The sequence below is a fragment of the Chenggangzhangella methanolivorans genome, assembly GCF_019797865.1.
Lineage (GTDB): Bacteria > Pseudomonadota > Alphaproteobacteria > Rhizobiales > Methylopilaceae > Methylopila > Methylopila methanolivorans.
This window is the reverse complement of the sequence record NZ_CP081869.1, coordinates 510,818-566,131: the sequence shown is the minus strand read 5'-3', so window position 1 is coordinate 566,131 and position 55,314 is coordinate 510,818. Positions and strand designations below refer to the sequence as shown.

The following is a 55,314-nucleotide window of genomic DNA, read 5'->3' as shown; positions in this document are numbered from 1 at the left end:
TGCGGCCGAAACGGAGTCTTTCGCAAGCTCAGCAGGAGGTCGTCCGTCTCGAATACGGCTTCACCGACGACCGCTTGTGCATCGTTACGCGGAGGCCGCTTGAGTTCCTGTTCGACCGCCGATGGGGGCTCGACCAGGACACGACCCGTCTGGAACGAGACGACATAGACTACGAGCCTTTAGACCCAGAGGGGGCATGAGGATGCAATGCCTTGATCTGTAGAAGTAATGCGAATTTAGCAATTCTCTGCCGCGTGAATGGAGAAGATGCCCATGCCTCTCAATATTCGTCGCTCTGTGATCGTTCGGGGACGTCTGGCATGGCAGGTCGAGAGACTGGCCATGGCGCGCGGCCGTGCGCTCGGCACCAACATCCTCACCATCGAGAGCGCTGTGGCGCGGCTTGCCGGCGGTTTCAGCCGGCCGGTCGATCCCATCGAGCTTCGCCAGGCGGTCGCCGAAGCGATCGAGACCACCGCGCTCGGCGAGCTTGAGCCGATCAAGATGCTGCCCGGCGTCCCTTCCGCAGCGGCTGCGTCCCTGATGAAGCTCTGGCGGGCGGGCGTCGAACTCGACGGCGCCGAGGCGCCGCGTCTCCTGGACATGGCAGCGATCGAAGCGGCCGTCATGGAGCGACTGCCGGCGTCCGCTCTGCGCCCCCAGGATCTCGTCGCGCGCAGGCGCTCGGCCGCGTCGCGCACGCCAAGTCGTGCTTCGGTCCTGTGACCATCAAAGGCATGACCGAGTTGGAGCCCATCTGGCGACCGCTTCTCATAGAGCTCGCCAAGGTGGTGCCCGTAACCTGGGAGGCGGGCCCCCGCGAGGTTCCGGCATGGCTCGAAGGCACACCGATCAAGGTCGAGCGATCCGAGCCTCACCAGCCGGAGGTCAGCGTCGTGTCCTGCGCGACTGCGCGCCACGAGGTGGTGGAAGCCTTTCGCTGGGTCCGTGAGCTGATCGCGAGCGGCGCCGCTCGGCCGGAGGAGATCGCGATCGCGGCCGCCTCGGTCGAGGACTATGAGGACCACTTCAACGCGATCGCCGCCGACGCCAACATCGGCGTCCATGCGGTCAGCGGCATCAAGGCGCTCCAGACCGGCGAGGGTCAGGCCGCCGCAGCGCTTGCGGACATTCTCCTGCGGGGCGTGAACCAGAAGCGGGTCCGTCGCCTGTTCGGCCTCGCGCGCCCGGATGGCCTGTCGGACGAATGGGCTCGCTCGATCCCGCGCGCCTCCGCCATGTCCGACATGGCGCGCTGGCGGCAGGCCTACGCCGTTGAGGGCGCGGAAGCCGACGGCGCGATCCTGCTGCCCCTGCTCGAAATGCTCGATCGAGGCGTCGAGGCTGCAGAGGATGCCGGCGAGAGGATCCTTGAGGGCCGCGCGCTGCTGATCTGGCGGCGCGCCCTCGAGACCGGACCGGTCGAGGCTCTCGACAGCACCGTGCAGGACCTCAAGACGCCTGACGGCCTTGATCCGATGACGTCGCCCATCTTCGTGGCGGCCAAGGATCTGGTCACAACGCCACGCCGCTTCGTGCGCCTGATCGGCCTGTCGTCCCGCGGCTGGCCGCGAGGAACCGGCGAGGACGCGCTCGTTCCCGAGCATGTTGTGCGCGCGGCGGTCCTGAACCCGCTCCCGCTCGTCGAGGCCGACCGTCGCGACTTCCGCACCATCATGGTCACGACCTCGGGCTCGGTCACCTTCAGCTATCCCCGGCGCGACGCCGAAGGGCGCGCTCTTGGCCGGTCGCCGCTCGTTCCCGACCAGCCGGTCGAGCATCTGCGCCGCTCCCGGATTCCGACAGCCGCGATGAGCGAGAGCGATCGCGTGTTCGCGCGCGCCGATGAATTTGCCTCGACCAGGATCGCGGTCTCGGCGAGGGCCTGCTGGGGCAACTGGCATTCGGAGGAGATGACCGCCCATGACGGGCTGGTCCGCGCCAACCATCCGCGGATCGTCGCGGCGCTCAACGATCCCCAGTCGGCGAGGTCGCTGACGATGATGCTGCGCAATCCGATCGCCTATCTCTGGACCTACGGCCTGCGCATCCAGGAGCCGGACGACGACAGCGAGCCGCTGACCGTCGACAATCTGAGCTACGGCAACCTGGTCCACAACGTCCTGGAGCGCGCCGTCGCACAGCTCGAGGCCGATGGCGGCGCCGCAAGGGCGACGACCGACGACGTCGGGACGGCGATCAGCTCGGCCGTCGCGACGGTTGCGGCGGAGTACGAAGCGGACAACCCGCTGCCGCCGAACCTCATCTGGCGGCGGACGCTCGATGATGTCGGCGAGGTTTCTCTCGGCGCGCTCTCCAACACGCCCGAGCCGCTCATCGGCCAGCGCAGTTATGTCGAGGTTCCGTTCGGCGGCGAGACGCCTGTTCCCGGGGTGAACTACCCCTGGAACATCGCCGCGGAGGTGACGATCCCCGGCACCGACATCAAGCTGCGCGGCCGGATGGACCGTGTCGACCTGTCGGGCAATGGTGCGCAGGTCAACGTCACCGATTACAAAACCGGATCCCTGCCGAAGAAGCCGAACGAGCTCGTGCTCAATGGCGGCAAGGAGCTGCAGCGCTGCCTGTACGACTTCACCGTCAAGGCGCTGCTCGGCGACGTCGGGTCACCGCCAGCCTGAACTATCCGCGCGCGCAGGCCATCCTGCCGCTGCCCGAGCCGGTCGAGACGCTGGAGAAGCTGAAGGGCTACCTGGTGATCGCCAAGGCGAACCTGCTCGCCGGCCGCGCGCCGGCGGGCAAGGACGCGGCCGGTGACTACGACGGGCTGCGCTTTGCGCTCCCGGCTAACGCCAAGGCCGCCTACCTCAATCGCAAGGAGGTCGCGATGCTCGAGACCGTTGGACCCCTTGCCGCCGTCTGGGATGAGAAATGACGACCGTGGTCCTCTCCGACGCCGCGATCCGCCGCCGCGCTCTTACCGACCTGTCCTCGACCATGTTGGTCGAAGCCGGCGCCGGCTCCGGCAAGACATCGCTCATGGCCGGACGCGTCATCGCCATGATGGCGAGCGGCGTCCATCCGAAGAACATCGCCGCTGTCTCCTTCACCGAGAAGGCGGCCTCCGAGCTCCTCGGGCGCATCATGCGCATGATGGAGGAGCTTGAGCACGGGCGTGTTCCGCGAGACCTGAGAGAAGCGTTCCCGGCAGAAGGCCCGAGCGCTGATCAGAAGCCAATCTGGCGGCGGCTCGCGCCAGCCTCAACGAAATCGCGTGCACGACGATCCATGGCTTCTGCCAGCGGCTGATCAAACCTTATCCGGTCGAGGCCAATATCGACCCCGGCGCCGCCATCATGGATCAGGCTGAAGCGGCTCTCCTCTTCAACGATCTCTTCGACGATTGGATCCGCGAGCGCCTGTCGGGCCAGGACGAGACCGGCAGCGTGATCGCCGACCTGATCGCGTTCGATCCGGACGACGTCGTGGAGACGCTGCGCTCGATCGCCGAGACCCTGCGCGACAACCGGGACGCCGACGCTCTCAAGGCGACGCTCGGCGCCGATCCGTGCGGCGACTTCAACGGGGCCGTCGACGCGTTTGGCGCCTTCATGGACCGCTGCGGCGGCCTTGAGCCCGAAAGCGTGGCGATCGCGGCCGGCCTCAAGGCGATGGCCGACGAGTGGCGCGACCTCGCCGGCCGGTCCGATTTCGAGGCCGCCGTGGGCGTCATCCGGGCCTCGGTTTGGCCGGGCGAGGTCTTCACCCAGACCGGGCTTCCGCGCCTACCAGAAGAAGGGCAAGTGGCAGGCGGCCGCGACGTCGAAGGCGGCTGGCGAGCAGCTCTTTCTGGAGGCCAACGACCTCTACGTCGCCTGTCGCGAAGCGCATTCGATCCTGCGCGCGACGGCCGCCGCCTGCCTGCTGTCACATCTGGTCGACGAGGTGAGGCCGCTCGTCGCGAACTACCAGGAGGCCAAGCGGCGCGCCGCCTCTCGACTTCAACGACCTCCAGCACGCAGCCCGCAACATGCTGGCCAATCACGAGGCGATCCGCCTCTCGCTCGCCGAGCGATTCAAGGTGATCCTGGTGGACGAGTTCCAGGATACCGATCCGATCCAGTGCGAGATCTTCCAGCGCATCGCAGGCGCGCCGCCGGCGGGTGTCCGGACGCGGACCTGAAGGACTGGGGCTGGCGCTCGGGCGGGCTGTTTTTGGTCGGCGACCCCAAGCAGGCGATCTACCGGTTCCGCGGCGCGGACGTCGCAACCTATCTGGCGGCGCGCGATCGCATGCGAGCGATGTCCGATGACAGCGTCGTCTCGATCGACGTCAATTTCCGCTCCGTGCGACCGATCCTCGAATGGGTGAACCAGCGCTTCGACTTGCCGCTCTCGGCGGCCGATCAGCCGGGCTTTGCAAGGCTCGATCACTTCCATGAGGATCATGGCGCGGTCCGGCGGTAACGGCGATCACGCTCGGCGGCGGTGACGGCAAAGCCGATGCGATCCGCGACGCTGAAGCTGCGGCGGTCGCCGACTTCTGCGTGCGCCTGGTCGGTCGCTACGTCGTCTCCGATCGCAAGACCGGCACGCCGCGGCCCTGCGAGCCGGGCGACATCGCCCTTCTGGCTCCGATGGGCACCGATCTGTGGCGCTATGAGGCGGCTCTGGAAGAGAAGGGTCTCTCCGTCGCGACCCAGGCCGGCAAGGGCCTTTTCCGTCGCCAGGAGATCCAGGACCTGATCGCGCTCTCGCGCGTGCTTGCAGACCCGCGGGACTCGCTCGCGCTCGCCGCGCTGCTGCGCGGGCCTCTGGTCGGCATGACGGAAGAGCAGATGCTCGACATGCTGGATGCGCTTCCCCAGGAGGAAGGTCGCGGGCGGCCGCGTCTAAGCCGTCAGATCGATCCGGACCGGGTCACCGACGAGATCGGCGAGCGGACGCTGCGCAAGCTGCAGAACCTGTCGCGGATCGCGCGCAGGACCGCGCCATATGACGCCTTGGCGCAGGCGATCGACGAGCTCGAGGTCCGTGCGATCATCCGCGGTCGCTACGCCGGCGATCCCGAGCGCGCCCTCGCCAATGTCGATCGATTCATCGAGATGGCGCGGCCCTACGCCGTGCGCGGCCTGCGCGCCTTCTCCGACGACATGGCGCGCGCCTGGAACCACAACGAGAAGCTCCAGGAAGGCCGTCCGGACGCCGAAGAGCATTCGGTGTCGATCATCACCATGCACTCGGCCAAGGGCCTGCAGTGGCCGATCGTGATCCCGATCAATTCGCGCACCAAGCTGATGCCGGCGCCGAGCCTGGTCTTCAATCCGTCGACCCGGCAGATGTCGATGAAGCTCTTCGGCGTCGAGCCGCTCGGCCACGACGACAACAAGGCGGCCTATGAGGCCAACGTCGCCGCCGAGCGCGTGCGGCTCTGGTATGTGGCCACGACCCGCGCCGAGGACCTGCTGGTCATGCCGCGGTTTTCCGAGGACTCCGCCAAGCAGGACTGGTCGATCGTCGACTTCGCCCTCAAGGAGCTTCCGGAATTCGACCTGACGCCGTTCCCGCCGCAGACCTATGCGCACGGCGCCGGCGCGAGCAACGCCGAGACCGCTGAGAGCTTCTATGCTGACACGCTTCGGATCCGGGCGCGCAAGACGATCAAATGGAAGACCCCGTCGCGCCATGACGAGGTGGCCAAGCCCGTTCTGGCTGATCCGGAGATGGATGCGATCGTCGACGATCCACTCGAGGACCGTCCCGTGGTCAAGGGCTCGGCCCGCCGTGGCGTCGTGCTGCACAAGCTCATGGAGGAGGTGATCGGGGGCGAGACCGCCGATGACCTGGCCTCCCTGAAAGAACGGACGACGATCCTCGTCGGTCAGCTGATGAAGCGCGGGGAGACGATCGAGACCTCCGACCTCGATGTGGACGAACTCGCCGGCTCCGTGCTTCGTACGCTCGGGATCGCAGAGGTCGCCGCGCTGCGGGCGCGCCTTGTCGCCGAGCTTCCGGTTGCGGCGAGTTTCAACGGCGATGAGGAACTCGTCACCTACGGCATCGCAGACGCCGTCGCGCTCGAAGGCGACAGGATCGACATCGTCATCGACTGGAAGAGCGACGTCGAGCCAGGATCGAGCGTGGTCGCAGGCTATCGGGCGCAGGTCGCCGACTATCTGAAGACCGTCGATGCCAAGCGTGGGCTGATCGTGTTCATGACTACTGGTAAGGTCATCGAAGTTCTCGCCCTACCTATTGCAATGCATGCGCGGAATGCGAGCCAAGGCTGAAAATCGACAGACTGGAAAGTTCCACATACGCGCTAGTGTCTGTCCGCGCCGATCCCGAACCCTACGCATGAGGAGTCCTTTACGTGTCAATCGACTTGCTAACGAAGTAATTTCGTCGACTATACGCATTCTTTCAGCTGCGGGATTTGATGAAGATCAGATACGGCAATTGCTGACTGAAGCCTCAACGAGGGTTTCAAGTATTTTCGAAGGCAGTGAAGAGGATGCTCCACTCGGAGATGTCGCTCTCGAGTTCACGATCGGCTCATCGGACGACGCCGAAAATATGTCATGGGAATTCATGCAAAAATTTGAAGAAATTCCAGAATTTAAGCAACTTTCTAGAATCGAACGCAGATCGCAGGCATTGGACCACATCTCTGGAACGAAAGGAATTGAAGAAGCCATTGATCTTATTGAAAAGGCGCTACCATTTACTCAATCAGCGCAGAATTGGTTGCTAACGGAAGCTCCCCAAGCTGGAATTTCCGTTTATCCTTCGCGAGATCAATGGGCCAGGGACGCGTCAGACGAAGAGCTCGACAACGAAGGAAAAAATGTATTCCTCGATGATTATGGATTGGGTTATCACTTTGTTTTTAATCTCATATCATCCGCAGCGGAGGCGTCGTCAAGGTCAATGGATAGCAAACACTTTGCACGCATCATCGAATTATTGGAGTCTGAGGAAATTTTGTACCCTGATGATTTGACCGAACGCTTGTCCAGAGCAGGAAGTGCACTTCAGAAATCAATCGTATTTAGAGATTACATCTCCAATCTATCCGGGTATGGCGAACTAATGCAATCGGCGATGATCGACGACTTTATCCGGTCGACGCGTTTTGAGGGCGGTGCCTATATTGTTGAAGGGTGGGTGGACGCGCTTGCAGAGGAAGGGGTGCTCACGAAAGAAAAGCGTTCAGGCCGTTGGCGCATTACTGTCCACTAAACGACGGCTATTCACCGCGCTTTTTACTTACGCGGCGCTCTCCGTCATCGAACAGCAATAAATCTCATTGCCGCAAGATGTGGTGCGCTTGACGGGGGCTTGGGGTGCCGGTCAAGGCAGGAAGCACACGCGCGAGGGTCTTGCGCTTGCCGTGGATCAGGACGGAGAGCAGCGTCGCTCCCCACAGGTAGGCGACCCAAAGAATTCCGACGCCAAGCCAAAACGCTAGGATAGCGAGCCTCCATGTCAGCCGAAATGAGCCGGACAGATCGGTAGGGCGGCGCTCATGACGGCTGGGATACTGAACTGCTCTGGACGGCCTGGCTCGGCGCTTCGGATTGCGGCGTCTGAAAAATCTTGCGACCCGGAACGCGAAAATGGCGTTGCTAATTGGATCGGCGCCGGGAATGTCGAGCGCCGCCGCGCCGTCTATCGTATCCTCAATGTCCTGAAAGGTCGGAAACCCGAATGTCCGAGCGAGCGAAAATTTTCTACTTCTGCGCGCGGTCGACCGACGCGTTGGCCGCCGCGTTCGGCTTGGTGACGTGCTTCTCGACCTGTGGTGAGTGCGGGACATAGCGATTTAGACTGCGCTTCGATTGCACGTCTTTAACAGTCTTCGGGATGCCCAGAAAGCTCAACGTGCGGCGGCGTCCTCTGCGTCGATCTCGGCCGGTCTGACGCCAGCTCGTATGACCAGCCGGACCAGCGCGACAACAAGCCAGTGAGAAGGACGGTGCAGATGAGAGCAAAGGGAGAAAGGGCGAACGATGACGATGGAGAGCGCAGTGGTGACGCAGCGGGCGATAAACAACAATTAAGACCGGCAGGGTTAATGGGCGTATAGATCCTGAACATCTACGACTCTGTAGCTAACTAATACAGCAATGAGATCTCCGATATACAGACGCGTGGAGAAAGTCGTGGTGGACGCTGCGTTTGTCGCATTTACCTTTGAAAATCAAACACGTAGCTCGATGATTGAGCCGTGAATGATCGATTCGCCGCTAAATTGATTCACGGTCCTCTTGGATAGTTAAGTTTTGAGACATTGGTGACAGAAAAACTAAGATCGGCGGTCATGGGCTGCTGGGCGTTCGCGGCCATGTGTCTTGCAACTCTCTGTTGTCCCGCAGCCGGGGCCGCCGCTGAGGTCATCGGCTCGGCCCGGGTCGTCGACGGCGATACGATTGTCGTGTCCGGTGGAAAGATCAGATTGAATGGCGTTGACGCGCCGGAAACCGATCAGCTGTGCCTGACGGCCGCCGGACAACCCTGGACATGTGGTGTCGAGGCGCGCGATCGCCTGTCTGCCGTGACTGCCGGCAAGACCTGGAACTGCCGGACAACGGCTAAAGACAAGTATGATCGCTGGCTCGGCGACTGCTTGGTCGACGGCGTGGACCTCAACGGCTGGATGGTTGAGCAAGGTTGGGCGCTGTCGTTCGTGCGTTACTCCCACCGCTACGACGCTCACGAGCGGCGCGCCCGCGAGGCGCAGAGAGGGATCTGGTCCGGCGCCTTCATTGCGCCGTGGGAATGGAGATCCCGCAGCGGCGCGACGGTCGTGCTTGGATCTTACAGTGTTCCGCTCGACGCACAGAAAACGCTTTTGGCGCCGGCCACGTCTCAAATGGCTTCCAAACAAGGCTGCCAGATCAAGGGCAACCTCAATCGCGACGGGGTTTGCATCTATCACGTTCCTGGCGGGCGCTTTTATGCGCGGACGAGGATCGACGAATCTAAGGGAGAACGCTGGTATTGCACTCCCGAAGAGGCTCACGCTGCAGGTTGCCGTCGCTCATTGCAGTAGCATGATGGGCCTGGGCAGGTGCCCGAGATGCACGAACGAACGTCTTCAATCGACTTTAACCGTGGCATTCTTCCGCGGGCTCCAAGCAGCTGACGGGCTTGCAGCGCGTTCGACGTGCCGGCGCGCCAACATCGAGCTTCTTGAGCCGGCGTTGGTCGGATCGCCGCAAACCTGTGTTTGACCAGAATATCGTCGAAAAGTGCAACGACAACAAGCCGTTGACTAACTCGGCTTTGCTAAAGCGCCCTGTCCCGTGCCAGAGATGCTCTCGGCAAGCGTGATTTTCGCCGGGTGCACTTCAAAAATTCAGCAGGGTGTCCTGCGAGCCGATCCGCTGCCTCTGGATGGCCACGCTCGACATCTTGCTCTTTACCCGAGGCGAGACTTCATGCCGCGAGCGCGCTGTGACGCTCGATCCGTTCAATAATGCCGGTGCGCTTGCGCGATCCGAGATCGACCTCGATCTCCTCTTCCTCGCCGACGCCGACGAGCGCCAGACCGAGCGGCTCGGAGATGTGCACGATCCCCTCTTCTGGCCGGTTCTGGTCTCGCGACAGCGTCACGCGCAAGGCCCGGTTCGGCTCGTCGTCATAGCGGAGCACGACAAGGTCGCCTGGCTGCGCCACTAGCCGGTCGTTGTCGACAGCCGGCGGCGTTGCGGGGGCGGCGTCAAACAGCTCGTTTCGGCCGGCCAAGGCGTCTGCGCCCGACGTCGCACTTGCGCCTGCGTCCTGGATCTCCGCCGCGGTTTCGCCGACCTCGCGGAATTCGGTCCAGACGCCGTCGAGCGGCTTTGACCCGATCGGCTCGATCTCCATCGCCGCAAGCGTGCGCTTGAGATCGGCCATGCAGGCGTCCTTGTCAGCGATCCAGTTCGAGCCCCAGCATCGCCAGAACGTCCAACCGAGGCGTTCGAGCGCCTGCTGGCGGCGGAAGTCGGCGGCCCAGACATCCGGGCCATGCCACTTGTCGCCGTCGAGTTCGATCGCCAAGCGGCGATCATTGGCGCCCTCGACCACGAAGTCGATCCTGAAGCCGCCGACCGGGACCTGCGCCTGGAGGCGGTATCCCATCCCGAGCATCCGCTCGGCGAAATCCTTTTCAAACCCGCTTTCGCAAAGCTCCAGGACGTCCTTGCGGACCACGAGCCCGCCCTCGCCCATCGGATTGCGGAAGTGCTCGATGACCGCGAGTTTGAGATCGCCCTGCTTCAGATCCGAGCTCGTGACGGACCGGACGAGGATCATCCGGTCGCGGGCGCGCGACATGGCGACGTTGAAGCGCTGCTCGTAAAGCCGCGCGCGGGAGGTCACGACCGTCTTGGAGCACACCACCATCGACAGGATAATGATGTCCCGTTCGGCGCCTTGGAACTTGGCGGCGGAGCCGAACATGAGGTGATGACGGTCAAAGATCTCGGCCCCGAACTCGGCCATGGCGCGATCCTGGATCACCTTGACCTGCTTGTCGCCGACCAGAGAGATGACCCCGACCGTGCGGCGCTCCATCGCCGGATCGGCGACGATCCTGCGGAGCTCCTCGATCACCGCATCGACCTCAGGCAAGTTGATCTGGCTGTCGCGCCGACCGTTCTTGACCAGGATATCGATCAGGGGCGGATCCAGGCGCTGGCTCGCCGACGGCAAGCGCATCGGAATGAGCGCGCCGTGATAGAACCGGCTCGAAAACCGGATGATCGGCTCGATGCACCTGAAGTGCTCCTTCAGCATGATCGCCTTGCCCGGGAAGATGATCGAGGCGAGCTCGTAGAGGCTCGTCGAAGGGTCGAGCTGGTCGGCGTATGGGAGGCCTTCGAGATAGGTCGTCCTGAGCTGGATGACCGTCCGTTCCTCGAGGCCAATCGGGGTCGGCGAGACCTGCTTGTCGTCGCCGACGATGAGGATCTTCTTTCCCCGCAGCAGCGCCGGCAGCGCCGTGATGTCCGACTGCGACGCCTCGTCGACGATGACGAGGTCGAAGGCGGCGAGGCTTGCCGGGATCTGTTCGGATATCCGCCATTCGGGCATGATCCAGCACGGCACGGCGTTCGCGGCTTCGAATGCGGCGTCGCGGATGACCCGTCGCTGCCGCGGCGCCGATTTGCCGGTGCCTGCCCCGAGCTTGGCGACCGCCGAGGCGAACTTGGCGAGCGCCGTTTCGATGCGCGCGGTCAGCGAGCTCTTCAGGCCAAGGAACGTGCGAAGGCGTACGACTTCCGCCAGCAGGCGGCGCTTCTTGCCTTCCAGCTCCGCGCGTTCGTCGGAAAGCTTGCGGATGGCGTCGCGATCGCCGATCGCCCGGATGAAACCGGAGGCCCGTGACCATTCCCAGGCGCCGCGCCAGTCGGCCGGCGTCCAAGCGTCGTCCTGCCCCGTCGCCGGTTCTCCAAGGAGGTGGCTTGCCCATCTGCGAGCGCCCGATGACGCGACCTTGGCCGCGACCTTCTCGAGCGTGCTCTTGGCGTGATAGAGAGCCTGAAGGCGCGCGGCCTCGCGCAGCATCCACGACCAGTCGTGGCTCAACCGGTTGACGTCGACGTCCTCATCGCCGAGCGCGCCCGCGAAGGCCTCAAGCGCTTCGTTGAAATGGGTGTCGCCCCGCCCCGCCAGCGCGATCAGGCGCTCCTTGACGGCCGATGCGGTCGCGGTCTCCACGGCCCCGAGATTTGCCTCTAGAGCGTCCTTGGCGGACTTCACGGCTGCTTCGTAGACCGTGAGGTTCACGTCGAGACCGTAAGGGAAGATCGTCTGCAGCCGTCGCGCCATGTCTTCGGCTTCGCTTGCAAGCGACAGCATGGTTTTGGAGACTTCGCCGAGCCGGATGACGCGCTGCACCTGTTGGGCGCGATCCTCCGGAATGACGGGCAGGCCCAGCTGTGGCGCGAGCGCGTTCCACTGCAGCGAGAACTGGCGGATTTCGGACAGCCAGCCGACATAGCCGGCTGCGATCGTCCACTCGTCCCGGCTTGCCGGAGCCGTCCCCATGACGCGGACAATGGCGATGCTCGCCTTGAGCTGCCCTTTGCCGAAGGAGAACACTCCGAACGGGTTCTCGCCGCGCGCGAGCGCCGCCACCGCGCCCGAGAATTCCGGATCGTTCGGGTCGCCCGTTCCCAGATCGATCGCCTGCATCGCATAGGCGTCGCCGTCGGACAGACGGCGTCTCCGCAAAGCGCCGGACCGCGGTCGTCGATGCGTCGGTTGGCGTCTCGTGTCGCGCAAGCGAGCGATAGGCCTTGAACGCCCAGGGCTCGTTGCCCTCGCCATGGGCGAAGTCGCTCAGCGCCTTGATCCAGACCTGGGCCTGCCGGGCGCTCTCGTTCTGGCCAGTGGCCATGATCAGCGTTTCGCGGATCTCGCACGGTCGCCGGCCAAATTTGCAGCCAGCAGGTCGCGATGCGCGGCGAGCAGGTTCGGCATGTCCGGCAGATCCGCCGCTATCGGCAGGTCCTGTGAGCGGTACGCGATGTCGTCGCCCAGTGCGATGCGCGCGGCGCGGGCGTCGCGAATATCGCCGTCACCAAACTGAGGCTCAAAACGTGCTCCCAGGTCGAGATCGTCGGTAAACCACAGGAAGGTCGACTGCCCTTCGACCACCGTGCGCGCCAGATCCATCGGAAGCACGTCCGAGCCTGCGGCCGATACTTTCTCGAGGTTTCGCCGGGCGTAGTCGATCAGCTCGACGTCGATCGCCTTGATACGGTCGCTGACGTCGGCAAGCGCGTTCTGCTTGTCGCCGATTTCACGCGAGACCTGAGCGACGTTGATCTGCTTGGCCTCGCTGGCGAGCATCTGGATCGCTTCTTCGAGCTGACCCGCGCCCTCTCGATCCGAATGGATGACGCTGATCGCAAGCGCCCGGATTCCCTCCGGCAGCTTCTCCCGAACGGCTACCAGGGCTTCCGCGGATTTCGCGGTCACGAGAACACGCTTCCCGCAGGCGAGGTAGTGTGAGATTATATTCCCGATTAGATGCGTTTTTCCGGTGCCCGGGGGCCCCATCACGTGCACGGCGGGATCTTCCTCCAGGCGGTACGCGATGGCTTCCTGATCCGCATTCGTCGCGAGCGGAAAGAAGAAATCGTGCGCGGCCTTCGGCTGGAGATCGGCTACGCCAGATCCTTCGCCGACCCCGGCTCTCCAGCTGGCCTGCCCGAGATCGATGCCTCCGCCGCCATAGATCTTCTCGTCGCTCGGCGGCGTGACGAACCTGACGCCAGCCTCTGGGATCTCTTCGATCTTCTCGGCGCCCTCGACCGAGCGGATCAGCTTCGAAATGTCGGCCTTGCGGAAGTCCTCCGCCCTGTTGCGGGCATAAAGCACCCAGGTATCGCTGATCCGCAGCGTGTCGTCGGCCACCGAGAGCTTGCGGTTGGTCTCGTCGCGGCCTTCCTCGTCCGGCACATAGACGCCGCTCGCCGACAGGCGGGCCGCCGCGCTCTTCAGGATCGTCTCGAAGGTTTTCTTGGTGAACGGCGAGAACAGGATGTCGGGATCGTCGATGACCCGCTGCAGCTGCTCGGCGGCGTCGCGTGCGAAGGCCTTGGAGCCCTCGACGTCGAGGGCGTGGAACGCTTTGAGGTTCAGGACCGGCGAGGCCTGTCGCGGCATCACCGAGAGGGAGCCGTCCTCCTCGAGTTCGACGTCAACAAGCTGCTCGAGAACGGGGATCGAGAGCTTGCCGCGCTCGTGCTTCCAGCGCGCCATGCCGACGCCCCCAGACGAGCTCGATCTGGTTGTCGTCGCCGGCCGCGAGCTGGCGCTGCTGGATCTGGTAGATCTTGTTGTAGACCGAGATGGACAGGCGCCGCGGCCGCTCAACCTTCGCCCAGGCCTCCCAAGGACCATCGATCCACGCGGCGAACAGCGACTGGAATTCGCTCATGGTCGCCGGGCGCAGGATTACGTCGAGCGTCGAGGGGTGGTCCTCGTCGGCGTCGAGCGGCCGCAGGACATCGTCCATCCCGATCAGGCCCGCCTCGCAGAGATCGGAGATCTCTTCGATCGACAGCCTCAGCACGCGCTGGGGGAGCAGCTCAGGCTTCTTGTCCGGCGTCGGGTGGGCGACCGGGACGATCCAGTCCGTGAACATGGTGTCAGGCGCGGGCGGCTGCGTCTCGCGCAGTCGCTTCATCCGCATCCAGGTCTCGCCCTCGCCGCTGGTCTCGACACCTTCGAGGTCGATCAGGTCCGCCTCATAGAAGGCGGGAACGCCGGCTTCGCCGAGTCGTAGATGATGCGCTCGTTGAGCGTCAGCAGCTCCGAAGCATAGAGCAGGACGTTCTTAAGGTCGGCCTTTGTCTTGTCGAGGCTCACGTAAAACTCTGTTTCCAATAAGGAGTTGAGCGAGATCGCTGCGGGACTACTTAAATTCGACGACGCCCGCGCTCATCTTGATCGAACCATCGGGACTGAGCACGGGCGCCCGTTCGGAGAACCGCTTGCCGTAGCTCTCGACCTGGGAGACGCGGGCCTCGCCCTTCACGGTGAAATCGATGAGGGCGATGACGGTCCAGTAGCTGAACGAACTCTTCTCATTGAGCCCGCAGGTGACCACCTGTCCTGCCCCGTTGTCCACCACCGCTCTGGCCCCGAAGGACTTGAACGATCCGACGCCGTTGGAAAGGGCCGAATAGGCCGCGATGGTGGCGTAGCGCAGCGCCTCGGGCTTGTGGATCAGAACCGTCTCCACTCCCGGCTCCGTCGAGTCGCCGAGGAGCTGGACATGCGGCGCCTCGCCCGGTGATCCGAGTCTTCGATAATAGGTCATGCCCGCATGGCCGGCGACGTCGACCCAAAGGCAATAGAGATCGAGGTCGCCGCGGCTCTCCCATTTCAGGTAGGCTGTGATCGGCTTGTCGTTGACGAGATTGATCGCCGAGCGCTCTCCCTTCTTCGACAGGTTGATAGACGAAGGGCCGGCGGAAGCGGCGGCCTGAGGCACCGGGGCGGGAGGCGCGGCCACGGGGGCCGCAGGGACCGCGGCCGGCGGCGGAGCGACAGGCGCTGGCGGCGGTGGGGCAGACGTCGTCTCAATCGCGGTCTGCGGTTCGCCGACGTCGACGCCGAAATGGCGAGCCAACGGCCCGAGCCCGCCGTTGAAGCCCTGCATGATCGAGCGAATCTTCCAGCCGCTGGAATGCCGGTAGACCTCGGCGAGGATCACTGCCTTCTCTTCGTTGAACTCCGGTGCCTTAAGCTGGATCGACTGCCCGGTCGAGCGCGCTTCGACAACAAGTCCCTTTACGTCTCTGACCGGCCCTTCGCCTGCGATAGTTAGGTAGAACTTCTCCACCTCCGCCGGCGCGCGTGAGGGGCGGATGTCGAAGGTCCAGAGCTTGGTCGCCATAGATAGTTCGACCGGGTCCGAGGGGCCGCCGGGCTGATTGAAGAACACCATGCTGGCGTCCGAAAGCACCTTCCCGGCTGGGCCTATCATGAAGCAGGACGCGTCGACTTCATGCTCCGAGCTGAAAATTCTGACGTCGACCTCAATGCTGATGTCATTTGGACCGAGGAGCGCGTTCGCTCCTGGGATCAGACTATGCGTCACGCTATGTCCTTGCCGGTTTGGCTTCGCCTGAGGAGGTGTCCGCCCACCATGGTTGAGTCGTCAACGGATCTAAACCGACTCAAGCTCTGTCGTCATCATCGGTATGCCGACGGTTCGAACGAACTTAAGCCCACCCGGGCTGTCGAGACGTAGCGCATTGAAATACAGAACACTGACGCCATGCATTCCAAGATTTAGCGAAGTTCTAACATGAATTGCGGACACAACAGTAAATCATTTTGTCTGCACGTGAAGAATGGAGAATCCAAGTGGGCCAAGTAATGCACCGCACACATAAATGAAAAATGTGCACGATATCAAAGTATCGATTTTATAGGCGGAGCCATGACTGACGACTTGGAGCCTCAACACTGGATCCGAAAGCTGCATGGCGCGCGCGGACCAGCTTTGAAGGCCGCCGAAAAGGTTGAGACGCTCGTAGAGCAACTTAAGGCACTGGACGAGCAGCGGGTTCGGTGCGCGAGCGTGCTCGCGGGCGCCTTGGCAGACGCCGAAACCCTCGCCCACGAGAACTGGAGCGAGGAAGAGATCGCAGTCGCAAAGCGGCAGACGGTCAATGCCCAAGTAGTAGGCTGAGCGCCCGAAGGTGCGGACGTGCAATCTAGGAGCGCGTCTGTCAGATAGGATCACAGACGTCGACGGTATGCCCTGAAGGAGCTCACGTTGGGCTTTCGGTTTCGTAAGTCGGTCAAGCTTTTCCCGGGCGTCCGGTTGAACTTTTCAGGCTCTGGAGTGAGCGCAAGCGTCGGCGTGCCCGGCGCGACGGTCAACTTCAGCAAGCGCGGCCGCACTACCACGCTCGGCCTTCCGGGCACCGGCCTTTCCTACCAGGACCACACGCCTTGGGGCGGCAAGCGGCAGGGTCGTCGTCGCGCGCCTCCTCCTGTCCCGGTCCCGGCTCCCTATACGCCGAGCTATGAGCCGCCGGCCCCGATCGATACCCCGCCGCCATCGTCTTCGCTCGTCGACCTGCGCAGCGTCGAGACCGCCAGGCTGACCTGTCCGGATTTGGTCGGGGTCAAGCAGATGGTCATCGAGGCCAGCGCACAGAAGGCCGACCTCGCCAAGGATTTTCGGCTTGCTTGCGCGGCTCGCGAGACCGTCTGGCGCAAGCTCCGCCGTCGCGAGCAGGCTCCTCTGAAGTGGGTGTTCGGCTCCCAGATCGAGCGTCGCCGCGCCGATCTGCTCGACGCCGAGATGGAGGCGCTGAAGGTCGCCGAGGCCATCTTTCAGTCGAAGGTAAACCTCGATTTCGGCGTCGACCGTCGCACGCTCGACGCCTATCGCGAGCTCGAGATCGCCTTCGATGGCATCCGATGCGCGTCACAGGTCTGGGACGTCACGGCGCTGGACACTGTCGAAGCCGAGCGTACAGGGCGGATCCTGTCGACCAGTTTTTCTCGCTCGCAGGTGGTTGTCTCTCTGCTTTTTGACGGATCGGTGAAAACCACTCAGGCTGGGTTACGATTTGAGAACGCCAACGGCGGCGATCTCGAAATCTATCCAGGCGTCATGATCGTCAGGGAGAAGGTTGGAGCCGACTTTGCGCTTATCGACCTGCGGCAGGTCACTGTCGAAGGTATGGACTTGAGCGTCATCGAGCTCGGGGACGTGCCCGAGCGTGCGACTATTTCGGAGCAGGTTTGGGAGAGGGCCAATCGAGATGGAAGCCCAAACCGTCGTTACAGCGCCAATAGGCAGCTCCCGGTGTGTCGCTACGGAACACTGAAATTCCATGCCTCATCAGGCCTTATGGAGGCATATCAGGTTTCCGAAGCAAATAAGGTTCTCCCGTTTGTAAGCGCCTGGGGCGAGTTGCAGCGTGCTCTTGCAGCGATGCCCACCCAGCCCACGGGCCTACCTGTCGCTACCCCCGAGATGCCGACAGAAGACGAGCTTTTGGCGATGCTACCCACCCTTCCGGCCGTGGGCGGTGCGTGGGGCGCCTCCGCACTCGTCGTGGCTGGCGCGCTGTTGGCGATTGTGTGGGCGCTGGGACAGGCCGCAGGCCCCCCGCAGCCGCCGGTTCACGATACGGTTTCGGCAGCGCCCGCAGGGATCTCGATTGAACCCGCGCCGGTCCGACCGGACTCCCCTCAGCCCTCGCCGCTTTCGCCAGATGCAAACGCCGATGTCGTTGCAGGCCGCTCGGCTCCGGCTGCGGCGACGGGGCCTACCGATCGGACATTGGCTCCATCGGCTCCGCCTGGTCCTGTGGAGAGCAGGACCAAGAGGGTCGCAGCGCGAAAGGCGGCGAACGTCCGCTACAGCGCCGACCAACGCTCTGGCGTCGTCGGAAAGGTCAATCCCGGGGACACGTTCGACATTCTTGTCAGATCGGGCGAGTGGGCGCAGATCGGTCGGGATGGATTGAAGATCGGCTGGATCCACGGCAGCTTGATCGAGCCGGTGGATTAACAAACCACCACGGACGCAGTCGAATTGACCGGTACGCCCCAAGACTACGTTCGCGAGGCTGCGCCAATAAACCTATTTTGGATTTACTGTTGCAATGGCGTCGGATGATTCTCAACTAACGCGCAATCGCAAGTTGACCGCCATAAATGACAGGCTCTGGCATTACGGAGATTTCTGACTCTAAGTAACTCTGGCGCGAATTTGCTATACCTTGAACTTCTGCCCTTGCTACGATCTTCTCAGCCCAAGCTCGGTGTGTTGTGGGTTCGCACATTGCGCCATTCAGCTTGAAAACCGCCGCGGCCACGGGTTCCAGGATACGGAGGGCGGCTTCGAAATCGGCCGCGCTGACCTGAAACGCCGCATTGATCGGCCTGAGTTGGCAAGGATGTATCGCGGTCTTGCCTACTAGTCCGTGGGCGACGTCCCGTGCGAGTTCTGCCGAAAGTGTATGCGCGTCATCCAGTATTTCGAAAACCGGCGCGGTAAGTGAGAAGCCTGCGGAACCAAGCTGCGCCGTGAGGTTGCCGACGACCGAGGCCAGTGGACCATCGTACAGCGTCATTCCTGCGATCCTGCGGAGACCTAGACTGGCCAGAAGGTCGTTGCCGCCGATCCGCATCGCCAGCACCCGATCGCGACCAAGGCCAATCACCTCGTCGCGAAAGTCGCGGATACCGAAAGGATCAAAAAATTCCTTGGTTTCGAGGGTGGGCATCAGCAGCAAATCCGTGCCGGCGACAGCGTCGTACCAGCTCGTCATGCCTCCAGGGCAGGCCTTAGGGGCGACGAAACCATCGAAGACGACGGAATCATTCCATTGCGCGATCTTTCGCGCCATGTCGATCGAGCGCGGTCGAACGAAGATAAGCGGATGGCCATCGCGATCCGGATCGACCTTTAACGCCAGCGTGATCTGGCGGAGATTGGCGAGCCCGACTTCGACATGGCTCGACAGCAGCGAGTCCTCGAGGCAGAGGACGACCGACTTCAGGCCAGGGTGCTTCTGGCCACGCACGATGTCGAGAATCGAGATATGCGTCGCCGGCATGTAGAGCGTGGCGCCCAGGGCGAATGGCGACGGCCGAGGCTTCAGCATCATGAGGCCTTTCCGATCAGGGTGACGGCGCGATAGGGCGCGATCCCGCCATGCAGCGTCTCGAGTCGAACGCCGCGGTCGGTCGCCAGGTAAACCAAGGCCGCGAGGTCGGGATCGAAAGGGTCTGAGATGAAGACCCGTTCGGGCATGCGTCGCAACACAGCGCGGGTCGCTTCGGCGATGCCCGGCTTGACGCGGTTGAGGTTGCTTACGCTGTAGTCTGCCACGATCCGTCCGACTGTCGCTTGAGCGACTGCGGAATGGCGGGCCCGGTCAGCGTCGGTCCAGACGGCCGCTTCGGCGTGCAGCAGGCGTAAGCCCATCTGTGCCCAGATCTGGTCGACGAAGGCGCGGCTGACGTCGTGGCGGGAAAGGCTGACGAGGTCGAGGCAGCCGTGAAAGCCGCCCGAAGCGATGATCTCGTCGTTGAGGATCGAGCGGCTGACGAGGCCGGAGACGGTCGCCCCGAGGATGCCCGACGGGATCAGCCAGTCGTCGCCGGAGGCCGAAAGCCAGGCGCGGCCGCAAGGGTCGGCAACCACGACCAGGCGCGGCAGGACGTCAGAGCCGGCGAGGCTCTTCTCGAGTTCGCCGATGATCGCACCCTTGCCGGTCCAACCGTCGACGAAGACGACGCCGGCGGGATCGCGGCGCGCTGTGATGTGACGCATCGCCTGCTCGTCGATGCCGCGGTCGCGGATGATCGAGACGCCGTAGTGGGCGACATCACGGCCGAGCGCCTTGAGCGCGCGCTTCAGGACCACGCCGACCGGCAGGCCGGCGCGCACGAGGCTGACGAGCGTGATATCTCCGGCGATCTCGCGGGAGAGAGCTTGGGCGAGGCGCGCAAGGTCGTTGGCCATGCGCTTGGAACCGGCGTCGAGCGCCTTCTCGTACACACCGACGTAAGCCGGATCTGGAGCCCTCTCCTCTGAGATCATCTCGGAGTAGTGACGCTTGCCTGTCTGGATCAGCTTCTCCTTGGTCGCGACATCAGTCGGCGCGACGTTCGTCGGCTGCAGCAGGAGCTCGACGTCCTCAGCAGCATAACTGCCGGAGAAATGGGTGATTTCGACGCTTTGAGCGAGCGTTGCCATCGGAGCCTCCAGCTCAGCAGGCTAAAAGCCTGGAAGTGATTTGACTGCGGTTTGGTGCTCCCCACCAGTCGCATTGTGACAGGAAGGGAATGTCAGTCAGACTGTCTCCAAGCCCGATAATCGGACGCTCTGGATTGCACTGCCTTATCTTTGCCAGGATATGTGACACCGCTCGTTGCTTCGAAATCGCAGAAGGAATGAATGCGAGATTGTTTCCATTGAGATGGACGGTCCAATTCGTGGGAGTATTGGGTAGTGTCGCCAGCAGCGACAGCTTGGAGCCTTTTTCATCATCGTTCTGCTTGACGACCGCGTAGGTTCCAACGTGGCCTTCCCTCACAATCCAGCTTCGGATCGAAATTCCAAGCTCTTCCGCAAACCTGTTGGCGTCTTGGAGGACCAGGCCCAATCGTTGCTGTTCTGGCTCGAGATCTTCTGCGATCTGTTCTCGCCAGAGTGGGTCGGTCGAGCCGTCCGGTAGCAGGATCAGCGCTCCGTTTGACAAGATCGCCCCGGCTGTGAATGGCAGGTCTACTGACTTGAAAGCTTCGGAGCCGCGCGCGGTGACCGGGATGAGGTCGGTCGTCGCGACAAGCCAGTCGACGAGCGCGGCCTGCGGGCGGTTCATCATCGAGTGGCGGCCGTTCCTGGCGGTGGTGACCTGCTTGAGGAACGGCTGCTCGCTCTCGGGATGCTTGGCCGCCGTCGAGAACAGGGTGTCGTCGAGATCGACGAGGCAGACGGGGCGAATCACGGCGAGACTCCGTCGATGTCCGAGACGATCTCGGGGCTGATGGCTTCGATGAGGGTGGGGTCGATGGTGTCGGCCGTCGTCTCGACGCACAGGATGATCCGGTCGTAGAGCGCGGGGTCGACGTTGTAGGCGAAATTGGCGATGCCCAGGCCGTAATTGTCCGAGAAGGCGAGCGCCGAGCCGATGGCGTGGCCGACCGCGATCGGCGAGCGGGTGACCGAGGAATAGCGCACATGGGCGCCGTTCTTTTCCAGCGCTTCGGCGAGCAGGAACGGCCGCCAGACGTGTTCGCCGGTCCCAAGGACGAGGATCCGTTCGCCGGGGCGGCAACGGGCGAACTCCGACGGGACGTCACGGTGGGAGAGGACGCCGAGCCGGCCCCAGTCCTTAGCCGGGTCGATGCGCGCCGCGCCTGCTCCGGTGACGTCGACATGGGGCATCTCGATCGCCGGCGCCTTGGCGTCGGGCGTCCAGCTATAGCGTCCCGACAGCAGCGAGACCGAACGGCAGCCCCGGCCGATCGCCGCGACCGCCTTGCCGTCGGACCAGTCGGTAAGCGTGACGAGCGAGACGTCTTCGGCCGTGATGCCGGAGGTCCGGAGCGCTGCCACGAGATTGATGAAGGTCTTGCCCGTCGACATCTCGTCGTCGACGAGAACGAGCGAGCGCGCCTCGCGCACGGCCGCCATGATCTCAGGATCGGCGGGCTCGTGGATCAGGTGCGTGGTTGCGTGACTGTGCTCTTCCTCGAAAGTCGCCAGTAGCGGCGCGTCGAGGCGATGGCGGGTGGTCGTAAGATAGACGACTGTCCGGTCAGGATTGCGGCGGACCAGTTCACGATGGACGCCTGCGCCGAGGCCGACCGCGGTCTCGGCCATGCCGATCACGAGGATTGGCTTGTTTCCAGTCATCACGCACTGGCGGGCGAGCGCGTCGTAGCTCGACTGCATGGCTGAGGGCGCGACGGGAATGTGCCGGCCAAGCACCCGGGAGACAAACAGGAAACCGCGCTTTGGATTGCGGCGCTGGGCGAAGCCGAAAAGGTCGATCGGGGGAACGGCCGCGCGGTCGACCTCCACATCAATGCTCCCGGTCAGGAGATCGGCGTGGAGACCGTCGCGGTCCCTGAGCGCGCGGAGGGCCATGGGGGTGACTGGACCTCAGACCGTGGGCTTGCGGAATCGGCGCGTGGCGCGCCACAGGGCGACGAGCACGCCCGCCAAGATGAGCAGGAACACCGTGTTGAACCAGGGGAACGGCGAGGCGTCGGCGGCCGCGCGGGTCACGCTGGTCGCGTTCGGAAACCACGACACCAGCGGGATGCGCCAGCCATAGGACGAGATGATCGCGGTGCCACGCTCGCCGGCGATCGAGTTCGCCGTCGCCTGGACGTCTGTGGAGTTGAACTTGAAGTAGAATGGAAAGCCCCAGCTGGTGTCTTCGTTCTCGAAGACATGGGGCTTCTTGGACTCGATGTCCTCGGCGTAGATGTAGAACACGTCGCGGGTCTCGCGACCGCGACCGTCGCCCTGGATGCGCTTGCCGTCGGCGTCGACGCGGACGACCTCTGTGCCGGTGATGCGCAGCACGTCCTTGGACGGAAAGTAGAAGCTTGCCATCAGGATGAAGGGAAGGAAGACGACCGCGGCGAAGACGATCAGGAACATACGGGTCTTGGTCATGGTCACATGTACTCGCCGACAAAGAGCAAGAGGAGGAACAAACCGAGCGGAAGTCCGACCAGGTTGAGCCAAAGCTTTTTTCCGAGATGACCGCGCCAGCTCGCCAGGGCAGGCTCCACGCTCGGGGAGAACGGGTCGACGCCGCGCTCGGCCGCGATCTCGCGTCGCTTGCCCGGCGTCTTCAGGAACAGCACCGCGTAGCGGACGGCCGTGAGCACGCCTCCGGCGATCAGGAGGAGCAGAAGCACGCGCCCAATCGCGAGAAATGGGGTCATTGATGTATCTCTAAGCGCCAGACCGATTTGCGGACGGTTTTGACGAGACTTTGCAGGTCGAGCGCCGGCGTGCCGGGCGTCGGGTCGTCGAGCCGCGTGCAGTCTTCGCCTGCGGCTTCGATCAAGGCTTCCGCGAGCGATGCGCGTACCGCGAAATTGACATTCTGGGCGTTGGTCAACGTCGCCACGACGACGCCGATGACCCGTCCGCGCATGTCGAGCAGCGGTCCGCCGCTAGAACCAGGCTGGATCGCCGCCGAGAGCTGCAACTGGCGCGCATCCTCTTGGGGACCGAGCAGGCTCGAGATGCCGCCGGTAGTGACCTGGGGCCCCGAACTCAGCAGGCCGGCAAGCGGGTAACCGAGAACCGCAACCGTCTCGCCAAGGCCTGGACCGCCCCTGAAGCGGAACGGCAGCGGAGGGCCGTCGAGATCCTGTTCTGTGCGGATTAGCGCGACGTCGTTGTTTCGGTCGACGATTACTGGCTTTGCTCTGGATGTGCCGTCATAGCCCGATACCGTGATGACGCGGGCCTCGTCGACGACGTGAGCGTTGGTGACGATGAGGCGGCGCGCGACGGAAAATCCCGAACCTGTCCATTGCGGCCGGCCGTTCGGGGAACCGTAATCCTGACGCGGTTGTTCCTGCTGTCTTCGATCGCTTTGATCGAAGCCGAACTCGCGAGGCGCGTTGGGGCCGTCGTCAGAAAGCGTGACGCCGTAACGACGGCCGAGCGCATCTATTCCGTCGATCAGGCCGTCACTGCGCGCTCGAATCTTCCAGGCGTTATCGCGCCGGTAGAGCTCGGCGAGGATCGCGCAGGCATAGGCGTGGGGAAAGTCCGCCCCGCGCAGGGCAATCTCGTGCTCGCCGGCGGTGAGCCGGATTTCCGGCACGTCGCGGAGCGATCGGGCGGACCGGATGGAATAAAGGCATACTAACAGCTTGTTAGTCGAGGCTGGCACCTGGGCGAAGTCGATCGTGACGGTTGCGCCTTCGTCGCGCACCCAGGCGCTCTCACCTCCATAGCTTTGGAAGGCGCCAGGCATGCCGACGTCGCTGGCGTTAAGGGGCACGAGCGCGATGCCATATCCGACACTTATACGCGGAGCGGAGAAAGCCAGCCTCACGCTCTCGCCTACGCGAGCGATTGGAGCGTTCTGCCCGGGCTGAAGCTTGGTCACGCGGCGGTCTCCGTCGTGGCGGAGCTGAGGAGCGCCGAGGTTTCAGGCAGAGCAAAGGCCGAAGCGTTGATGCGCACAGCAACCGGTTCTGCGAGGTGCTTCACTATCACGGAGCGGCCGGTGGCGTGGCGTGCCCAGATCGCTGGGAGGTTGACGCCGGCAGGCGCCGAGTATGCGACGCCGCCCGCAATCCGCGCGTTGGCTTCGAGAATGTTCTGGCGGCCGTCGGCTCCGCCGCGCGTCTGGACATTGACGATGCCGTCGAGCCGCATCTCGGCGGCGACGGCGCGCGCGATTTCGACCTGGGGACCTCGGGTCTCGATGATCTGGTAGTGCGCCGTCTTGTGACGCGAGACGGCCGCGATGACGCGGCCGTCGTCGCAGACCATGTCGATCGAGTATTCCTCGCCCGGCAAATATTCCATCAGCAGCATCGGCTCGGGGTTCTTTGCGCTTGCGAGCGCGTGGGCGAGCACCTCTGAAGAGACGCTACGGCCGTGGAGTGCGGTCAGCGCGTCGAGCAGCCCGGCCTTCGGGTCGATCTGCAGGAAGCCGCGTCCGAAGATGCCATTAACGGGTTTCACGCAAAGACGCTCGACGTCGTCGAACTCCTTCAGCGCCGCAACGAACTCTTCGGCGCCGTCTACGCGCTTGGTGCGCGGAAGGGGCGCGATGCCTTCAATACGCTTGGCGAACACGTCTTTGTTCTCAACAGCGAAGGCGTTTTCGCTGGTTGAAGCGCCGGTCGCGAGACGAACGCCAAACGAGGCGAATCGCCCGCGCAGATCGGAAAGGGCTTCGCGATGTCGGGTGCACAATACCGCGGCGACGTCGCGATGTTTGGCGACCTGCTCGACCCACTCGCCATAGCCACAGCCGGGGATTGGGCCGAGATCGGTGTCGTTAGGTTCGGCGAAGGAAGCATCGGCAACGGCTAGAATATCTTCGCGCGGCTTTGCGTGCGAGGCCAAGACAACAGCCCAGTCTTCGCTTCCCCGGATCAAAGAGACGACGTCACGCTGGCTGGCGTGGGACTGCGCGATCCATAAGGCCGTCACAAATCGGAACCTACAGTCAGAAGCGATTGAAAGACTGCTTCGGGCTCAACTGGCTCGCCGATCGTGCGTACGACGTAGCCGGGTGCCCAGATCCCTGACGCGTTGCCTCGGAGCGTATGGATATTGCGGGAGGATACGGCCTTGAAGCACCGCATCAATTTGGAGATATCGAAGCCTGGTGAGTGATCAAGAATTAGCTCCATCCAGCGCTCGCCGAAGCGATAATTCACGAGGTAACACTTCATTCTTTTGGTTGCGTTGCGAAAGGCGTTGAGGACCACTTCGCGCTCACGATACTCCAATGGAACGAGCCCATCGACAAACGCGATCACGACCTGAAGCTGCATGGTTAACTCGTTGTTTTTCATGCAATTTCTTCTGCCTGCGCTAATGTTGAAAAGCAGCACAACGACTTGACACACGATGGTAGGCCGTTAGGGTGTCGATGCAAGCATAAATTGAGCGGCAGGCGGATACGCCTCTAGGCCGTTCAGCCATATGGGGAAACTTCAAGAATGATTTCTTTGTCAAAAGGGCAGACCATCAATCTGTCCAAGGAATCATCTGGCCTCGCACGAGTCATGATGGGTCTCGGCTGGGACGCGGTAAAAAAGAAAGGTTTCTTCGGTTTCGGTGGCGGCTCGCAAGACATCGACCTCGACGCTTCGGTAATAACCTTTGATTCGAACCGTCAGCCGCTTGACGCCATCTGGTTCCGACAACTGAAGTCTAAAGACGGATCGATCGTCCACTCTGGCGACAACCGGACCGGCGACGGTGACGGCGACGACGAGACAATAAGGGTCGATCTGGCCAAGCTCCCGGCGCAGGTGACGGACCTCGTGTTCGTGGTGAATTCCTTCGCCGGACAAAATTTCAATGAGGTCGACAACGCCGTCGCTCGTCTCGTGGACGAGGCGACCGGTAAGGAGCTTGCCCGCTACGAGCTCCGTGAGAAGGGTTCTCACACAGGCGTCGTTATGGCCGTCGTGTCCCGCCGTTCGGGCGAGTGGACGATGAAGGCGGTCGGCCAACCGGCTCCAGGCCGCACCGTCCAGGACCTCGTCAGCCCCGCTATGGCGGCGCTCTGATCAGGATTGGGTGAACCCGGCCATGGCGAACCTCACTCCTGGGGGCAACGCGTCTCTGATCACGTCGACGCCTCGCGTCAGCGTGACGTGGTCGGCGCGCGGCTCGGCGGCTTCCGATCTTGACGTGTCCGCGTTTGTGCTGCGCGCCAACGGCAAGGTCGGCGGCGACGCCGACATGGTGTTCTTCAACCAGCCCTCGACTCGCGGCGTCTCCGCCGGGCCTTTCGCGCAAGCCTCGGGCGACGCGCTGGAGACCCGGATCGCCTTTGACCTGCCCGCGCTTGCCGCTGACATCGAGAAGATCGCGATCACCGCGACTCTTCCCGCCGGCGTTGCCTTTGCGGGCATGCCCTTCGTTCGCATCGCGGTCGCCGACGGAGCGGAGATCATCGGCTTCGACGTTCCGACCTCGGGCATGAAGGAGCAGGCTTTGATCGTCGGCGAGCTCTACCGGCGCAACGGCGCCTGGAAGTTCCGCGCCGTAGGTCAAGGCTTTTTCGGCGGCCTCGAACCGCTCGCCAAGAGCTTCGGCGTCGATGTCGCGGCTCCGGCCGCGCCGGCCCCGAGTGCGACTCCTCCTCCGGCCCCGCCGCCAGCGGCTCCGCCTCCGCCAGCTCCTCCGAAAATCAGCCTGTCGAAGATCTCGCTGACCAAGGAGAAGCCGGGAATCAACCTTTCCAAGCCCTCTGGGAGCTTTGGCGAGATCAAGGTGAATCTGAACTGGAACCGGGGAGGTTCCCCTCCGCAGCGTTCGGGCGGCTTTGGCGGTCTGTTCGGCGGTGGAGCGCGATCTGCCCGCGGTGGGATCGACCTCGATCTCGGCTGCTTGTTCAAGCTTAAGGATGGCTATATGGGCGTCGTCCAAGCGCTTGGGAACGCCTTCGGGTCGTATGAGGGCGAACCCTTTATTCAGTTGGCGTCGGACGACCGCACCGGCGCGTCGACAGACGGCGAATGGATTCGCGTCAACGGCCGCCAGTGGAGCCAGATCGACAAGATCCTGGTCTTCGCCTCGATTTACGAGGGCGTGCCGAACTGGGCTTCGACGGATGGCGTGGTCACGGTCTTCATGCCGGGCCAGCCCGAGATCGAGGTCCGTCTCGTCGAAGGGCGCAGCGGGAAGACCTGCTGCGCCGTCGCGATGATCGAGAACGTCGGCGACGCCATGCGGATCAGTCGTCTCGACACCTACTTCGCAGCCGTCGACGAGATGGATCGAGCCTATCGCTGGGGGCTGCGCTGGAGCGCCGGCTCCAAAGATTGAAGCGATCAAGACCCTGAATAGGAAAGAAGACCGCGATGCCGCTCGACTGGATCAAGAACACGCTGGCCCAGGGTCGCTCCAAGCTCGCCGAGGAAGTCGGTCGCTTCAAGAACAAGGAAACGCTCGACGCCATCGTCGCCGCCTCCACCATGATGGGCTTCGCCGACGGCACGATTTCGTCCGAAGAGAAGGCAAAGATGGTCGGCGTGCTGCAGGCCTCCGACGAGCTCAAGGTGTTCAAGACCGACGAGGTTATCGCGATCTTCCAGAACCTCTCGGGCAAGTACGACTTCGACAAAGCGGTTGGCGAGATGGAGTGCCTTAAGCTCATTGGCCGCGTAAAGGACAAGCCGGAGGCCGCCAGCCTCGTGGTGCGGGTCTCTATGATCATCGCCAATGCCGACGGCAACTTCGACGCCAGCGAGAAGGCCGTGGCATTCCGGATCGTCAAGGAAGTCGGCCTCGATCCGGCGCGGTTTGACCTCGCCGTCTAGAGCGGAAACGCCACGCCGACCGGCGCGAAGGTCGACCAAAATTCGACGATTGCAACTTCAACAGGGACTAAGTCAAAGATGCCCGTAAGCCTCTCAAAGGGCGGCAACGTTTCGCTCTCGAAGGAAGCCCCAAACATGACCCGGGCCCTCGTTGGCCTTGGCTGGGATCCGCGTTCGACTGACGGAGCCGCGTTCGACCTCGACGCCTCGGCGTTCCTCCTCGCCACGAATGGCAAGGTAGGCTCCGATGCCGATTTCGTCTTTTACAACAATCTCAAGCACGTCTCCGGATCGGTTGTCCATCAGGGCGACAACCGCACCGGCGAAGGCGAGGGCGACGACGAGAAGGTGCTCGTCGAGCTGGCGAACGTTCCGCCGTCGGTCGACAAGATCGTCTTCGCGGTCACGATCCACGATGCCACGACCCGTCGCCAGAACTTCGGCCAGGTCGGCAAGGCGTTCATCCGCATCGTCGATGCCGCGACCCAGAACGAGGTCGCACGCTACGACCTCGCCGAGGACGCTTCGACCGAGACCGCGATGGTGTTCGGCGAGCTCTACCGCAACGGAGCGGAATGGAAATTCCGAGCCGTGGGCCAGGGCTACGCCGGCGGTCTCGGCGCCATGTGCCAGAACTACGGAATCAGCGCGAGCTAACCATTCACCTCAGTGCTCAAGTTTCAAACGGGCCGAAAGCCCTAATAGGAGAACGACCATGCCTGTGAACCTGTCCAAAGGTTCGAACGTCAACCTCTCCAAAGAAGCACCAGGTCTCAGCAAGTCGATCGTGGGTCTCGGTTGGAATCCGCGCGTGACCGACGGGGCCGGCTTCGACCTCGACGCGTCCGTCTTCGCGCTTGGCGCGGACGGAAAATGCAAGTCTGAAGCCGACTTTATCTTCTACAACAACAAAAGCCACGCCTCCGGCGCGATCGTACATCAGGGCGACAACCGCACCGGAGAAGGCGAAGGCGACGACGAGCAGGTCAAGGTCAACCTCGCCGGCGTCCCGGCCGGGATCGAGAAAATCGTGTTCGCCGTCACCATCCATGAAGCCGACCAGCGGAAGCAAAATTTCGGCCAGGTCGACAAGGCCTTTATCCGCGTCGTCAACGAGGAAGGCGGCGCCGAAATCGCCCGATACGACCTCTCGGAAGACGCCTCGACCGAGACCGCGATGATCTTCGGCGAGCTCTACCGGGCCGGCGCAGACTGGAAGTTCAAGGCGATCGGCCAAGGCTACGCCGGCGGCCTGCAGTCGCTCATAGGCCAGTTCGGCTTGAGCTGATCAAGAATCGGGCCGGACGGGATTATCCGTTCGGCCCGCTCGAGGGCCATGTGAGATGCTGAACAGCGACAACGACCTCGTCCGAATTTTGTCGCGCTCCGCCGTCGCCGGCGTTGGGTTCAGCGCTGGCCGTGACTTCTACAAGGGCATGAAGAACAACGCGTTCCTGATCGTGGCGGCGCTCGTCCTGCTGGTCGCCCCGTTTATGCTGGCGCGGATGGTGACCCAAGGACACGACGCTCGCGAGGGCCAGAAGAGTACGCTCCCGGCGATTGGGCTCGGAGCGATCTTCCTGCTGCTGATCTACTTCTTGATCACTGGAGGATACGGAGAACGCAATCCCGCGACAGGATCAACCGACAACAGCGGAACGATAGCTTTGGTCCTGCTGATGATCTCGTCCCTGGCGGCGGCTCTCGGCACACTGATGGGCCTGTCGGAGCGACCAAAACGCTTGCGAGGTTTCCGGATCGCCGCCGACAACGAGCGATTCCTCCAAGACAACGGCATTCGCAACCTCGGAGGCGAAAGCCAGGCATTACGCGACGCCGCCGGGACCGAGATGGTCATCGACGACGAGCGGCGCGACAACGAGATTGTCCTGAAAGTGGTCGGCCGACGCATGAAGCGGGCCTTCCTCACCCATGACGATGAGGGACGCTTTATTCAATACATCCCGGCTGAAGGCCTCTGACGCCGGACGACTGATCGAACGGGCCAGCCGCCCGATTTCTCATCCCATACAGAGACCTTGTCCGTCATGGATTTCTCGAATCCCACCTTCTATCTACAGGTGCTCCAGATCATCTGGATCGACCTCCTGCTCTCCGGCGACAACGCTGTCGTCATCGCGCTGGCCGTCCGCGGCCTGCCTGAGAACCAGCGCAAGTGGGGCATCTGGCTCGGCGCTGGCGCCGCCGTGTTCCTGCGCATCATCTTCGCCGGCATCATCTCGTACCTGCTGAACGTTCCCTTCCTCAAGGTCGTCGGCGCCGTGCTCCTGTTCTGGATCGCGATCAAGCTGGTCGTCGGCGAGGAAGAGGAAGAGGGCGACATCGCCGCTTCCGGCAACCTCTGGAAGGCCGTGTGGACGATCGTCATCGCCGACGCGGTGATGAGCCTTGACAACGTCATCGCGATCGCTGCCGCCGCGAAGGGCCACTACGAGCTCTTCATCTTCGGCCTGCTGCTTTCGGTGCCGCTCGTCGTGTTTGGCGCGACCTGATCTCGGGCGTTCTCAAGCGCTTCCCGATCCTGGTCTGGTTCGGCGGACTGCTGCTCGGCTGGGTGGCCGGCGAAATGCTGGTCGGCGACAGCTTCCTGCTGTCCTACCTGCAGCCTTACCTCGGGGCATACATCGTCCCAAATCCGCATGCGGAAGACTTGCTGATGAGCATCGGCCTGCTGCATTACGGCGCTGCGGTAGTCGGCGCAATCTTCGTCGGCGTCGTCGGCTGGATCCTCGTCAAGCGCCGTGGCGGCCACTTAGAGGCTCCGTCGCCGTTCGACGAGAGCAACGCGGCTTGACGATACAGAGTGACGGAAAGCCCGGCTGCCAAGACCGGGCTTTCTTTGCCCCAAACAACTAGAAGCGCTCGTAAAAGTGCGATTGGGTCAACAAGATGGTGTCGCCCGCCGCCTATTCCTTAGGCCCTCGCCCATCTGGTCATCTCATCCGGACATGGAGGATTGAGTGTTGGGCCTATTCGATGGTATTCTGGGACACGCAAGCAGTGTGTCAATTGAGAAACTAAGTGCTGAGCTTAGTCCCATTCTGATCCCCGGCGAGACAATCGATCTTGCTTACAAAGTCATTCGAGATTTGTTTGTTTTTACCGACAAGCGTCTCATTTTGATTGACAAGCAAGGCGTAACGGGCCGCAAAACTGACTTCCATTCGATCCCGTATCGCGCCATCACGCAGTTCTCAGTCGAGACGGCTGGTACATTCGATTTGGACGCTGAGATGAAGATTTGGATTTCAGGTCAGCACGCTCCCATTGAGCGAACCTTAGCGCGAGGTAGCGATGTATCTGGAATTCAACGTGCGCTCGCCCGAGGCACGCTGCGCTGACGACGCTTCAAACCAAGGGCGTCAACCTCAAATGCGACCATGTTGGCGGTGTCCGGTTTCCTACACTCAACCATTGATATGCGACGCCATCACGGCGAAACAGCGCCTAAGAAATAGTTGGCTTGGCACCGAACAGCGGACCACTCAGACAGCCGCTATGGGTCAACGTTCGAAACGTAGACGAACAATTTACCACCCCTACAATCCGGCCTTTTCATGGGCTGGCTAAATATTTATATTTGGCGTCACTCGATCTGAACGATTTCAGTGATGCCGGCCTCTATTCAAGGTCGGCCGGAAAGACGCGCTGGCGCTGGCCGCCGGAGAGCTGAAGTGATGCCGGCCTCAATCCGAGGTCGGCCGGAAAGATGCGCTGGCGCTGGCCGCCGGAGAGCTGAAGTGACGCTGGCCTCATCCGAGGTCGGCCGGAAAGACGCGCTGGCGCTGGCCGCCGGAGAGCTGAAGTGATGCCGGCCTCAATCCGAGGTCGGCCGGAAAGACGCGCTGGTGCTGGCCGCCGGAGAGCTGAAGTGATGCCGGCCTCAATCCGAGGTCGGCCCGGAAGACGCGCTGGTGCTGGCCGCCGGAGAGCTGAAGTGATGCCGGCCTCAATCCGAGGTCGGCCGGAAGTTAAATCTGATTGCATTTTCAGAGATCAGGCCGCCCCTCATGACGATGGGCGGCTTTTTCTTTGTTCTTTGCAGAATGATTTTTTCGATTTTTCAGTTCTTTTAGAGAATGGGCGCGTGAATGACATCGTGGCATGTCCACGACGCAACACTTTCAGGCCCAGCCTGCCGCGGCTCAAGAAAAAATTGTTTTATGGCGGAGCTAGTATCCAAAGAATTGCCTGTAATTTTAGTCAAGTTGAACCTGCTGAACGACTAAATGGAGTTGCGCCGGGACGAGCGCTAGCAACAGGTGGGCCGGAAGCGGTCATCAACCAAGCTGCGCAACCCGGACCAGCTCCGCGCCGGCGGGATCGACACCGCCTACAAAAATTCAGGTGTCAACATAACATTGGACGCCGATAAGGGACTAAACTTCAGCGCCGATTGACAATCGAAAGACCGCCAGCCCCAAATTCCACGTCGGATCACAGCTCTCGCGGAGACATCACCGTCAACGGCCAGCCGCTCGGGCTGTGGCGCGTCTACTGCGCCCACCGGCCGACGGTGTGAGAGACGGCTTAAGCCGCGTCCTTAACCTTAACCACGATTGGCATGACGCGACGAACGCCAGCGATCTGCCTCGGAGCAGTGGCAGCGGCTGGCGACTGCTTCGGCTCCTCCGGCTTGGCATAGCGCTCAGAGCCGGCCGCCGGCCGCTCCTGCAGGTCGTACGCCTCAACGTGCTGCGCGAGCCACTCGTCGAGCCTCCACAGCCAATCGCCGTGCCGGTCTTCGTCGGCGTTCTCCAGGAACCGGAACGTCTCGTCGTCCAGCAGGCCCTCGGCCGCGTTGAGGCGCTTGGTGTGGCGATTCATCCGCCACATCGCGGCCTCCTCTTTCAGGTCGGGCCAGCGCCTCAGTCCTTCGGTGACCAGCGCCTCGGCCTTCGCGCGCTCGCTATCGTCCCACAGCTCCGGGCCGTTCTTGCGCTGGTTGTCGACGACGGCGAATCCCGCCGGCTGCATCGACATGAGGCCGCGCTGACGGGCGAGGTCGGCGATCTCCGAGCCCTTCACCATATCTGCGAGCCGCCTCATCGAGTCGACGATCGTGTTCTCCGGTGCAAACGGTCCGAGGAAGATGCATAGCGGCGGCGGCAGGTCGCCATGCCGGTAGACCGTGCGAAGGCGAGTCGCGATCTGGAAATTTTCCTCTTCGCGCGCGGCCTCGAGGAAGTCGCGCTGCCAGGTGTTCGGCGCGTAGTTGGGCGCCATGCAGACGACGTCGTTCCCGTTTCGCATCCGATACCTCCGCGGATGGAGGTCGAGGTGCAGTGGATTCTTGCCGTCTATCGTCCCGTCGCCGCGCTGGTCGATCGCGACGAAGTCCGGCTCGTCGGAGCCGTAGGCGGCGCCCTGTCCATCCATCGCGCCGGTCGTCGGCTGCATGCGGCCGACGACGACCACCCAATCGGCCCGCTTCGCGAAATCGAGGCCGCGTACGTTTCCGTGGTGCAGCCAGTCAATGTTGCTCGGTGTGCGCCACTTTTGATCCTGCAGGATGTCGCGAACCTCAGTCGGCGCGACAACGAGGCCTCGGCCCCACGAGTAGAGGCCGGCCAGCAGCGTGATGAGCAGGCGCACGTGATCGCGCCGCTGCAACTTTTCCTTGCGCTGCTTCTCACTGTCCCGCGAGTCGATCTTGAAAGATGACACGCTGAACGTCTGCGTTGGATCCATCATGACCCGGCAGTGCTGGATCAGGTCGCCGATCTCGCGCACGTCGACCTCCCGGCCGATGGCTTTCGTCAGGCGCTTCACGCTCGCGGTGGCGTCCAGCACGGCGATCGGCAGCCGCAGGAGCTTCGGCGTCAGCTGCTTGCGCCGCGACACACGGATCGCCCACTCGCGCGTCTTGTCCGGACGCTCGGCCTGCACCCACTGCAGGCGCGGATCGAGGCGGCTGACGGACAGCTTGGTCGTGCGCAGGCTCGCGAGCAGCTGCTTCGTGCGATCGCGGCCGCCAGTACGGGCCGCGCGACGACCGGCCAGCGTTCTCATCTGCTCGATCGCGGACAAGTTGACCGAGTGCTGCTGAAATTCGTCGACCATCTGCTTCACGATCGCCCAGAGGTCGCGCTCTGCGCTGCGGCCCGGCAGTCGGATACCTGCGCTCGCGAACCAGGCGAGCTCGTCGGGATCCATGTCTGGCCGGATCTGGCGCGAGACCCAATCGTCAGGCCGTGTGATGTCGATCGCGGCCTCAAGGCATTCGAGCCCGCCTTCCATGGCGAGGATCGCCGGCGCCGGGTTGCGGCGCGCCTTGATCTCGGCCGTGACGAGGATGTTGATCCTGGCGCGCTTGTCGTAGAGGGCCTTCAGTTCGTCGCCCTTGGCGTCGTTGTGAATGACCTCGTTGGAGCGGCCGAGCAGGCGGTCAGCATTGAACGAGTGCTTCACCCGTGCGAGCTCGACCGTCGGATCTTCGTCGATGATCGCGCCGACCGTGTTGTTGTGCAAAAACTTCGACTGAACGCGGGCCATCGCGCGCACGGCAAACACGAGGTGCGCGTCGGCCATGGTCTCTTCCTGCCGGTAAAACCGGCACGGCGGGCAGCCGTTGTCCGCTCCGGTCGCCGCGAGCTTGAACGGGCACGTGATCGTCTTCGCCTTCAGCTTCGCGGACTTCTCGTAGTCCGTGCGCTTCAGCTGCTTCTCGCACAACCCTCTCGGATCCACGCCGCCCTTGCGGAGCGCGGCCATCTCCTCGGCGCGCTCGCACGGCACCTCGGACTTCGAGCCGAACAGCGCCACCAGCGCCCGCGGCTGGCCGTCGACTAGCGCAGGCGCCGCGGCGTCCTCCCAGGTCATGGTTCGATGACCCGCGCCGGCCGCGACCGCCATCATCTGCCGGCACATCGTGTACGTCGGGCAGTAGAAGACGACCTTCTTTCCGGTCGGCCACGTCCCGGCCTCGATCATCCGCTCGATCCAGCGGAGGACGCCAATCACGAAGCCGGAGGATTTGCCGCCACCGGGTGGCACCTTGACCAGCAGCGTCTTGGCGTCGCCCGCGAGCTCCTTGCCGAGCAGCGCGTCGACGACCTGCACCATAAAGCTCTCGATCGCCTCCTGGATCAGGTGCTGGATCGCGAGATGCGTCGGACGGCGCTGCGCCTCGCTCATCAGCGCGCGCTTGGTCCGGTCGGCCTCGATCGCCGCGGAGACCTTCACGGCCGGGATGATCTTTGCCGGCAGCTCCTCACCCCTCGAGTTGACCCGGCGCGGGATCACGAACGGCCGCGGGTCGCCGACGGCCGCGAAAGCGGCCTCCATGTCGGCGAACGGATCCGACTTCTTGATCTCGACCGGCGGCGGCAGATCGCCCACCTGCTTCTGCCGGATCGGCGAGTTCCATCCTTTGAAGTCGAGCGCTCGGTTGAGGCGCTCGCGGACCTGCGCCAACAGCCTCTCGTCAGTGGCCCAACGACCGGTCCGCTCGACGTTGGAAGCGCAGAGGTCGAACGCGACCCGGAGTAAACCGGCGCGCTGTTCCTCGGTGTAGCCCTCGGCGAGGTTGGCGCGAGCGACGTTGGCGCACATCGCCACCACGAACTTCTCGCGGCCGTCGACCACCAGGCCGGCCGCCTCGTCACGAACCCAAGGACCGGCGCGCTGGATGCCTGGGACGGAAAGCCCCTCGATCGACGACGGCAACGCCTCCAGCGCGACCGCGGCCGCCTTGGGCGTGCGGATCGCGGCCGGCGTGAACCGCCGCTCGAGCAGGTATCGGGCAATCTTCAGGCCCTCGACGGTCGCCTGTGGCAGCTGGTCCCGCGGGGCCAGCGGCGTCGTCCACACGATCTGCTGTCGGGTCGCATGATGCAGGCCGGCGACGGTCACGACGCTGCGGCCGGTCAGGAATTCGATGTTGCCCACGATCGTGCTGATCGTCTTCAGCAGCGCCTTCTCAGCCTCAGTCAGCTGATGCGCCAAAACGTAGACCAGATTGATTTTCGGGCTGCGGCCGATGCGCTTGTAGGCCGTCTGGCCGAGGGCGCTCTCGATCAGACGCTCGGCCTCGAGGGATGTATCGTGGTCCGAGATATCGATGTCGGTGACGAGCAAGTCCTTGGCGACGATCGCGACGTTGTGCGGCGACTTCCCCGCCAACGGCGAGCGGTGGTCGACGACGCGAACGCCGGTCGGGAACTTGGTCGTGGTCCAGTCGATCTCCGCGTCGATCAGCGCGTCGAACTCGGCCTGGGTCTGGCGACGGTTGAACCACGTCGAGGGATAGAGCCCGAGCATGGGCCGGCGGCGATCGCGGTCGCGTGTCTGGGGGATGACATCATAACCGGCGTCGAAGAAGGCGCGCGCGTCATAGCGAAAGCTCGCGCGCCAGCTCTCCCGCGGGTCGCGGGTGGCGAGCGCCGCGGCGCGCACCGCGTCGAGCCGGCCGCGCTCGGCGACGGCCTCCTGGGCGGTGTCGATATAGATGCGTTCGCGCCAATCGAAGCCAGCGGCGCGAAGCTGCGCCTCGGCCTCCTTCTCGGCCTCCGCCTCGGCCCGCAGGCGCTCGCCCTCGCGCCACCGCGCGGCCAGCACCGGGTCGGCGGTCATGCGCGAGAACCGGTCGCCTACCTCGTCGCACTGCGGCTCGGACGCGCACGCGTCCCAGTCCACGAAATCCATGGATCACACTCAAACCATCAGGGGGCGGACCGGGGCTGCCACGCCGGCGGTCGCCTAACGGTAGTGAGTCTGAATCTGAAACCCGCCTGCGACAACAGTTTTCGTAGTCCACGGGCAAGGATCTTTATGCAACCGAGCGATCGCCCCTGCAAATAGCCGCGGATCGCCCCGTTGAGCCCCGAATAGAATCTCCGATTCGCAACCTGAGATTGGTCATCCAATCCGTTTCAAGGATTATTCGTTCGAATTTCGAACGATTCGTCGCGCAATCCTTGATCGAGGGCCGAAGCGACATTTTGTAGAATAAATGCCGAGGCCGAAAAATCCTGCAAAACAGCATAGTTAATTCGAATTGAGGGTGAGACCATGTGCGTGAGGCCGATTTGCTTGGCCGATTTGCATCGGGTGCCGAATGAGTTCCTTTCCCTAGGTCCAGCGCAAAAACAAGTTCACGCCTCGTAAGACGGCCACCGAGCATGCATTCCGCGACGCTCTGCTCGATGAGCTCGGGGCGTACCTGGAGCAGAGGTACCGCGAGAACCGCGAGCTTTTCAGTTTCGAGAGCGAGGCGGACAAGGCCATTCGCCAGCGCATCGTCCGCGGGGAGTACACCGACCTTGGGCTCGGCACGGTATTCAAGAAGGCCGAGCAGTATCGCTACACGTTCGACTTCCTGAAGCAGCATGCCAAGCTCGCCGCGTGACCCGTGTTCACGCCGAGCAATACCTCAAACGCGATCGTCTCGGATCACGCAGTCCGCCGGTTCGCTGAAAGCACCCTTGGGCGCACGGAATCCCTAGCTGCCGGGGATGACAACACGGCTCTCTGGCTTCTCGACCGCGCCGGCGTCGACACCGCCGCAATCCGGGCTCGTCTGCAGCTGGGAGCCGACAGCGGGCTGCGCCATGGCGGTCGCGTCGTCCTCCAGGACAAGGCAAGGCTGGTCCTGCGCGCCCGCGTTCTCAGGACCGTCATGCCAAAGGCCTGGCGCATGGACCTCGCCTGGCATCTGAGGCCGGCATGAGGGTCCTCTGTCTCGACATGGCGAAGCTCGCCGGCTGGTGCGCGCTGATCGACGGCCAGCGCGAGAGCGGCGTCGAGGACCTTATGGCCGGCATCCGCGAGAAGGGCGGCATCGGCGTCTGGCACCCGATCCTGCTCGCCAAAGCCCAGTCGTTTGTCCGCAGCCTGATCGACCGCTTCGACCCTGAGAAGATCGTCATCGAGGCCAACTTCGACAAAGGCAGCCCGCTGCCATACCGGCTCATGGGCGCCGTCATGGCGGAGGCCGGCGGTCGCGGCCTGCCGATCGACCATGTCGCGATCGGGACCTGGCGGAAGGAGATCCACGGCAACGGCTCGATCCCGACCGAGGAGGCCAAGGCGGCCGCGCTGGAGTTCGCGCGGGCATACAAGCCAGTTATCACCAGCCATGACGAGGCCGAGGCGATATGCATTTCGGTCTACGTCGAGCGCGGCTGCCATCTCAGCCGCAAGCCCAAGAAGGCCAAGAAGCGCAAAGTCGCCGCCGTCCATGCTCGAGCACGCGATCAGGACGCTGCGAGGCAACAAGGTCTCTCACGCCGAGTGGGCCTATCGTGGGGGAAGCCGCCACATCCTCGGCATCGAGGTTGGTCAGCACGGTGACCAGGGCTCAAACTGGGCGAAGGGGGCTTTTGAGGGTTTTGTTCGCCTCGCCCGAAAGATCATTCACGCCGACAAGCACACAGCTTACCGCCGCTCCGGCGCGGGCGGCGTCGGCGTCAGTCAACGTCGGATGGGATACAACAACGGTGGCGCGAGCTCATGGAGCGAGACGCACGCGATCATCTACCCCAACGGCAAGTGGACCCATGTGACCCTGCAGAAGGGCAAGTGGCGCGCTCGCCGGCGGAAGCAGGAAAGGCTCGCAGCGTGATGATAAAAGATCCGGGATCGGTCTCACGCGAAGACCTTAAGCCGACCTCGTCGACATCCATGCTGGACACGCCTCGAGGGCGTTTGCTGATGTCACATGCGTTGGCGCACCTCAAGAAGGCTGCTTGGCAAAGGTTTGCCGCGTGAACCCTAAGGGCCTCGCGGGTCGCCTCAAGCCGCCGGTCGGTCTGATCCCGCCGGTTGCGATCGCCTACATCAACCAGGCGCTCCGAGCCGGCGCGGCGGGCCCGAACCTACGAACGGTTTCGCCGATCGCGATTCTCTACATGTCGCAGGCGTTCCGGCTCGGCGCCGTGAAATACAATCCGTTCGACTGGAATGAAGACGGCAAGGCGGTCGAGGGCGTCACCTATTACGAAGCCGCCGTCCGCCACTCCTTCTGCTGGCTCACCGGCGAGTGGATCGACCCGGAATCCGGAGCGCCTCACCTTGCTCACGGCATGGCCTGCGGGGCGATCCTGCTCGACGCTGGCCCGATGGATCAGCTTATCGAGAACCGGCCGCGGTGCGCGTCCCCGGCGCTCGTCACGTCTGGCTCGGTGATCCTCGGCGGCAGGGCGTCAACCGTCGACCTCTACGAGAAGTCGCTCTGGCACTGGGGCTGCTGGTTCGCCGGCGAGTGGATCGATCTGACGACCGGCTGCCCGCACATCGCCTGCGCGATGGCCTGCATGTCCCGCATCCTCGAGGGCTACCACTCAGGCGACGTCGATGACGACCGGCCGGCCTACGCCTCAGCGTCAGATCTGATCGCTGAACACGTGGCCGCCGAGAAGGCGAAGCAGGCAGTGGCCTACGTCTACGACGAGAACCTCGACAACCCCGCGATCGCGGCCTGACTGTCGGCGCGGAAACGTGTGGTCCAAGAGCCTGAGCGGTTCTGGCCATTCCCTAGCAGCCCGCTGACGTCTTTTCCGCTGGAGTGATCCGTTTTCCGCCGACCGCTCAATCGCGCTCCGTGGCGCTGGAAATCCTCCCGATCAGGAAGATTCGAGCCCTGAGTGACGGAATCTTCCCGATCGGGAGGATATGGCGCCGAGACCATAAAGCCGGATATGGCGCTGACACCATAACCGTTGTCGATATACCGACAACGGAATGAAATCAGTGACTTAGAGCGCGATACGTTTTTCCGTATCAGCCAGTTGCGATACGGATTTCCGGATCACAGGCGAAGCGCCTCGAGATCCCCGGGCGGCGTTTCTGCCCCGACCGTGATCGTGATTGACGGATCGAAAGCCGGATTCTCGAGCTCCATCCGCGCCTGCTTCCCGCGGCCGACCTGCGTCAGGTAGCCCATCGGATTGCTGACCACCCGCGTCGCGCCGATCCGGTAGTCGACGGAGCGATGCACGTGGCCGTGGACCCAGGCGGCCGGCTGGAGCTCTTCGATCAGCGCCTCGAGGTCGCTGGCGTAGGCGGCGTCCAGCGGGCCGGTGACCTGCCCGCCGCGCAGTGACCGTGGGCTCGGCGCATGGTGGGTCACCACGATAATCGAATCTGCAGGCCCGGCCGCGCTCGTAATCGATTTTGCAGGGCCATAATGGTTTTTGCAGCTGAACGGATCTGCGAGCCCGTCGCCGGCGCTGAACGTTTCTGCGACCGGCTGAACGTTTTTGCAGGCTCGCGTGATCGCCTCGACCGCGGCTGCGTGCTCCCGGATCGCGTCGGCCGGCAGGAACGGCCTGGAGCCATCGCCGAATCTGATCCGTCGATGGTCGTTCATTCCGGTTCGCCGATCGCTCGCTGCCAGCATGGACTGCCGCTGGTCTCGCGCGACCTGAAAATCCGTCCACAGGGTGGCGCCGACGACGGTGACATCGCGGACCTGGGTCGTCTCCCCGCGCGCGAGCAGCGTCACGCCGGCGCTCTCGAAAACGGAGGCTGCCTTGTCGAGCTCAGCCGGAAATCGGCAGTGATAGAAATCGTGGTTGCCCGGCAGGTAGATCACCGGCACGCCGGCCGGCTGGACGTTCGCGACCAGCCAGTCGAGCACCCGCGTGCTCAACCTCTCGCACACGTCTCCGGCCACGATGATCGCGTCGCAGTCGGTCAGATTGAGCGGGACCGCGAGGCCGCCATTGACGTCGACATGCAGGTCGGAAAACACGCGAAAACGCAATTTCGTCAGCCCCTACAGTATCTTACGGTGGCATTTTCTTGACCTATCCGTAGGTCATGGACGACCTGTCCATAGGTCATGACGCAAGCCGCAATCGAAAAATGAGGGCGCGTCAGCGTGACTCAGACGTCGATCACGAGGCCCCAGTCGAAGGCCGGATTCTCGCCGGAATAGCCGCGCGCATTACAGACGATCCTCGTGTTTCGCAGGCCGCCGAACATCGGCTTGATCTCGTAGTCGAAGGACGCGTGAGTGTGGCCGTGGACCCAGAGCCTCGGCTGCCCGCGGTCGATCAGAGAGCTGAGATCCGACACGTAGCTCGGCGTGCTCGGATGCCCGCGCCAGCGTTCGGCGACCGAGAGCGGATGCGGCGCGTGATGCGTCACGACGACGGTCGGGCCGTCATGCTCGACCTCGAACGCATCGCGCAACCACGCGACGCTAACCTCGTGAAGGTCAAGCGCGTCAGCGGGGGAGAACCGGCGTGCGATCGTCCCGGGCTGCGGCGCCTCCATCAGAATCTGGCCGTGATCCGGCATGCGCTCGGCCACCCGCATCGACCCCTCCTGGCGCGCACGCTCGCCGTGCGCATGGAGCCGGTAGTCGGTCCAGAGCGTCGCCCCGAGGAATCGGACGCCGCCGAGGATCACCGAGCTGTCGTCGAGCAGGTGGAGATTTCCGACATGCGCCGCATGCCTCCAAACTTGGACCCTGGCCGATGGCAAAACCTCGCCGAAATACTCGTGATTCCCGGCGACCCAGATGACCGGCATCCGGCGCGTGATCGTCAGCCATAGCCAGGTGAGCGCGAACCCGACGCCCTCGGTGATGTCGCCGGCGACGACCGCGACGTCGGCGTCAACGACCGGCGGCTGGACGCCGGTCTGCGCCGCGACCCTGCTGAGGTGCAGGTCGGAGATCACCCAGAGCCTCACGCCGGCCTCCCCAGATCGTAGTGCAGGTTGTTGACCCCAAGCGCCGTCCGTTCGTCCTCAATGACGGCCACCATCATGATCTGATCGCCGTCAGGCGTACGCGGGTCGCCGAAAAGCCGGCCGCCGACCAGGGGCCAGCGGTGGAAGCGCTTTCCCGGCGCGAAAAATCGGCCGACCCACCAGCGGTCGATCATCGACCGCAGAGACATCCGGACGTGCATCGTTCTCGCCTGCATGTCGACGTGGACCTCAAGGCCGTCCGGGACCGGCTCTGCGGCTGGAACCGCATAGGTGCCCTCCAGGTCGTCGGCCAGCGCGAGCCAGGTCTCGCGGGCATGATCCGGTGCCGCGGCGAACACCGCCGCCCAGCCGCCGGCGTCGAGGACCTCGACCGCCAGGCGTCCGATGCCGACGGCGCGTGCCCGCAGAGCGTCTCCGTCGGGACGTCGCTCGTGATCCGCGATGACCGCGTCCTCCTCGAGGTGGTTGGAAAGGTCGATCAGGACCATCGTTTCCGCGCCGTGGGCTGTGATTCCGGCCGCATGTTGGGTGGCGAGCAGGCCATCGCGATGCAGGGATCTGATGGCGATCGCGATGGATACGAGCAGGAGGGCAGCTTCCATCTCACGCCCTCCCCATCTGCATGTCGCGACCATCCACGAGCACCTCGAGTGCCCGCCGCAAGCGTCTGATCGAGCCGCCATTCCACGCCCTCCTGAGCACCTGGAGCTCGTCCGTCGCCAGTTCCTCGAGCCACCGCCTGTCGAGGTCACGCTCTGCGGCGATGTCGTTCAGGATCCCGCGCGCGAGATCGCCGACATGCGCCCAGGTCGGCTCTTCGACCTGGATGACCCGGAGTCGATCGAGCAGCGGCCGCGGCACGTCATCGAGCCGGTTCGCAGTCGCGATCCATGAGACCCGCGAGAGGTCCACCTCGACCTCGATCGCGAGGTCCCGGTATCGACGCGAGGTAGACGGCTCGAGGAACGCCAGGAGGGCGTCGACGAGCGAGCCGTTGTGCGAGCTCTGGGTCTTGTCGACCTCGTCCAGCACGATCAGCGGATTCGCGACGCCGGACGACCGGATCAGGTCCAGCGGCACGCTCGGCCGCGACGTCGACCACTGCGCCGACGTTCCCATCATGGACGCGTCGGCGATCCCGCCGGCCGCGTATGTCGTGACCGGCAGGCCAACGGTCTCCGCGATCGCGCGGGCGAGCGAGGTCTTCCCGGCGCCTGCTGGCCCGACCAGCAGCGTCGGTCGAATCCAGGCGAGCTCAGACGCCGCCAGATCTCGCAGGATGGTGTCGATCGCCACCTCGGCATGCGGCGCGCGACGCACGAGAGAGCGGCGGTGGGCAGCCACGTCACCGCGCCGGACCAGCGGCAGGCGCCGGCCGGCGATCGATGTGAAAGGCTTCCATAGACGGTCAGGCGCGGCCGTCGGCTGCTTCGGCACGACTTGCAGGCCGATAACGCGGCTCTCGCGTAGCTGGGCGAGCCCGCCCGGCGCGCGCACGATCTCGCCGCGGTCCTCCATGACCTCGTCGAGCAGGTCCGTCATGTCCTCTGCCGGCGGCGGGCCGGACACGACGCTCTCCTGCGCGATCATCTCCATGCCGATCCGCCGTGCCGCCGACCGCAGGATGTTCCCGCCGGCGCTATGGAGGTCACCCGGCGACTTCGGATGCCGACCGCCCTGGACGATCATCCTGAAGCGCAAGCCGGCCGCCATCGCGAGCAGGTGGTGCTGGTGGTGTCGCCCCTGCAGAAGCATGATCGCGCCGATCAGCCGGGCGCGCGGCTCCAGGGCCCCAAAACCGGCCACGGCGTAGAGGTCACACCGAACCCGCCCCTCGTAGCGGATCTTCTCGTCGGCGGCGGCCGCCAACGTCCCAAGCCGCTCAAGCTCCCGGCCGGCCTCGGCGACGTTGGTCAGGCTCACATCGCCCAGGAGCTCGTGAAGGGCGGTCCCGAGATCGGCGCGGCCGCGTTCGGGCCGGCAGACGACCAGCGAGTTCAACGCTACGTGCGCCCACGAGCGGACGTCCTTCTCGAAATCACCGCTGCGGAACGGATGTCCGACGAGCAGGTCCGCCAGCGTCGGTAGATCGCCGCACAGGATCTCGTCGCGACGCACTGCACGCTGGCGCGCGACCGATATGTCCTCGGCGCGAGGGTCGAAGGTCGGATTTTGGGAGGACATTCAGCACGGTCTCGCTGATCACCGTCGCCCTGGCCCATGCCGGGTGCGAACGAGCCACCCTAGATTGCGGATGGTAGCGAGATCAAGCGGGGACTCCCCGCAGGGTTACCGGTTTCTGAGCCGGGCTTCCGCGGCCAGGAGGTGCGAGCCGATCGTGATGTCCTGCAGGCCGGCAGCGCGGAGGCGCTCGACGATGGCGTCGAGTTCGGCCGCGGGATTGCCGGCCCGGCGCAGGACGTCGTCCTCGCTATCGATCCACTGGAAAACGTCGGCCGGCGGGATGACCTCGCCGCTCGCCCAGCGCGCACCTAGGCGCGGATTGACCTCGGCGATGATCGCGAGCCGCGAGCCGGCGCCGGCGGGGAGAACCCGCCGGATCATCTCGACGATTTCATCAGGTTCCAAGCGCAAAACCCCCGCCGGGCGATCCCGGCGGGGGTAAGAGTAGCGGTTGTCGGCGTGAGTCGTCACGCCGCTAGCGCTTCGATCGCCTCGGCTGCCCGGATCTCGCGCGCCGCGATGTCGGCCTCGATGGCGTCGGTGTCTACGAGCCCGGTCGCCACCTCGAGCTCGTCAGCGATGCGGGTGAGGTTGGCGTTGAGGTCGTCCATGATCGCGTGGGCGGCGATCTTGTGGTCGGCCGGGGTGTTGGCCATGGCACGGTATAAGCGGTGGTCGAGTTTGCTGAACTTGGTCACTGGTCGATCCTCACGATCGTAAATGGCATGGGGGAGAAGCAGGCGTCGCCGAACAGCGCGGCCTCAGCTTCAGACGGGAAGAGCTCGGGGACGAGCTCGACGTCTCCGTTCCCGAGGTCGAGGGCGATGGCCCAGGGGCGGCTCATGATCGGCTCAAGTCGATGCCGTACGCGACCTCACCGAGGCGCTTTTCGACGCGAGCGAGCTGGCCCTCGAGAAACAGGATGTAGTCGACCGCGGGGTGGCCGGGCGAGATACCGCCGGCGCGGGCGGCCGCGTCGCGGCGCTCGGCCTTAACGCGCTCGGCCGCTTCGTCCCATTCTCTCTGGAGTTCCAGACGAAACGCCTTGAGCTCGTCGCGGTGAGCCTCGAAGCCTTCCGTGTCCCCAATGTCCCAGGCGGGGTCGCCCCGCCACTGGACCTTGAGGTCTTCGACCTCCTCGCGGGTCTTCATCGGCTTCGGCGCGTCGTCGGAGAGCACGACCGGCTCGCCCTGCTGGATGACCGTCGAGCGGCCGTCGGCGCCGACGGCAATGATGATGCAGGAGCTGAGGTCCGAGACCGTCTCCAGCAACTGCGAAAGTGATGTGATCCGCGTCATTCTCTCGGCCTCCTAGCCGTCGCCCGGGCCCATGCCGCGGTGCGCTTGGAGGATCATGAATCCAGCGAGAGAATGGCGCAAGAAGTTTTCGGCGCCGATTCGAAGTCCTCAGCGCCGGCTTGGCGAGGGGACGTTTTGGAAAAGAAGGACCCTTCTTTTCGCTTCTCTTGTACCGATTGATTTGGCCTGCGAGGGCTGCCTGACGTTCTGAAAAATGATGTCCAATAACTCAGGGTTATCGGACATCATAGCGAAATGTAAAAAATAAATTCACGCTATATCTTGCGCTCCCGTCGGGCGTGAATATCATATTCACATGGCTGACGGGCGAGCGAGTGGCGCTCCCGGGCCTGCCTCAGAGGAGGCCCGTATCCATGCGCACCCACGTGGAGCTTACCCCCTGGCAGGCGGCCGCGAACGCTATCTGTCGTGGCGCTCCGAAAGCCGTCATTAGCGTCGCCCTCAATTCAAGCCGCCGCTCGACGGTAAAAGATCGCCTAGATCTCCTCCGCGCCGAGCCTTTGGACGATCGCGGTGGACTGACCCTGAAAGCGGCTGAGCTCGCTGTTCGCAAATTGAGCGAGGTTCTCCCGCGCGCTCGCGCGGAGACCCGGAAGGCGCGGGGGGTCTATCAGGCACCCGCCGTCACCAAGGTATCGGATCGCCTCACGGCCCTCCGCCAAGGTCTTGCCACGCACGCCGCGAAACTCGGAATTCGGACCGGCGCGAACTTTTCGATCGCGGTTCATGTGGCCGACCTGGCGCGGTATGAGGTCAGACATCGATACCGCTGGATCGAATTCCTGCGGATCGATAGCTGGGATCATCGCATCTGTCTGCCGCGCTGGTGGATGACAGCGGCGCGCCAGGTCGGGCGCCTGTCAGGTGCCCTCGGCCTCCTAAACGACGGCCGATTCGTCTTCGACGCGATTCACGTTCGAACCGTATATCACGAGGTAAATTCCTCCTCGATCTATGAGGTCGACACCATCGCCCGTGGCCGTCGCATCATCGACAACCGGATCGAACGCATCCATGTCCGTGTCTGGCCGCACAACTTTGAGACCTACCATCCCACCCTACGTCAGGCGCTCAGGGCCGTGGCTCCGGGAGAGGTCCTGAGCGCGCTCGGCCGAGAGGAGGAGGAGCGCGCTCGCGACCGTTCCGACATGGCCGCCCTCGACATGGAGCTCTGCTGATGACCAGGGACCCTCGCGTCGCCCGCCTCGAACGCGCCGGCGCCATCCTCGGCAAGACTTGGCAGTCGCGGCTCGCCGCGGCGGCGGGGATCTCGCCAGCCCTGATGTCGTCCATTGTCTCGGGTGAGCGGCGCATGACCGAGGAGGTCGAGGCCAAGATCGCGGTCGCGCTCCACGTCGGCGTCACGCCCGGCCTTCGCCGCGCCGCCGACGCGCTCGATGCGATCGCCACAGAAATGGAGGCCGACCTATCGTTATCGCCGGCCCTCGAACTCACCGCCGACGGTCCATCCCTTGGAGATCCACAATGATCACGCAGACCGCGCCAAACCCCAAGTTCGCCGCCAAGGACAACGCTCAGCTCGAGCTTGCCCGCATGACCGCCAGCCTTGCCCTGGACAGCTGGTCTCACCCGGCGCCGGCCATGCGCAGCGGAGCTCTGGACCCTGCAAAGATGGTCGATGCGGCCAAGGCTATGATCGCGGAGATCGACGCGGAGTTCCGGTTTCGCTTGGCCGACCGCGACCGGTTTGACGCCGCCGCCCCCGAATCTAGGTGACCTGGAGGACGCCTGAGGGCGTTTCCTCCCCAAACTATCGGCCGCCGGCGCTCCACCCGGCGGCCGATTCTGTTTCGGCGCCGATGAAACATCCGAATAGCAAAATCCGGGATTCGCTACTTCGTTGTTTCAAAACCGGCCGGCCCTAGGCCCAGGCCGGCGTTACAACGGGATGGCAAACGGGAGCCTTTGCCATCCCGTTGTAACGGAGCCGGCTCTCACGACGGTTGTTACGTTCGGGTAGCAAATTTCGATTTTTGCTACTCCGTTAACACCACCGGCCTCCCGCCGCCCTGGAACGCAGGGTGAACCTGCGGTGGGAATCCGGTGGGAGTATCTGCGCCCAAAGGGTCTCTGGTGGGACTTCTGTCCCATTCGTTCCCATCTGGCGGTCTGGTGGTGCGCCGCTGGACCCGGCTGTAACCCCTGAGAATAGAGGGGGAAATTTGGCGACCCCGGCTGGATTCGAACCAGCGACATTCAGCTTAGAAGGCTGGTGCTCTATCCAACTGAGCTACGGGGCCGAAAGGCAGGGCGTCAGTGCGTCCAGGGCTCGGGCGCGCCGGCGCGGAAATTGTCCGAATAGGCGGCGGTCTTGGGCGCCTTGGCCTTGGGCTCGTCGACGCGGAAGGCGAGGCCCTGGCGGGTGGCGTAGGCGACCGCCTCCTCCTTGGTGGCGAAGAACAGGCGCACCTGCTGGCGCGTGTCGGCCGAGGAGGTCCAGCCCATCAGCGGCTCGACGCGGCGCGCTTCGGCCTGGTCGTGCTCCAGCACCCAGCGCTTGGTCTTGGCGACGCCGGACTGCATGGCGTTGCGGGAGGGCCGGAAGATGCGAGCGGTCATGTGAGGGACCTCTGCAGGCGCAAAACGCCGGGATGATGGTCGGGGCGACATTCGAACATGCGACCCCCTGCTCCCAAAGCAGGCGCTCTACCAGGCTGAGCTACGCCCCGACGCCGCAGTTTCCCGGCGGTTATGCTGGATCGCAGGCTCGCGGGCAAGCGCCTGCGACGGGTTCGCACGGCGAAAACCGGATGGCGACGAGCGCCTTCGTCACATCAGCACGGCGAACCCGTCCTGCTTGACGCGGTCGAGGTGGCGGCGGCAGCGCTCGTAGTCGGCGTCGCGCGGGCCGATGCGCCCCGAGACCGCCGGCTCCCCGCGCTTGAGCGGCAGGAAGGCGATCGCGGCCGAGACCGGCGTCAGCTGCGAGCCGCGGCCGGACTGCAGCGTCGTCAGCACGCCGTACATCGCGCCCTCGATGGTCGGGCGCGACAGCACGACGAGCCGCAGCTGCCCGTGCCGGTTGGTGACGAGATAGATGTGGCCCGACTGATGCGGGGCCGAGACGTCGCCGAACTGCGTGAAGGCGGCGTCGAGCCGCTCGCCCTCGCGGAACGTCATGCGCGAGTCGTCCTCCGACCAGCCGATGACCGTGCGGTAGGCGTAGACCGCGGCCGGATCTCCGAAGGAGGGGCGCAGCGTCAGATACTCGCCCTCGATCCATGACATCGCCGGGCGCGAATAGGAGCCGAGCTCGGGCGGCGCGAAGCCGGTCGGGGCGGCGGCGTGCGGCCGGGCCGCCGCGGGTTGGTCGCGCAGACGCCGGCCGAGCGCCTCCTCGAGCCGCACCGTGGTGGCGAGGGTGAAGGGGCGGCTGCCGGCGAGCGCCTTTTCGAGCGTCGAGATCGAGATCTTCGCAAGGTCGGCGAGCCCCTGCCGCGACATGCGGCGCCGCGCCAGCTCCTCACGGACCTGATCCGCGATGGCGCCGCTTTCGGCGTTTGCCGAGTTTCCCCGTCCTCCCCGGACATCGCCCCACATCCCCTCACGTTCCGCACAGAACCTCACATAGCCGCGCGGAATTCGCCGGGGCAAGGCGGCGCGCGGCCGACGAATGCCGATCGATCCGGTCGCGGGACGCCGCCGGGGCGCGGAAACCTCTCTGGGCGAACCAAGCCCGAGGGGGAGAACCAGACCATGGACATATCGCTGCCGCCGCTCCGACTGAGCGACTTCACCCTGCCTTCGCCGATGGCGCGCGCGCGCCGAGTCGTCGCCCGGATCGCGATCGCCGCGACGCTGGGCATCGCGGGCCTGGGCGGCCTCATCGTCGCGACCGTCGCGGCCAACGCCTCCGAGGCGCGCTCCGCCCAGGCCTTCGTGAAGCCCGCCGACATGACTTCGGGCGCTTTGCTGCTGAAGGGCGCGGAGCCTGGAAAGTTCGTCGAGGCTCCGCAGGTGCGCGCCGACTACGACGTCACGGTGTCGGGCCCGACCATGCGCACGCGCGTGACGCAGGCCTTCACCAATCCGACCGACGGCTGGGTGGAGGGCGTCTATGTGTATCCGCTGCCGGAGAAAGGCGCGGTCGACGCCATGACGCTGGTGATCGGCGACCGGGTGATCGTCGCGGACGTCAAAAAGCGGGAGGAGGCCAAGGAAATCTATGAGGCGGCCAAGCGCGACGGCAAGACCGCGGCGCTGACCGAGCAGGAGCGCCCGAACCTCTTCACAAACTCGGTCGCCAATATCGGTCCGGGCGAGACCGTGCTGGTGCGGATCGAATATCAGGCGCCGGTCCATCAGGACGCCGAGCGCATGTCGCTGCGCATCCCGCTCGTGGTCGCGCCGCGCTACGTTCCGAAGCCGCTCGTCACCGAGGTGTCGATGGACGCCGTCGGCGGCTGGGGCGTGGTCGACCCGGCGCCGGATCGCGGGCGCATCACGCCGCCGGTCAACGACCCGCGCGAGACGGCGCCCACGAACCCGGTCTCGATCACGGTGCGGCTCAACGCCGGCTTCAGGCTCGGCGAAGTCGCGAGCTCGACTCACAAGATCAAGGTCGACGGCACCGACGAGGCCGCGCGCACGGTGACGCTCGACGCCGCCGACGTTCCGGCCGACCGGGACTTCGAGCTGGCGTGGACGGCGGCGAGCGGCCCGACGCCTTCGGTCGGCCTGTTCCGCGAGAGCGTCGGCGGCTCGGACTACGTGGTCGCCTACGTCACCCCGCCGACGGGCGCCGCCAAGGAAGAGAAAAGGCCGCGCGAGACGATTTTCGTGATCGACAATTCCGGCTCCATGTCCGGTCCCTCGATGGGGCAGGCCAAGGCGAGCCTCGCTTTCGCGCTCGATCGTCTGACGCCCGCCGACCGCTTCGACGTCATCCGCTTCGACGACACGATGGAGCGCCTGTTCCTCGACACCGTCGCGGCCACGCCCGAGAACGTCGCGAAGGCGAAAGCCTTCGTCGCGCGCCTCTCTGCCGAGGGCGGCACCGAGATGCTGCCGCCTCTGAAAGCCGCGCTGTTCGATCCGCGCCCGAACGACGCCGCCCGCGTGCGCCAGATCGTGTTCCTCACCGACGGCGCGATCGGCGACGAGCAGCGCATGTTCGACGCGATCGCCTCGGGGCGCGGCCGCTCGCGCCTCTTCATGGTGGGCATCGGCTCGGCGCCCAACAGCTTCCTGATGACGCGTGCCGCGGAGCTCGGCCGCGGAACCTTCACGCATATTGGCTCGACCGAGGAGGTCGACGCGCGGATGCGCGAGCTCTTCGCAAAGCTTGAAAGCCCGGTGATCACGAGCCTGACCGCCGCCTTCAGCGAGGGCGCCGCGGACATGACGCCGCGCACGCTGCCCGACATCTATCGCGGCGAGCCGCTGGTGATGGCGGCGCGCATGGCCAAGGTCTCGGGCGCGCTCGAGATCGGCGGCCTCATCGGCGACCAGCCCTGGACGGTGAAGCTCGACCTCGCCAAGGCTGCGCCGGGCGACGGGATCTCGAAGCTCTGGGCGCGCCGCAAGATCGACGACGCCGAGGTCTCCCGCACGCTGCGCGAGACGGGCCCGGAGGCCGCCGACGCCGAGATCCTGAAGCTGGCGCTCGAGCACAAACTCACCACCCGCCTCACCAGCCTCGTGGCGGTCGACCAGACGCCGCGGCGTCCGGCGGGCGCGACGCTGACCCGCGCCGAGGTTCCGCTCAACCTCCCCGCCGGCTGGGACTTCGACGCGGTGTTCGGCAAGCGTCCGGGCTCCGAGCAGGGTCCGACCGTTCCCGGCATGCGCCGCGCAGACGCCCAGTCGAAGCTCGAACGGGTCGCCGCGATGGGCGTCGCAGCCTCTCCCGCCCCGCTCGCGACGCCTTCGCCTTCGGCCGGCGCAAACCTTCCCCAGACCGCGACCGACGCGGAACTGAAGCTCTGTGCGGGGCTTGCGCTGATCCTGCTGGCGGTCGGCCTCCTGATCATCCGCCCGGCGCGCCGGAGGGCGGCGTGAGCGCGTCCCGGTCGCTTGTCCTCTCCCCCGATGCGGGGGGGAGGATCGCGCAGCGCGTCCCGCTTCGGGCTGCGTTCGCCGCCGTCTTCGCGCTCGCCGGCCTCATACTCGCGGGGCAGGGCGCCTACGTCCACGCCAAGGCGATCCTCGCCCAGATCCTGCTGGAGCGCGCCTTCGCGACGAGCCTCGCGACGGGCGCGCCGACGAAGGCCTGGGCCTGGGCGGACACCTGGCCGGTGGCGCGGATCGAGGTTCCGCGGATCGGCGCCAGCGAGATCGCGCTTGCCGGCGCAAGCGGGGAAGCGCTGGCCTTCGGGCCGGGCCATCTCGACGGCACGCCGGAGGCCGGCGAGCCGGGCGTCGCGATCTACGCCGCCCATCGCGACACGCACTTCGCGTTCCTGAAGGAGGTGCGCGTCGGAGACGAGATCCGCGTGCTCCGCCGCGACGGCCGCGCGGCGCGCTTCAGGGTCGAGGAGACGCGAGTCGCGGCCTGGAACGCGTCGGGGCTCGATCCTCACGCCGCCGGCCGCCGTCTCGCGCTTGTGACCTGCTGGCCGTTCGACGCCGTGACCCGAGGCCCGCTCCGCTACGTCGTCGAAGCCTCGGCGATTGAGGAAAGCGGCGGCGCAAGCCCGCGATGAATGGTGACTGCAACATGTGTGCGTACAATATTGACATTGTATGCATCAAGCCATAGCTCTTCCCGCACTGGCGTGGGCTCGCGTCAGCGATCTGGAGGAGGCCAGCGTCATGCAGCCGACCGTCTATCCGCCTCTTAAGCCCTACGACGTCGGCGTGCGCGGCCGATGCCCGCGCTGCGGCGAGGGCCACATGTTCGAAGGCTTCCTGAAGCTTCGGCCGTCCTGCGAGGTCTGCGGCCTCGACTATTCCTACGCCGATCCGGCGGACGGTCCCGCCTTCTTCGCCATCACCTTCGCCTGCCTGCCGTCGGCCTGCTTCGCGGTATGGCTGGAACTCGCTTTTCAGGCGCCGTATTGGGTCCACGTCTTCACGACGTTCCCGCTCATGCTGGCGACTCTGGTGCCGCCGCTGAGGCCGCTGAAAGGATGGCTGGTGGCGAGCCAGTATTATCACAAGGCCGCCGAGGGCCGCCTCGTGCGGGTCGGCGAGGCCGAGGAGACCGCCGGCTGGTAAAGCTTGCCGCCCACGTCAGGCCGATGTTCTTCGGGTCCGTGCTCGGCGTCGGCGGGCTCGGAAACGGCTGGCGCGCTGCGCATCGGCTCTGGGGCGCGCCGTGGGTCGTCGGCGAGGCGCTTTGCGTGCTGGCGGTCGCGATCTGGCTCACGCTGCTGTCTCTCTACGCGTTGAAGTGGACGTTCCACCGCGCCGAGGCGAAGGCGGAGCTCGCCGATCCGGTCTTTGCGCTGCTGGCCTCGCTCGCGCCGGTCGCCACGCTGATCGCCGCGATCGCGATCGAGCCGATCTTCCACGCCGGCGGCCTTGTCATGCTCGCGGCGGGCCTCGCCGGCGCCACGGCCTTCGCGGCCTGGAGCATCGGCGGATTGTGGCTCGGCGGCCGCGCGCAGGAGGCCGTCACCCCGGTGCTTTACATGCCGACTGTCGGCGGCGGCTTCGTCGCGGGGCTCGCCTGCGCCACCTATGGCTGGCCGACCGCCGGATGGATGTTCTTCGGCGCAGGACTGCTGTCGTGGATGTCGATGGAGTCGGTCGTTCTCGTGCGCCTGCTGGCCATCGGCCTTCCGGTCGAGCGGCGCGCGACGCTCGGCGTCCACCTTGCGCCCCCCGCGGTCGCGGCCGTCGCCTGGTGCGCGCTGGAGCCAGCCCACGGCGTGACGACGATCGGCCTCGCGCTTCTCGGCTATGGGTGCTTCCTGGCGCTTGTGATGATCCGGCTCGTCCCGTGGCTGCGCGAACAGGCGTTCTCGCCGGCCGCCTGGGGCTACACCTTCGGCGTCTCGGCGTTGCCGCTCGCGGCCATGAGGCTGACCGAAAAAGGCGCGGCCGCGCCGGCGCCGGAGATCGCCGCGCTGGCGTTCGTCGCCGCCAATCTCATCATCGGCTGGATCGCCCTTCGCAGCCTGTCGCTGATCCTGCGGTGGGCGCGCGCCTGATCACACCACGTCGTGCAGGGCCCGCGGGCTCTCGCGCAGCAGGCCGGCGAGGGTGTCGAGCGCAGACGCGAGCCGCGCGCGTTCCGGCACCGCGCCGAGCGAGATGCGCACCGCCTCTGGCGCCGCTCCCCCCGCGCTGAAGGCGTCCGCCGGCACCACCGCCAGTCCTTGCGAGCGAGCGCGTTCGGCGAGGCGGTAGCGGTCCCAACCCTCAGGGAGCGGCAGCCAGACGTGCAGCCCGTTCGGATGAGCCCGTATCGAGGCCGGCAGCGTCTTCCGGGCGAGCGCCTGCCGCGCCGCGGCCTCCTCGCGCACGCCCGCAAGCAGGGCCGCCGCGACGCCGTCCCGGATCCATCCTCCGAGCAGCGCGGTCATGAGCGGCGCGGCCATCAGGCTGACCGCCCAACGCCGGCACGAGCTCGGCCCGCGCCGCCGCCGAAGGGGCGGCCACATAGGCCACGCGAAGTCCCGGCGTCAGGCATTTCGAGACCGTGTGAACATGCCAGACGCAATCCGGCGCGAGCGTCGCGAAGGCGGGCGGCGCGTCGCCCGCGAGCGGCGAATAGGGATCGTCCTCCAGGATCGTCAGCCCATGCCGGCGCGCGACGGCGAGAATCTCGCGGCGGCGGGCCTCCGGCATGGTGATGCAGGTGGGATTGCCGATCGTCGGGTTGAGATAGATGAGAGCCGGCCTCGACGATCTGCACAGGCGCTCGAGCGCGTCTGGCGACATGCCGTCCTCGTCAGCCGCGACGGGCGCGGTCTCTAGCCCGAGCCGCCGGGCGATCGCAAGCGCGCCGGGATAGACGGATGGTTCGCAGGCGATCGTCTCGCCGGCGCGCGCGAGCGTCGCGGCGATGGCGAGCATGGCCGACTGCGCGCCGGCCGCGACGAGGATCCGGTCCGGATCGACCGGTCCGAGGACCGGGCGGAGCCAGGCCGCCCCCGCCGCGCGGTCGGCCGAGGAGCCGGCGCCTGGATGATAGGACATCAGCGCGTCGACGTCGGAGCGCGCCACGAGGTCCGCCACGCCGCGCCCGACCGCGTCGGCGAGCCTTACGCCGCGCGGGGCCGGGGGGATGTTCATGCCGAGGTCGAGCGGAGGGGCGCCGGGTTCCTTGCGCGCCGCGACGAACGAGCCGCGGCCCGTGACGGCGTCGAGCAGACCGCGGCGGCGCGCTTCGGCGTAGGCTCTCGTCACAGTCGTGAGGTCGACGCCGACGGCCTGTGCGAGAGAGCGTTGCGGCGGCAGGCGGTCGCCTTCGCGCAGAACGCCGGATCCGACGTCGCGTGCGATGGCGTCTACGATCCGGAGATAGAGCGGGCCGCTCCCGGAGCCGAGTTTCGGGGCCCATGCGGTCGCCATCGGCGCAACGTCCTCCAAACAATCGCGCCAATGTATGGCGGGCGGCCGAAAGATCATAGCGCGCGAGGGACGCGCGGAACAAAGCGAGACGGTCGGGATTCGTTCTCCGCGACCGGATCGTGAACGACGGAGCGTGCGCAAATTCCTACCTTGAGGTTAAGACCCGACGAGGATCGGGCGGCTTTCGCGAAGCCGATTTCGCCGCGACGGTTTTCGCCAGTCGGAAACGCGTCTCGGCCGCGCTATGTTGGTGCGCCAGAGGGCGCGAACCCAAGGAGTCGAAGAATGTCCCGCCGTCCGACCAATCCTCGCGCAGCAGCGGAGGCGGCCTTCAGGCCCGCCAAGCCTGCTGCGCCCGCACCCCAGCGCGCCGCGACGATCCCGGGCGCGCGCGAGCAGGTGACGCTTCGAATCGACCAGGACGTGCTGGAGATCTTCCAGGAGGACGGCCCAGGTTGGCAGGATCGCATCAACGCGGCGCTCCGCGATTCGGTGAGGGCGCGGCTGCTGGTGGCGGCGGGCGAAGGCTCGATCCCGGTCGACCAGCTCAACGGCGCCAATGACGACGGCGCCGGCTGACGGGAGGAGACGAGATGTCCGATACGACGACGCCGGCCGGCTGGCGGCTGACCCTGCCGC

Annotated in this window: 63 protein-coding genes and 2 tRNA genes (2 of these 65 only partly in view); 35 read left to right on the top strand and 30 right to left on the bottom strand. The window is 64.8% G+C overall.

Going from position 1 to position 55,314, the window contains the following annotated elements; all coding sequences use genetic code 11:
• The 10 genes from K6K41_RS02975 to K6K41_RS02935 form a co-directional block, all read left to right on the top strand.
• Positions 1-200 carry the 3' portion of a WYL domain-containing protein gene (locus tag K6K41_RS02975; protein WP_261403842.1) on the top strand. It extends 610 nt beyond the left edge of the window, so only the last 200 of its 810 coding nucleotides appear in the window; its start codon lies off the left edge, out of view; it ends in the stop codon at positions 198-200.
• Between the two features lie 58 nt (positions 201-258).
• Complete coding sequence (locus K6K41_RS02970; protein WP_261403841.1) at positions 259-726, top strand: hypothetical protein; 468 nt, start codon at positions 259-261, stop codon at positions 724-726.
• An 11-nt stretch (positions 727-737) separates the two neighbouring features.
• The gene (locus K6K41_RS02965) at positions 738-2,642 is read left to right on the top strand and encodes a PD-(D/E)XK nuclease family protein (RefSeq protein WP_261403840.1); all 1,905 of its coding nucleotides are present in this window, start codon (positions 738-740) and stop codon (positions 2,640-2,642) included.
• 74 nt (positions 2,643-2,716) lie between these two features.
• The gene (locus K6K41_RS02960; protein WP_261403839.1) at positions 2,717-2,896 is read left to right on the top strand and encodes a hypothetical protein; all 180 of its coding nucleotides are present in this window, start codon (positions 2,717-2,719) and stop codon (positions 2,894-2,896) included.
• The gene (locus K6K41_RS02955; RefSeq protein WP_261403838.1) at positions 2,893-3,270 is read left to right on the top strand and encodes a UvrD-helicase domain-containing protein; all 378 of its coding nucleotides are present in this window, start codon (positions 2,893-2,895) and stop codon (positions 3,268-3,270) included. The genes K6K41_RS02960 and K6K41_RS02955 overlap by 4 nt, the downstream gene beginning before the upstream one ends.
• A 47-nt stretch (positions 3,271-3,317) precedes the next feature.
• The gene (locus tag K6K41_RS02950; RefSeq protein ID WP_261403837.1) at positions 3,318-4,046 is read left to right on the top strand and encodes a hypothetical protein; all 729 of its coding nucleotides are present in this window, start codon (positions 3,318-3,320) and stop codon (positions 4,044-4,046) included.
• Positions 3,992-4,144: a UvrD-helicase domain-containing protein gene (locus K6K41_RS30125; protein ID WP_428978561.1), complete on the top strand. Its 153-nt coding sequence runs from the start codon at positions 3,992-3,994 to the stop codon at positions 4,142-4,144. Before K6K41_RS02950 ends, K6K41_RS30125 begins: the two co-directional genes overlap by 55 nt.
• Positions 4,084-4,428, top strand: coding sequence for a UvrD-helicase domain-containing protein (locus K6K41_RS02945; RefSeq protein ID WP_261403836.1), 345 nt, complete (start codon positions 4,084-4,086; stop codon positions 4,426-4,428). The genes K6K41_RS30125 and K6K41_RS02945 overlap by 61 nt, the downstream gene beginning before the upstream one ends.
• Before the next feature lie 80 nt (positions 4,429-4,508).
• A complete protein-coding gene (locus tag K6K41_RS02940) occupies positions 4,509-6,251 on the top strand; it encodes a 3'-5' exonuclease (protein WP_261403835.1) in 1,743 nt (580 codons plus the stop codon).
• Positions 6,252-6,420: 169 nt separating this feature from the next.
• Positions 6,421-7,203 carry a hypothetical protein gene (locus tag K6K41_RS02935; protein WP_261403834.1) on the top strand — a complete coding sequence of 261 codons (783 nt, stop codon included), beginning with the start codon at positions 6,421-6,423 and terminating at the stop codon, positions 7,201-7,203.
• A gap of 491 nt (positions 7,204-7,694) precedes the next feature.
• On the opposite strand, the gene K6K41_RS02930 is transcribed toward K6K41_RS02935, so the two are convergent.
• Positions 7,695-7,844, bottom strand: a complete 150-nt coding sequence (locus K6K41_RS02930; RefSeq protein WP_261403833.1) for a hypothetical protein — start codon at positions 7,842-7,844, stop codon at positions 7,695-7,697.
• 440 nt (positions 7,845-8,284) lie between these two features.
• Here K6K41_RS02930 and K6K41_RS02925 point away from each other — a divergent pair, with 440 nt between their 5' ends.
• Positions 8,285-9,016, top strand: a complete 732-nt coding sequence (locus tag K6K41_RS02925) for a thermonuclease family protein (protein ID WP_261403832.1) — start codon at positions 8,285-8,287, stop codon at positions 9,014-9,016.
• A 386-nt stretch (positions 9,017-9,402) separates the two neighbouring features.
• On the opposite strand, the gene K6K41_RS02920 is transcribed toward K6K41_RS02925, so the two are convergent.
• The 5 genes from K6K41_RS02920 to K6K41_RS02900 all read right to left on the bottom strand — a co-directional run bounded on the left by K6K41_RS02920 (position 9,403) and on the right by K6K41_RS02900 (position 15,454).
• Positions 9,403-12,147 (bottom strand): AAA domain-containing protein, encoded by a 2,745-nt coding sequence (locus tag K6K41_RS02920; protein ID WP_261403831.1) that lies wholly within the window; start codon positions 12,145-12,147, stop codon positions 9,403-9,405.
• Positions 12,148-12,354: 207 nt separating this feature from the next.
• Positions 12,355-13,722 carry an AAA domain-containing protein gene (locus K6K41_RS02915; protein ID WP_261403830.1) on the bottom strand — a complete coding sequence of 456 codons (1,368 nt, stop codon included), beginning with the start codon at positions 13,720-13,722 and terminating at the stop codon, positions 12,355-12,357.
• Positions 13,661-14,155, bottom strand: a complete 495-nt coding sequence (locus tag K6K41_RS02910) for a hypothetical protein (RefSeq protein ID WP_261403829.1) — start codon at positions 14,153-14,155, stop codon at positions 13,661-13,663. Before K6K41_RS02910 ends, K6K41_RS02915 begins: the two co-directional genes overlap by 62 nt.
• Positions 14,156-14,199: 44 nt before the next feature.
• The gene (locus K6K41_RS02905) at positions 14,200-14,331 is read right to left on the bottom strand and encodes a hypothetical protein (RefSeq protein ID WP_261403828.1); all 132 of its coding nucleotides are present in this window, start codon (positions 14,329-14,331) and stop codon (positions 14,200-14,202) included.
• 46 nt (positions 14,332-14,377) lie between these two features.
• Positions 14,378-15,454 carry a TerD family protein gene (locus tag K6K41_RS02900; RefSeq protein ID WP_261403827.1) on the bottom strand — a complete coding sequence of 359 codons (1,077 nt, stop codon included), beginning with the start codon at positions 15,452-15,454 and terminating at the stop codon, positions 14,378-14,380.
• A 459-nt stretch (positions 15,455-15,913) separates the two neighbouring features.
• Here K6K41_RS02900 and K6K41_RS02895 point away from each other — a divergent pair, with 459 nt between their 5' ends.
• Complete coding sequence (locus tag K6K41_RS02895; RefSeq protein WP_261403826.1) at positions 15,914-16,165, top strand: hypothetical protein; 252 nt, start codon at positions 15,914-15,916, stop codon at positions 16,163-16,165.
• An 87-nt stretch (positions 16,166-16,252) separates the two neighbouring features.
• Entirely contained in the window at positions 16,253-18,007 is a 1,755-nt protein-coding gene (locus K6K41_RS02890) for a DUF4236 domain-containing protein (RefSeq protein WP_261403825.1), read from the top strand.
• Between the two features lie 115 nt (positions 18,008-18,122).
• Here the strand turns inward: K6K41_RS02890 and K6K41_RS02885 are convergent, their stop codons facing one another.
• The 9 genes from K6K41_RS02885 to K6K41_RS02845 form a co-directional block, all read right to left on the bottom strand.
• Positions 18,123-19,109, bottom strand: coding sequence for an HpcH/HpaI aldolase/citrate lyase family protein (locus K6K41_RS02885; protein WP_261403824.1), 987 nt, complete (start codon positions 19,107-19,109; stop codon positions 18,123-18,125).
• Positions 19,106-20,203, bottom strand: a complete 1,098-nt coding sequence (locus K6K41_RS02880; protein ID WP_261403823.1) for a cysteine protease StiP domain-containing protein — start codon at positions 20,201-20,203, stop codon at positions 19,106-19,108. Before K6K41_RS02880 ends, K6K41_RS02885 begins: the two co-directional genes overlap by 4 nt.
• A 13-nt stretch (positions 20,204-20,216) precedes the next feature.
• Complete coding sequence (locus K6K41_RS02875; protein WP_261403822.1) at positions 20,217-20,957, bottom strand: HAD family hydrolase; 741 nt, start codon at positions 20,955-20,957, stop codon at positions 20,217-20,219.
• Complete coding sequence (locus K6K41_RS02870) at positions 20,954-22,102, bottom strand: phosphoribosyltransferase domain-containing protein (protein WP_261403821.1); 1,149 nt, start codon at positions 22,100-22,102, stop codon at positions 20,954-20,956. Before K6K41_RS02870 ends, K6K41_RS02875 begins: the two co-directional genes overlap by 4 nt.
• 15 nt (positions 22,103-22,117) lie before the next feature.
• Positions 22,118-22,639: a DUF1523 family protein gene (locus K6K41_RS02865; RefSeq protein WP_261403820.1), complete on the bottom strand. Its 522-nt coding sequence runs from the start codon at positions 22,637-22,639 to the stop codon at positions 22,118-22,120.
• 2 nt (positions 22,640-22,641) lie between these two features.
• On the bottom strand, positions 22,642-22,857 hold the full coding sequence (locus K6K41_RS02860; RefSeq protein WP_261403819.1) for a hypothetical protein: 216 nt from the start codon (positions 22,855-22,857) through the stop codon (positions 22,642-22,644).
• 53 nt (positions 22,858-22,910) lie between these two features.
• Positions 22,911-24,098 carry a trypsin-like peptidase domain-containing protein gene (locus K6K41_RS02855; RefSeq protein WP_261403818.1) on the bottom strand — a complete coding sequence of 396 codons (1,188 nt, stop codon included), beginning with the start codon at positions 24,096-24,098 and terminating at the stop codon, positions 22,911-22,913.
• The gene (locus K6K41_RS02850; RefSeq protein WP_261403817.1) at positions 24,095-25,069 is read right to left on the bottom strand and encodes an ATP-grasp domain-containing protein; all 975 of its coding nucleotides are present in this window, start codon (positions 25,067-25,069) and stop codon (positions 24,095-24,097) included. Before K6K41_RS02850 ends, K6K41_RS02855 begins: the two co-directional genes overlap by 4 nt.
• A gap of 83 nt (positions 25,070-25,152) precedes the next feature.
• Positions 25,153-25,524 (bottom strand): transposase, encoded by a 372-nt coding sequence (locus K6K41_RS02845; RefSeq protein ID WP_261403816.1) that lies wholly within the window; start codon positions 25,522-25,524, stop codon positions 25,153-25,155.
• A gap of 147 nt (positions 25,525-25,671) precedes the next feature.
• Between K6K41_RS02845 and K6K41_RS02840 the strand changes: the two genes are divergently transcribed.
• The 9 genes from K6K41_RS02840 (at position 25,672) to K6K41_RS02805 (ending at position 31,367) form a co-directional block, all read left to right on the top strand.
• The gene (locus K6K41_RS02840; RefSeq protein WP_261403815.1) at positions 25,672-26,247 is read left to right on the top strand and encodes a TerD family protein; all 576 of its coding nucleotides are present in this window, start codon (positions 25,672-25,674) and stop codon (positions 26,245-26,247) included.
• A gap of 22 nt (positions 26,248-26,269) precedes the next feature.
• Positions 26,270-27,511, top strand: coding sequence for a TerD family protein (locus K6K41_RS02835; protein WP_261403814.1), 1,242 nt, complete (start codon positions 26,270-26,272; stop codon positions 27,509-27,511).
• 35 nt (positions 27,512-27,546) lie between these two features.
• Positions 27,547-28,005 (top strand): tellurite resistance TerB family protein, encoded by a 459-nt coding sequence (locus tag K6K41_RS02830; RefSeq protein ID WP_261403813.1) that lies wholly within the window; start codon positions 27,547-27,549, stop codon positions 28,003-28,005.
• A gap of 135 nt (positions 28,006-28,140) precedes the next feature.
• Positions 28,141-28,662, top strand: coding sequence for a TerD family protein (locus tag K6K41_RS02825; protein WP_315855129.1), 522 nt, complete (start codon positions 28,141-28,143; stop codon positions 28,660-28,662).
• 58 nt (positions 28,663-28,720) lie between these two features.
• Positions 28,721-29,293: a TerD family protein gene (locus tag K6K41_RS02820; protein WP_261403811.1), complete on the top strand. Its 573-nt coding sequence runs from the start codon at positions 28,721-28,723 to the stop codon at positions 29,291-29,293.
• 55 nt (positions 29,294-29,348) lie between these two features.
• Complete coding sequence (locus K6K41_RS02815; RefSeq protein ID WP_261403810.1) at positions 29,349-29,987, top strand: hypothetical protein; 639 nt, start codon at positions 29,349-29,351, stop codon at positions 29,985-29,987.
• A gap of 66 nt (positions 29,988-30,053) precedes the next feature.
• Positions 30,054-30,518: a YjbE family putative metal transport protein gene (locus K6K41_RS29230; RefSeq protein WP_315855128.1), complete on the top strand. Its 465-nt coding sequence runs from the start codon at positions 30,054-30,056 to the stop codon at positions 30,516-30,518.
• Between the two features lie 74 nt (positions 30,519-30,592).
• A complete protein-coding gene (locus K6K41_RS29225) occupies positions 30,593-30,820 on the top strand; it encodes a hypothetical protein (RefSeq protein WP_315855127.1) in 228 nt (75 codons plus the stop codon).
• A gap of 169 nt (positions 30,821-30,989) precedes the next feature.
• Positions 30,990-31,367, top strand: coding sequence for a PH domain-containing protein (locus K6K41_RS02805; RefSeq protein WP_261403809.1), 378 nt, complete (start codon positions 30,990-30,992; stop codon positions 31,365-31,367).
• Between the two features lie 1,189 nt (positions 31,368-32,556).
• Here the strand turns inward: K6K41_RS02805 and K6K41_RS02800 are convergent.
• On the bottom strand, positions 32,557-36,600 hold the full coding sequence (locus K6K41_RS02800) for a hypothetical protein (protein WP_261403808.1): 4,044 nt from the start codon (positions 36,598-36,600) through the stop codon (positions 32,557-32,559).
• A gap of 778 nt (positions 36,601-37,378) precedes the next feature.
• Between K6K41_RS02800 and K6K41_RS02795 the strand changes: the two genes are divergently transcribed.
• From K6K41_RS02795 to K6K41_RS02780, 4 genes are all read left to right on the top strand, one after another.
• Positions 37,379-37,696 (top strand): hypothetical protein, encoded by a 318-nt coding sequence (locus K6K41_RS02795; RefSeq protein ID WP_261403807.1) that lies wholly within the window; start codon positions 37,379-37,381, stop codon positions 37,694-37,696.
• Complete coding sequence (locus K6K41_RS02790) at positions 37,693-38,319, top strand: hypothetical protein (RefSeq protein WP_261403806.1); 627 nt, start codon at positions 37,693-37,695, stop codon at positions 38,317-38,319. The genes K6K41_RS02795 and K6K41_RS02790 overlap by 4 nt, the downstream gene beginning before the upstream one ends.
• A 130-nt stretch (positions 38,320-38,449) precedes the next feature.
• Positions 38,450-38,590 (top strand): hypothetical protein, encoded by a 141-nt coding sequence (locus tag K6K41_RS02785; protein WP_261403805.1) that lies wholly within the window; start codon positions 38,450-38,452, stop codon positions 38,588-38,590.
• A 142-nt stretch (positions 38,591-38,732) separates the two neighbouring features.
• Positions 38,733-39,449: a dATP/dGTP diphosphohydrolase domain-containing protein gene (locus K6K41_RS02780; RefSeq protein ID WP_261403804.1), complete on the top strand. Its 717-nt coding sequence runs from the start codon at positions 38,733-38,735 to the stop codon at positions 39,447-39,449.
• A gap of 326 nt (positions 39,450-39,775) precedes the next feature.
• Here the strand turns inward: K6K41_RS02780 and K6K41_RS02775 are convergent, their stop codons facing one another.
• From K6K41_RS02775 to K6K41_RS02740, 8 genes are all read right to left on the bottom strand, one after another.
• Positions 39,776-40,732 (bottom strand): metallophosphoesterase, encoded by a 957-nt coding sequence (locus tag K6K41_RS02775; RefSeq protein ID WP_261403803.1) that lies wholly within the window; start codon positions 40,730-40,732, stop codon positions 39,776-39,778.
• A 122-nt stretch (positions 40,733-40,854) separates the two neighbouring features.
• On the bottom strand, positions 40,855-41,667 hold the full coding sequence (locus tag K6K41_RS02770; protein WP_261403802.1) for a metallophosphoesterase: 813 nt from the start codon (positions 41,665-41,667) through the stop codon (positions 40,855-40,857).
• Complete coding sequence (locus K6K41_RS02765; RefSeq protein WP_261403801.1) at positions 41,664-42,290, bottom strand: hypothetical protein; 627 nt, start codon at positions 42,288-42,290, stop codon at positions 41,664-41,666. The genes K6K41_RS02770 and K6K41_RS02765 overlap by 4 nt, the downstream gene beginning before the upstream one ends.
• 1 nt (position 42,291) lies before the next feature.
• Positions 42,292-43,872: an AAA family ATPase gene (locus tag K6K41_RS02760; RefSeq protein ID WP_261403800.1), complete on the bottom strand. Its 1,581-nt coding sequence runs from the start codon at positions 43,870-43,872 to the stop codon at positions 42,292-42,294.
• Between the two features lie 105 nt (positions 43,873-43,977).
• Positions 43,978-44,343 (bottom strand): hypothetical protein, encoded by a 366-nt coding sequence (locus K6K41_RS02755; protein ID WP_261403799.1) that lies wholly within the window; start codon positions 44,341-44,343, stop codon positions 43,978-43,980.
• On the bottom strand, positions 44,340-44,570 hold the full coding sequence (locus K6K41_RS02750) for a hypothetical protein (protein ID WP_261403798.1): 231 nt from the start codon (positions 44,568-44,570) through the stop codon (positions 44,340-44,342). The genes K6K41_RS02755 and K6K41_RS02750 overlap by 4 nt, the downstream gene beginning before the upstream one ends.
• The gene (locus tag K6K41_RS02745) at positions 44,567-44,716 is read right to left on the bottom strand and encodes a hypothetical protein (RefSeq protein ID WP_261403797.1); all 150 of its coding nucleotides are present in this window, start codon (positions 44,714-44,716) and stop codon (positions 44,567-44,569) included. Before K6K41_RS02745 ends, K6K41_RS02750 begins: the two co-directional genes overlap by 4 nt.
• Positions 44,713-45,171, bottom strand: a complete 459-nt coding sequence (locus K6K41_RS02740; protein WP_261403796.1) for a hypothetical protein — start codon at positions 45,169-45,171, stop codon at positions 44,713-44,715. The genes K6K41_RS02745 and K6K41_RS02740 overlap by 4 nt, the downstream gene beginning before the upstream one ends.
• Positions 45,172-45,545: 374 nt before the next feature.
• Between K6K41_RS02740 and K6K41_RS02735 the strand changes: the two genes are divergently transcribed.
• From K6K41_RS02735 to K6K41_RS02725, 3 genes are read left to right on the top strand one after another with little or no spacing between them, the layout of a single operon-like run.
• Entirely contained in the window at positions 45,546-46,370 is an 825-nt protein-coding gene (locus tag K6K41_RS02735) for a hypothetical protein (RefSeq protein WP_261403795.1), read from the top strand.
• The gene (locus K6K41_RS02730) at positions 46,370-46,681 is read left to right on the top strand and encodes a helix-turn-helix domain-containing protein (RefSeq protein WP_261403794.1); all 312 of its coding nucleotides are present in this window, start codon (positions 46,370-46,372) and stop codon (positions 46,679-46,681) included. The genes K6K41_RS02735 and K6K41_RS02730 overlap by 1 nt, the downstream gene beginning before the upstream one ends.
• Entirely contained in the window at positions 46,678-46,929 is a 252-nt protein-coding gene (locus tag K6K41_RS02725; protein ID WP_261403793.1) for a hypothetical protein, read from the top strand. The genes K6K41_RS02730 and K6K41_RS02725 overlap by 4 nt, the downstream gene beginning before the upstream one ends.
• Before the next feature lie 447 nt (positions 46,930-47,376).
• Here the strand turns inward: K6K41_RS02725 and K6K41_RS02720 are convergent.
• From K6K41_RS02720 to K6K41_RS02705, 4 genes are all read right to left on the bottom strand, one after another.
• Positions 47,377-47,453, bottom strand: a tRNA-Arg gene (locus tag K6K41_RS02720).
• A 13-nt stretch (positions 47,454-47,466) separates the two neighbouring features.
• Positions 47,467-47,772, bottom strand: a complete 306-nt coding sequence (locus tag K6K41_RS02715) for an ETC complex I subunit (protein WP_261403792.1) — start codon at positions 47,770-47,772, stop codon at positions 47,467-47,469.
• Between the two features lie 36 nt (positions 47,773-47,808).
• Positions 47,809-47,882: transfer RNA gene (locus K6K41_RS02710), tRNA-Pro, on the bottom strand.
• Positions 47,883-47,982: 100 nt separating this feature from the next.
• The gene (locus K6K41_RS02705; RefSeq protein WP_261403791.1) at positions 47,983-48,657 is read right to left on the bottom strand and encodes a helix-turn-helix domain-containing protein; all 675 of its coding nucleotides are present in this window, start codon (positions 48,655-48,657) and stop codon (positions 47,983-47,985) included.
• 306 nt (positions 48,658-48,963) lie between these two features.
• Here K6K41_RS02705 and K6K41_RS02700 point away from each other — a divergent pair, with 306 nt between their 5' ends.
• From K6K41_RS02700 to K6K41_RS02685, 4 genes are all read left to right on the top strand, one after another.
• Positions 48,964-51,213, top strand: coding sequence for a marine proteobacterial sortase target protein (locus tag K6K41_RS02700; protein ID WP_428978589.1), 2,250 nt, complete (start codon positions 48,964-48,966; stop codon positions 51,211-51,213).
• A 44-nt stretch (positions 51,214-51,257) separates the two neighbouring features.
• A complete protein-coding gene (locus K6K41_RS02695; RefSeq protein WP_261405621.1) occupies positions 51,258-51,857 on the top strand; it encodes a class GN sortase in 600 nt (199 codons plus the stop codon).
• A gap of 109 nt (positions 51,858-51,966) precedes the next feature.
• Positions 51,967-52,371: a DUF983 domain-containing protein gene (locus tag K6K41_RS02690; protein ID WP_261403789.1), complete on the top strand. Its 405-nt coding sequence runs from the start codon at positions 51,967-51,969 to the stop codon at positions 52,369-52,371.
• 23 nt (positions 52,372-52,394) lie between these two features.
• Entirely contained in the window at positions 52,395-53,309 is a 915-nt protein-coding gene (locus tag K6K41_RS02685) for an SLAC1 family transporter (protein ID WP_261403788.1), read from the top strand.
• Here K6K41_RS02685 and K6K41_RS02680 read toward each other — a convergent pair whose 3' ends face one another.
• Together K6K41_RS02680 and K6K41_RS02675 are read right to left on the bottom strand one after the other, a co-directional pair.
• On the bottom strand, positions 53,310-53,465 hold the full coding sequence (locus K6K41_RS02680; protein ID WP_261403787.1) for a hypothetical protein: 156 nt from the start codon (positions 53,463-53,465) through the stop codon (positions 53,310-53,312).
• Between the two features lie 55 nt (positions 53,466-53,520).
• Complete coding sequence (locus tag K6K41_RS02675; protein WP_261403786.1) at positions 53,521-54,675, bottom strand: aminotransferase-like domain-containing protein; 1,155 nt, start codon at positions 54,673-54,675, stop codon at positions 53,521-53,523.
• Between the two features lie 285 nt (positions 54,676-54,960).
• Between K6K41_RS02675 and K6K41_RS02670 the strand changes: the two genes are divergently transcribed.
• A complete protein-coding gene (locus K6K41_RS02670; RefSeq protein WP_261403785.1) occupies positions 54,961-55,254 on the top strand; it encodes a BrnA antitoxin family protein in 294 nt (97 codons plus the stop codon).
• 14 nt (positions 55,255-55,268) lie between these two features.
• Positions 55,269-55,314, top strand: partial view of a hypothetical protein gene (locus tag K6K41_RS02665; protein ID WP_261403784.1) — the 5' portion only. The gene runs 185 nt beyond the window's last position; 46 of the gene's 231 nt are visible here — the first part of the coding sequence; the start codon lies at positions 55,269-55,271; its stop codon lies off the right edge, out of view.

Bases quoted from the DNA above. Each gene is read 5' to 3' on its own strand.
- K6K41_RS02970 (WP_261403841.1), top strand. From the start codon at position 259: ATGGAGAAGATGCCCATGCCTCTCAATATTCGTCGCTCTGTGATCGTT.
- K6K41_RS02830 (WP_261403813.1), top strand. From the start codon at position 27,547: ATGCCGCTCGACTGGATCAAGAACACGCTGGCCCAGGGTCGCTCCAAG.
- K6K41_RS02730 (WP_261403794.1), top strand. From the start codon at position 46,370: ATGACCAGGGACCCTCGCGTCGCCCGCCTCGAACGCGCCGGCGCCATC.
- K6K41_RS02760 (WP_261403800.1), bottom strand. From the start codon at position 43,872: ATGTCCTCCCAAAATCCGACCTTCGACCCTCGCGCCGAGGACATATCG.
- K6K41_RS02670 (WP_261403785.1), top strand. From the start codon at position 54,961: ATGTCCCGCCGTCCGACCAATCCTCGCGCAGCAGCGGAGGCGGCCTTC.
- K6K41_RS02835 (WP_261403814.1), top strand. From the start codon at position 26,270: ATGGCGAACCTCACTCCTGGGGGCAACGCGTCTCTGATCACGTCGACG.
- K6K41_RS02705 (WP_261403791.1), bottom strand. From the start codon at position 48,657: ATGTCGCGGCAGGGGCTCGCCGACCTTGCGAAGATCTCGATCTCGACG.
- K6K41_RS29230 (WP_315855128.1), top strand. From the start codon at position 30,054: ATGGATTTCTCGAATCCCACCTTCTATCTACAGGTGCTCCAGATCATC.
- K6K41_RS02715 (WP_261403792.1), bottom strand. From the start codon at position 47,772: ATGACCGCTCGCATCTTCCGGCCCTCCCGCAACGCCATGCAGTCCGGC.
- K6K41_RS02955 (WP_261403838.1), top strand. From the start codon at position 2,893: ATGACGACCGTGGTCCTCTCCGACGCCGCGATCCGCCGCCGCGCTCTT.
- K6K41_RS02740 (WP_261403796.1), bottom strand. From the start codon at position 45,171: ATGACGCGGATCACATCACTTTCGCAGTTGCTGGAGACGGTCTCGGAC.
- K6K41_RS02865 (WP_261403820.1), bottom strand. From the start codon at position 22,639: ATGACCAAGACCCGTATGTTCCTGATCGTCTTCGCCGCGGTCGTCTTC.
- K6K41_RS02815 (WP_261403810.1), top strand. From the start codon at position 29,349: ATGCTGAACAGCGACAACGACCTCGTCCGAATTTTGTCGCGCTCCGCC.
- K6K41_RS02825 (WP_315855129.1), top strand. From the start codon at position 28,141: ATGACCCGGGCCCTCGTTGGCCTTGGCTGGGATCCGCGTTCGACTGAC.
- K6K41_RS02790 (WP_261403806.1), top strand. From the start codon at position 37,693: ATGAGGGTCCTCTGTCTCGACATGGCGAAGCTCGCCGGCTGGTGCGCG.
- K6K41_RS02690 (WP_261403789.1), top strand. From the start codon at position 51,967: ATGCAGCCGACCGTCTATCCGCCTCTTAAGCCCTACGACGTCGGCGTG.
- K6K41_RS02725 (WP_261403793.1), top strand. From the start codon at position 46,678: ATGATCACGCAGACCGCGCCAAACCCCAAGTTCGCCGCCAAGGACAAC.
- K6K41_RS02870 (WP_261403821.1), bottom strand. From the start codon at position 22,102: ATGGCCCTCCGCGCGCTCAGGGACCGCGACGGTCTCCACGCCGATCTC.
- K6K41_RS02765 (WP_261403801.1), bottom strand. From the start codon at position 42,290: ATGGAAGCTGCCCTCCTGCTCGTATCCATCGCGATCGCCATCAGATCC.
- K6K41_RS02965 (WP_261403840.1), top strand. From the start codon at position 738: ATGACCGAGTTGGAGCCCATCTGGCGACCGCTTCTCATAGAGCTCGCC.
- K6K41_RS02785 (WP_261403805.1), top strand. From the start codon at position 38,450: ATGGGATACAACAACGGTGGCGCGAGCTCATGGAGCGAGACGCACGCG.
- K6K41_RS02925 (WP_261403832.1), top strand. From the start codon at position 8,285: ATGGGCTGCTGGGCGTTCGCGGCCATGTGTCTTGCAACTCTCTGTTGT.
- K6K41_RS02895 (WP_261403826.1), top strand. From the start codon at position 15,914: ATGACTGACGACTTGGAGCCTCAACACTGGATCCGAAAGCTGCATGGC.
- K6K41_RS02910 (WP_261403829.1), bottom strand. From the start codon at position 14,155: ATGCGGATGAAGCGACTGCGCGAGACGCAGCCGCCCGCGCCTGACACC.
- K6K41_RS29225 (WP_315855127.1), top strand. From the start codon at position 30,593: ATGCTGGTCGGCGACAGCTTCCTGCTGTCCTACCTGCAGCCTTACCTC.
- K6K41_RS02745 (WP_261403797.1), bottom strand. From the start codon at position 44,716: ATGAGCCGCCCCTGGGCCATCGCCCTCGACCTCGGGAACGGAGACGTC.
- K6K41_RS02735 (WP_261403795.1), top strand. From the start codon at position 45,546: ATGCGCACCCACGTGGAGCTTACCCCCTGGCAGGCGGCCGCGAACGCT.
- K6K41_RS02800 (WP_261403808.1), bottom strand. From the start codon at position 36,600: ATGACCGCCGACCCGGTGCTGGCCGCGCGGTGGCGCGAGGGCGAGCGC.
- K6K41_RS02900 (WP_261403827.1), bottom strand. From the start codon at position 15,454: ATGATAGGCCCAGCCGGGAAGGTGCTTTCGGACGCCAGCATGGTGTTC.
- K6K41_RS02915 (WP_261403830.1), bottom strand. From the start codon at position 13,722: ATGGCGCGCTGGAAGCACGAGCGCGGCAAGCTCTCGATCCCCGTTCTC.
- K6K41_RS02845 (WP_261403816.1), bottom strand. From the start codon at position 25,524: ATGAAAAACAACGAGTTAACCATGCAGCTTCAGGTCGTGATCGCGTTT.
- K6K41_RS02820 (WP_261403811.1), top strand. From the start codon at position 28,721: ATGCCTGTGAACCTGTCCAAAGGTTCGAACGTCAACCTCTCCAAAGAA.
- K6K41_RS02685 (WP_261403788.1), top strand. From the start codon at position 52,395: ATGTTCTTCGGGTCCGTGCTCGGCGTCGGCGGGCTCGGAAACGGCTGG.
- K6K41_RS02950 (WP_261403837.1), top strand. From the start codon at position 3,318: ATGGATCAGGCTGAAGCGGCTCTCCTCTTCAACGATCTCTTCGACGAT.
- K6K41_RS02675 (WP_261403786.1), bottom strand. From the start codon at position 54,675: ATGGCGACCGCATGGGCCCCGAAACTCGGCTCCGGGAGCGGCCCGCTC.
- K6K41_RS02700 (WP_428978589.1), top strand. From the start codon at position 48,964: ATGGCGCGCGCGCGCCGAGTCGTCGCCCGGATCGCGATCGCCGCGACG.
- K6K41_RS02885 (WP_261403824.1), bottom strand. From the start codon at position 19,109: ATGATGCTGAAGCCTCGGCCGTCGCCATTCGCCCTGGGCGCCACGCTC.
- K6K41_RS02920 (WP_261403831.1), bottom strand. From the start codon at position 12,147: ATGCAGGCGATCGATCTGGGAACGGGCGACCCGAACGATCCGGAATTC.
- K6K41_RS30125 (WP_428978561.1), top strand. From the start codon at position 3,992: ATGCTGGCCAATCACGAGGCGATCCGCCTCTCGCTCGCCGAGCGATTC.
- K6K41_RS02840 (WP_261403815.1), top strand. From the start codon at position 25,672: ATGATTTCTTTGTCAAAAGGGCAGACCATCAATCTGTCCAAGGAATCA.
- K6K41_RS02880 (WP_261403823.1), bottom strand. From the start codon at position 20,203: ATGGCAACGCTCGCTCAAAGCGTCGAAATCACCCATTTCTCCGGCAGT.